Below are 56,367 nucleotides of genomic sequence, written 5' to 3'. Positions count from 1 at the left end.
TACGGCATCAAGACGCTGATGTATGGCACGCTGCTGCCGGCGCCGGATATCGGCAAGTCCTGCGCGCAATTCATGCGCGCGGTGCGCGATGCCGGCTTTGAATGCGGCGTCCACACCTGGGATCATCGCGTGTGGCAAGACAATGTGCGCACCGCCGATACCCAATGGACAGAAGAAACCATGCAGCAGGCCTATGGCCGCTTCCACGACATCTTCGGCGTGCCGCCGGGCACCCACGGTGCGGCGGGCTGGCAGATGAACGATTACGCCTTCAGCATGCTGGATCAGTTCGGCATTGCATATTCGTCCGACGGCCGTTCGCAACTCAATGAAGACGGCAGCCTGGCCGATCCCGATGCCGGTCCTTATCGTTTGTCGGCCGGCGGCAAGACCTTGTCCTGCGTGCAGTTGCCGACGACCCTGCCGACGCTGGACGAGCTGCTCGGCCGCACCATACGCGGCACGCCGATCGATACCAGCAATGTCGCCGCGCTGCTGCTGCGTCTGACGGCACAGCCGCGCGACCATGTTTTCACGCTGCATGCAGAACTTGAAGGCCAGAAACTTGCCCCCATCTTCGAGCAATTGCTGGCGGGCTGGAAGGCGCAAGGCTACGAACTGGTATCGATGGGCGATTATTACCAGAGCGTGAAAGACGATGTGCTGCCGATACTGCCTATCGCCTGGGGCGAGTTGCCGGGCCGTTCCGGCGACATGATTCTGCAGTCGATGTAAGTATCTCTCACTGCGACAACACAGACCGCACAGCACATCTGATACCAGCATTACAAGCTTAAGAAATACCAGCACTAGCAAACAAGACGACAACCAAACGGGGCGCCATTTTGACCGACAGACCATCCATTTTGAACAAGACCGTGCCCGAATTTTCGGCTGCGATGACCAGCGGCAAGACCTTCAATCTGTCCGACTACAAGGGCAAGAACATCGTCCTGTATTTCTATCCCAAGGACAATACGCCGGGCTGTACGACCGAAGGCATGCAGTTTCGCGATCTGCATCCTGACTTCCTGAAAAACAATACTGAAATCTTCGGTATCAGCCGCGACAGCATCAAGTCGCACGAAGGCTTCAAGGGCAAGCTCGGCATGCCCTTCGAACTGATCTCCGATCCTGACGAAACGCTGTGCATCATGTTCGATGTCATGAAGATGAAAAACATGTATGGCAAGCAAGTGCGCGGCGTGGAGCGCAGCACCTTTGTGATTGACGGATCGGGCACATTGGTGAAAGAATGGCGTGGAGTAAAGGTTCCAGCCCACGTGGATGAAGTGCTGGCCTTTGTCAAAACCATTGCTTGAGAATTAAGTTCGCCGAAGCTTGCAGTTTCTTGTCGGCGATGAAACGAAAGATAAATCTCAAGCCGTGTCAGGGTCGCCTGGCAAGTGATCCTGCCGCGTTTGATGACATATGCGGTCTATCGATACAAGCCATTGAATTCAAATAGAAAACCGTTTCCTGAAAGCCGTTTATGGTTTAGGCCACGCGCCTGCCAAAACGGCTTTTTTACTTTTCAATTTAGCGTTCTCGCTAATCAAGCCCTCCTGCCCCGCTTTTCCTATGCCGCCGTTTGCATGAACGACAGCGGCCGTGACGCTTTACCGCAGAAGGGTTTCACTAGCGGCAGCTACCTTGAGTTGTTGTGCCTGCAGTCCCTGTTCGCTCTGACAAAGCGGTGTTTTCTTCATTTACTACCGAGGTTCTGATGCCCCTGCCAAAAATGCCGAGTAAACCAGCAGCCTTATTGTCCACCCAGGATTATCCGAAGGCCGAAAGCAGCAAGCCCGTCAAACCGAACATCACATTGGTTGAAACCTCTGTCGCACCTGCCGTCGTGACCAAGGCGGTCGCGCCGGCCGTGATTGAAGCAAAGATTACCGAGCCGCGCGCCAAGATCAGCGGCAAGAGCCCTGCCGTCACCAAGACGCCGGCAGCGGCCAAGCATGGCGAATCGCGCACCAAATCGTCCAGCAGTCGCAACGCCGACAAATCCGGCGGCGGCAAACTGTTCGTGCTCGACACCAATGTGCTGATGCATGATCCGACCTCGCTGTTCCGCTTTGAAGAGCATGACATCTATCTGCCGATGGTCACGCTGGAAGAGTTGGACAACCACAAGAAAGGCATGTCGGAAGTCGCGCGCAATGCACGCCAGATTTCACGCTCGCTGGATGCGCTGGTCAGCGATATCGCAGAAGATGCGATCGACATGGGTATTCCGCTCGCCAAACTGGGCAACAAGGATGCCAAGGGCCGCCTGTTCTTCCAGACCAAGCTGACCAATGCCAAGCTGCCGGAAGGCCTGCCCGAAGGCAAGGCCGACAATCAGATTCTGGGCGTGGTGCGCGCACTGGATCAGCAGTATCCGGAGCGCGCCGTGGTGCTGGTGTCGAAGGACATCAACATGCGCCTCAAGGCGCGCGCCATCGGCCTGCCCGCAGAAGACTATTTCAACGATCACGTGCTGGAAGATACCGACCTGCTGTATTCGGGCATCCAGCAATTGCCGGACGACTTCTGGAACAAGCACGGCAAGGGCATGGAGTCGTGGCAGGAAAGCAAGCACGGCACCAGCTACACCTACTACCGCGTGACCGGCCCTTATGTACCTTCGCTGCTGGTGAATCAGTTCGTTTTCATCGAGCCAAAGAACGGCGAGCCGGCCTTCTACGGCCAGGTCAACCAGATCAACGGCAAAACTGCCGTGCTGCAGACGCTGCGCGACTACGGTCACGCCAAGAACAGCGTGTGGGGCATCACTGCGCGCAACCGCGAGCAGAACTTTGCGCTCAATCTGCTGATGAATCCCGAATGCGATTTCGTCACGCTGCTGGGTCAGGCGGGTACCGGCAAGACGCTGCTGGCGCTGGCGGCCGGTCTGGCGCAGGTGCTGGAAAACAAGACCTACAACGAAATCATCGTCACCCGCGTCACCGTGCCGGTGGGCGAAGACATCGGCTTCCTGCCAGGCACCGAGGAAGAAAAGATGGGGCCCTGGATGGGCGCCTTCGACGACAATCTGGAAGTGCTCAACAAGTCGGACGGCGATGCCGGCGAATGGGGGCGTGCCGCCACCCAGGATCTGATCCGCTCGCGCATCAAGATCAAGTCGCTCAACTTCATGCGCGGCCGCACCTTCGTCAATAAATTCCTGATCATCGACGAAGCGCAGAATCTGACGCCGAAGCAGATGAAAACGCTGGTGACGCGTGCCGGTCCCGGCACCAAGATCATCTGTCTGGGCAACATCGCGCAGATCGATACGCCTTACCTGACCGAAGGTTCGAGCGGCCTCACTTACGTGGTGGATCGCTTCAAGGGCTGGTCGCACAGCGGCCACGTCACTTTGGCGCGCGGTGAACGTTCACGTCTGGCGGATCATGCCAGCGACGTGCTGTAAGGACTCGATCCCCACAGTATTGCCGGACGATGCAGTAAAAGAAAAAGCCACCGCAAGGTGGCTTTTTCTTTGGTGCGGCAACGTCTGCCTGTATTAAAACGCTGCGGCAAGCGGCAGAACGACTAGCTTGAACGGCTTACAGAATCTTGCTGCCTATCCACCAGGCAATCGCCGCCACGAAGGCGGATGCCGGAATTGTGAACACCCAGGCCCAGACGATGTTGCTGGCCACGCCCCAGCGTACCGCCGACAACTTGCGCGAAGCACCGACGCCGACGATGGCGCCGGTGATGGTGTGCGTGGTCGAGACCGGCACGCCCATCGCGGTGGCGATGAACAAGGTAATGGCGCCGCCGGTTTCGGCGCAGAAACCGCCCACCGGCTTGAGCTTGGTGATCTTCTGGCCCATGGTCTTGACGATGCGCCAGCCACCGAACAAGGTGCCCAGACTGATGGCGCAATAGCAACTCACGATGACCCACATCGGCGGCGCTTCGGCACTGGAATAACCGGCGGCGATCAGCAGCATCCAGATCACGCCGATGGTCTTTTGTGCATCATTGCCGCCGTGGCCCAGGCTGTACATCGACGCCGACAGCAATTGCAGGCGACGGAACCAGCCGTCGATCTTGCGCGGCGTGGAGCGCACGAACATCCATGACACCACCAGCATCATGATCGAGCCGAACAGCACGCCCAGCAGCGGCGACAGCACGATGAACAGGATGATCTTGAGCAGGCCCGAGGAGATCAGTGCGCCGGTGCCGGCCTTGGCCACTGCCGCGCCCACCAGACCGCCGATCAGGGCATGCGAGGACGACGAAGGGATGCCGTAGTACCAGGTCACCAGATTCCAGAAAATGGCGCCGACCAGCGCGCCGAATACCACCACGTGATCAACCACTGCCGGGTCGATGGTGCCCTTGCCGACCGAAGCCGCCACGTGTAGCTGGTGGAATACGAACACCGCTGCCAGATTGAAGAAGGCTGCCATCGCCACCGCCGTCTGCGGGCGCAGCACACCGGTGGAAACCACAGTGGCAATCGCGTTGGCGGCATCGTGGAAGCCGTTCATGAAATCGAACAGCAAAGCCAGAATGATCAGTAGCGCGAGAATGTGAAAGCTGATTTGAACAGTATGCATGGATGAACCGTTATCTTGATCGGACGTCTGCAGGCCTGCGCCGGACGAACGCTAATGCATCATCGGAGCGGGCAGCACATGAGCAAAAATTCATGCGTAAAAATGCCTGCGCCGGGACGCCGCGAAAAACCATCAGGCGTTTTCGACGATGATGCCTTCGATGATGTTGGCCACGTCTTCGCAACGATCAGTCACGGTTTCGAGGATTTCGTAGATGGCCTTGAGCTTGATCAGTGTGCGCACGTCCGGCTCATCGCGGAACAGCTTGGACATGGCGGCGCGCATCACGTGATCGGCATCCGATTCCAGGCGATCGATTTCCTGGCAGATGGTCAGGATCTGGCGCGAGTTATCCATGTTGTGCAGCAGGCCGACCGCCGACTGCACCTTCTGCGCACAGGCCAGGCACAACTCGGCCAGACGCTTGGCTTCCGGCGTGATGGACTTGATGTCGTAGAGGGAAATGGTCTGGGCCGCGTCTTCCAGCAGATCCAGAATGTCATCCATGCGCGTGATCAGCTGGTGGATGTCATCGCGGTCGAGCGGCGTGATGAAGGTCTTGTGCAACAGTTCGATGGTGTTATGCGTGATCTTGTCGGCTTGTTTCTCGAGCGTCTCAATCGCATGCACACGGATTTCGAGGTCATCGAAATTGGTCATCAGCGCCACCATTTCTTTGGCGCATTTGACTGCCAGTTCTGCGTGCTGATTGAAGAGGTCAAAAAATTTGCCTTCGGTCGGCATCAGTCGTCCAAACATGTTTCACTCTCTATTTTAATGATTAGGTGCATCACTCAATTGACGGGGAACAGCTGATGCGCCGTCCGCGTCGTCTGCACGGCGGCAAGCCGGCAGCTTACTGCTTCATCAGTCGCCGCTGTATGGATTGGCGAGGTGACCGACGTAATTGTCGTACTTGGTGTACATGCCCAGGAACGAAAGGCGGATACTGCCGATCGGGCCGTTACGCTGCTTACCGATGATGATTTCGGCGGTTCCCTTGTCCGGCGAGTCGGGATTGTAGACTTCATCACGATAGATGAACAAAATCACGTCGGCATCCTGCTCGATAGCGCCGGATTCACGCAAGTCGGACATCACGGGACGTTTGTTGGGGCGTTGCTCCAGCGAGCGATTGAGCTGTGAGAGGGCAATCACCGGGCAATGCAATTCTTTCGCCAGACCTTTCAGGCTTCGCGAAATTTCGGAAATTTCACTGGCGCGGTTTTCGGACGAGCTGCCGCCGTTACCCGACATCAGTTGCAGGTAGTCGATGATGATCAGGCCCAGCTTGCCGCACTGGCGCGCCAGACGACGCGAACGTGCGCGCAATTCAATCGGGCTCAGCGCCGGGGTTTCATCGATGTAGAACTGGGCGTCGTTCATCTTCTGGATCGCATGCGTCAGACGCGGCCAGTCTTCGTCCAGCAGCTTGCCGGTACGCAGGCGGTGCTGATCCAGACGGCCGACCGAACCCAGCATACGCATCGCCAGCTGGGCGCCGCCCATTTCCATGGAGAACACTGCGACCGGCAGGCCGCTGTCGATCGCGACGTTTTCACCGATGTTGATCGAAAACGCAGTCTTACCCATGGACGGACGTCCTGCGACGATGATCAGGTCGCCCGGCTGCAGTCCGGAAGTCATCTTGTCGAGGTCGATGAAGCCGGACGGCACGCCGGTAATGTCGCTGCTGTTGTCGCGGTTGTAGAGCTCGTCGATACGCTCCACCACCTGGGTCAGCAGCGGTTGAATTTCAACGAAACCCTGCGAACCGCGCGAGCCTTCTTCGGCAATCGCAAAAATCTTGGATTCGGCTTCGTCCAGCATCTGCTTGACGTCCTTGCCCTGCGGATGGAAGGCATCGCCGGAAATTTCATCTGCCACGGTGATCAGCTTGCGCAGGATGCCGCGGTCGCGCACGATTTCGGCGTAACGACGGATATTGGCGGCAGACGGCGTGTTCTGCGCCAGCGCGTTCAGATACGAAAGACCGCCGACCTCTTCCGCCTTGCCGCTGTTGGACAAGGCTTCGTAGACGGTAATCACGTCCGCCGGCTTGGTGCTGTTGATCAGCTTGACGATGTGCTGAAAGATGATCCGGTGATCGTAGCGATAGAAATCCTCTGCGTTCACGAAATCCGCAATACGGTCCCAGGCAGCGTTATCCAGCAACAAGCCGCCCAGCACAGACTGCTCGGACTCGATGGAATGGGGAGGTACTCTGAGGGAATCTACTTGTGGATCTGATGGCGCATTCATGGCGCGCATTATACCTGCTAAGGCGGCCTGCTTCAGCCCTCAAGAATAAAATCGGGAACTTATAAACAAAGCCTGCAACAAGCGTGCAATACAGATCATCTTCCGCGTGTTTGATGACAGAAGATCAGCGTTAGCGACAGCGTGTCATATTTCAACAACAACTCGCTGCCAAAGCATCTGCCTTCGGCAACAAATGTTTCCCCCATGAAAAAACCGGCCCTGAAGCCGGTTTTTTTGTCGCGTTGCGACCGCGACGATGCTGACTGAAACGTCCGATCAGTGCGTGACGCGGGTGGTACGACCCGAAGACAGCAGGCGTACCCGTTCGCCGACGCGGAACGGTTCATCGGCATCCTGGGTGATCGCGCGCAGTTCGCCGTTATCCAGACGTACCGTGATTTCCAGGCCGGGGCGCTGGGCCATATTGTCTTCAATACGGTTACCAGCCACGCCGCCGATCAGCGCACCGACGATACCGGCCGCCAAGGCGCCATTGCCGCCGCCGATGCTGGAGCCTGCAGCGATACCGCCCAGCGCACCGCCGGCCACGGTACCGACGCCGCTCGCGCCCTTGTCGATGGTGACGTTACGTACCGACTCCACCACGCCCATGCGCACGGTCTGCTCGCCCTGCGCCTGACGTGTGTTGTACACGCTGGCGGAATTCGGGGTGACTGCGCAACCGGCCAGCACGCTGATCGCGGCACTGGCAGAAATAACCAAAAGCAACTTTTTCATACTCGACTCCAACACAGAGAACATTTAACAGGTGACCGATGACAACAAAATCGCCAGATCCTAAACCGATGCAAGCTGATGCACACTAAACCGATTTGAAACCGGTTTGAAATCAATTTGCCCGCGCTATCGGACAAAGCAGCGAAGGACTGAAACTTCGGGACGCATTTTTCAGGAGCTTGTTGTAGCGCGACGCATATTACGACCAAATATTCTTGGCTGAATGGCAGCCTGTTTATACGAACATGCACATCGCTTGCGTTGGGCCCAGATAACGCAGATTGCAATAGACCCGGCGATCCAAGCTTTGTTCATTTTACATTTATTTGCATTCGATTCCGCCGATTACAAGAGGCAGAACCTTCGGATGCGGACAAGCGCAAGGCGATTCCTGCGCTGCACTGAAGAACATAAGACGACCTGAGTTTGGCATCGCATGGCGGCGGCTGCGCATTGCATAACCGCAAGGCCGCTCCGGAAAAGCATCTTCCGGAGCGGCCCATGCCTGCGATCAACGACCGCCGGAAATATCGATGAAAGTGCCGGTGGCGTAGGAGGCCTCATCCGACAGCAACCACATGATGGCATGCGCCACTTCTTCAGCAGTACCGCCGCGCTTCATCGGCACCGCATCCTTGAGACGATCGACGCGCCCTGCTTCGCCGCCGCTGGCGTGGATGTCGGTGTAGATCAGGCCGGGACGCACTGCATTGACGCGTATGCCTTCCGCCGCGACCTCCTTCGCCAGACCGATGGTGAAGGCGTCAATGGCCCCCTTGGAGGCCGCGTAGTCGACATATTCACCAGGGCCGCCGAGCTTGGCCGCCATTGAAGATAGATTGACGATGCCGCCGCCGCTGCCGCCGTTACGGGTCGACATGCGACGCACCGCTTCGCGGGCGCACAGCAGGCTGCCGGTGATATTGGCCAGCAGCACGCGATTGATGCGCTCGGCCGTCATGTCCTGCAAGCGTGATTGATGATCCAGTACGCCGGCATTGTTGACCAGTGCACTGAGCGGGCCGAGTTCTTTATCCACCGTGTCGAACAGATGCACGATGTCAGCCTCTTTGGCGACGTCGCCGGCAACCGCGATGGCCTTGCCGCCCTTGCTCTTGATGTCGTTCACCACGGCATCGGCCGCAGCGCGATTCGACACATAATTGACGCACACTGCATAACCGCGCGCCGCAGCCAGTTGCGCAGTCGCAGCACCGATGCCGCGGCTGCCGCCGGTGACCAGAATCACTTTTTGTCCCATGGAAGATGTCCCTGTTGTAGTTGATTGTGCCTGCTCATGTTTCACCGATACCGCCGCCTAGCTGCGACCGTATCGGGCTCGCCATCCGGCCGTCGGAAATGATGCCGGCAGGTTTGCACATGCATCTCCCGCACGGATGGTGTAGGCTAGTTTAGCCCGGTTGCCGTGATCGCGCAGAGCAGCCGCTTACGCGGCATATGCAAAACCTTCCGACCACCCGCATCTGTTTTTTTTCGTCATGCGTATTCACCCAGCGTTCATGAGTAAATCCAAGACCAGCCGCACATCCCTCGCCGCCTCCGACGAGCTGCAAAGCATGCCGCAAGCAGCCGACGCAACAAGCGCAACAGCCATCCTCAATTGCTTTCCCCCGGTATGCAACAGCGACACCCGCATCCTGATTCTGGGCAGCCTGCCCGGCGTAGTCTCGCTCACCATCGCCCAGTATTACGGACATCCGCAAAACGCATTCTGGAAACTCATGTCGGAAGTGGTCGGGGCAGATCTGCGCGCGATGACATACGAAGCACGCCTGCGAGCGCTGCTCGCGCATGGCGTCGGTCTGTGGGATGTGGTGGCCGAAGCGCAGCGCAAGGGCAGTCTCGACAGCAATATCGTCGGCCACACCAGCAATGATCTTCCCGCCCTGATCGAGAGCCTGCCCCTGCTACACACGATCGCCTTCAATGGCGGCACCGCGGCCAAACTGGGAATCAAGGCGCTCAAAGAACGCGCGGATAAATACAGGATACTCATGCTGCCATCGAGCAGCCCGGCCTATACGCTGGCCTATGCTGAAAAGCTGGCGCAGTGGTCGGCATTAAAGGTCTGAAGACGAACACCGAAGTCCTATGGAACCTCATTAAAAAAATAGCCCAAGACCGCTGCTTGTAGCCCATAAAAAACGGTCCGCCTTTCGAGCGAACCGTTTCTGTCACGAGCAATGCTGCTTACACTTACGGCGCCAGCTTTGCCATATCAGCGTAAGTACGATTCAGCCAGATCTTGACGCGTTGACGCTCCAGCATGCCGAGCCCGGCGTTGCCGCGGTCTCCGTGATTGAGCGCGGCCCAGAAACTCGCGCTTTGCTGATCGATTTTCTGCATGGTGGCGTCAGGCAAACGGCGCAGGGAAATCACGCTCGCGCCCAAGGCTTCAGCACGCTGCAGTTCACCCGAAGCTTCCAGAATCTCGAAGCGGTCGCCGCGCACTTCATTGAGCACGATCACCAGCTTGAGTCGTCCACCGAACTGATCGAGCCACTTGCGCAGCAGATCGACTGAATCGCGGCCGGTGTCCATCACGTGCCACCAGGTCAGCGCCATGCCGTGCTCGGCGGCGAAGTCGAGCACGCCCGAATCTTCGATCCAGCTTGCCAGCGACTGCTGGGTCTGCGCGGCGAGATCGACCAGAATGCGACGTTGCGGATCTTCCAGCGCGCGTTCGATCACCGGATCCAGGCTGTCATGCTGCTCAAGAATCAGCGGCGCCGAGAAATCCGAATAGAAACGCATCAGCGCGCCATGCGACTTGTCCGTATCGAAACCCCGGAAAGGAATATGACTGTCGATGAAATACTGGGCCAGCACGCGGGAGACCAGTGATTTGCCGACTCCGCCTTTTTCACCACCAATGAAGTGGATATTGCTCATTTCTGTGGATCCTTTAACGTCGAGTAAATGTTGAGAGGCGAGCATGCCATGTTTCGGTGACTGCGTCATGAACCGCCGGCCTGAAATGAAATGCAGGACAGGGACGCTATCGTAGCGGAAGTGATCTTGCCTGGGAGATAAATCGAACAGACCGGCGGCCGGCTCCTAGGAGCGGAAAAAGATGAAATCGTAAAACGCGCCGGAGAATCCGCCGTTGAGGATGAGGTACTGCATGGCCTTGCCAAAGAAGACAATGGCGGCAAAGACAATCGCCAGCTTTATGCAGAAGATGAGATTTTTAAGCATGAGCGAAGTGTATATGACGAACGCTCAAAATCCAGCCTCACCCGCTTAAAAATAAATGGATCAGACCGCTGAAAACGCCTGCCTGAGCAGATCAGCGCTTTTTTTACGCATTTCTCTCAGTGCCGCTTGCTGACGGGCACGCGCAAAAAAAATGACCGGCGGCAATTTGTGAAATTGCCGCCGGTCCTGTTACTTGCCCGCCTCCGGCATGACTCGCCCTGTTCAACCGGCGACTCCACGCGAGAATTCAGACGCGCCGATCAAAACGCCGGCACCAGCGAACCCTTGAATTCGGTTTCGATGAACTTGCGCACTTCATCCGACTGATAAGCCTTGACCAGTTTCTTGACCCAGGGCTTGTCCTTGTCTTCAACGCGGGTCGCGATCAGGTTGGCGTAACGACCCTTGGCATCTTCCACCGCGATGGTGTCTTTTTGCAGCGACAGACCGGCCTTGAAAGCGTAGTCATTATTGATCGAGGCGGCCGCCAGATCGTCCAGCGAGCGCGGCAGTTGCGCGGCGTCGAGTTCGATCAGCTTGAGCTTCCTCGGATTGTCGATCACGTCCAGCGGAGTGGCATTGGTGCCGTTCTCGCCGACGCCCGGCTTGAGCTTGATCAGACCGGCTTTCTGCAACAGCAACAAGGCCCGGTTGCCGTTGGAGGGATCGTTCTGGATGCCGATGCTGGCACCCACCGGCAATTGATCGACCGATTTGTATTTCTTGGAATAGATGCCCAGCGGCGCCGTGATGGTCAAGCCGACCGGCACGATCTTGTAGCCGCGCGACTTGATCTGGCTGTCCAGAAACGGTTGATGCTGAAAGGCATTGGCGTCCAGATCGCCGGCCGCCAGCGCTTCGTTGGGCTGCAGATAATCACTGAAGGTGATGACCTGAATGTCCAGACCGTCGCGCGCGGCTACCTTCTTGACGACATCAAACGTCGATTCCGAATTGCCCACCGAAATACCCACCTTGATCCTGGTCCGCTCCTGCGCCCACGCGGCCCCTGCCGTGGTCAACATGGCGACTGCCAGAGTCACTGCCGAAACCGCCGAAATGGCCTTGCTCACCGATACACGCATCGCACTCCCCTGAATTGTTAAGGCATGCATGTTCACATGCCCTAGCTCGGTATCAGAACGAATGATTCCGCATGTGGATATGCGGGATTTGAGCCGGATGGATCGAAGCAGGCCTGAACGGGCGAGCAAGGTCGTGCGCCAAGTTGCGACCGGTTGCGCTCAACGACAGAGACCGGGGCGAGTCAGAACACCGCTTCTTTTGCAATCGTTTGCGGGCGGCAAGGTATCATTCGCACTTCGCTTTCAGGGCGGCCGCAATTGCCGGCACGGTCCATAGCGGCGGCAATCTGTTTCCAGTCTCATCGCACCACTTCACCATCATGCTGATCAAAAGAAAATCCATCGAAGCCGAAGGCAATACCAAAGCCGGTCCGGAAAAAGCCCGGCGCGGCAAACCGGCGGCAACGCCGGCCGCACCACGCAAACCGAAGTTCGCGCCGGTGACGCTGTCCGAAGAAGAAGGCGTGCGCTATCTGCATTTCGGCACCGAGTGGGTGCAAGGTGCGATGCGGATTCGCAAGCCGGACTGGATCGAGCTGGAATATGCGCAACAGATGATGGCCTGGATGCTGTTCAACCCGGCGCCGCAGCACATCGTGCAACTGGGTCTGGGCACCGGCGCACTGAGCAAGTTCAGCTACCGCAATTTTCCCGGAGCGCAGGTGACCGCGGTGGAATTGAATCCCTCAGTGATTGCCATCTGCGATAGCATGTTCAAGCTGCCGCCGGCCGATGACAGGCTCACCGTTCTGGAAATGGATGCAATGGATTTCATCACCGACAGTGCGCGCCACGGCAGTATCGATGCCTTGCAGGTTGACTTGTACGACGCCACCGCACGCGGCCCGGTGCTCGACACGCCGGAGTTCTACCGCGCCTGCTATGACAGTCTCAGCGAACACGGCATCATGACCGTCAATCTGTTCGGCGATCATCCCAGCTACGCCAAGAATCTGAAGGCCATGACTTTCGCTTTCGATACCGTGATCTCGCTGCCGGAGGTCCACGACGGCAACGTCGTCGCCATCGCCTTCAAGGGCAATCCGCATATCGACATCCCGGCGCTGTACGAGCGCGCGACCGAGATCAATACCGAAACCAAGCTGCCGGCCAAGTCCTGGGTCAACGGCATCAAGCATGCACTGAACGCCTGAAGCCGGGCCAACTTCGATATCTCAATACGTCAGCCGGTACGCCTCATTGGTTGCGGCCAGCCGGCTGGCCAGCACTCTCACCACATAGTTATGCAGCTGCAAGGCTGCCGAAGGATCTTCGCGCTCCAGCTGGCGCAGGCGCGCCATGCTCAGCCGGTAGGCGCGGGTATGGCGGTCGGTGACCACATCGGCGGTGCGCTTCTGACCACTGTACAAGGCCATCTCGCCGACGATGGTGGCATTGGCAAAGGTGCGCAGCCGCACTTTCTTGCCGCCGTTCAGGCTCAGTGAAATGCTGACCTGTCCGTCTTCAATGAAGTACATGCAGTCGCCGATTTCTCCTTTGCTGAACAGCAAGGTGCCGGCGTCGAGTTCGACTTTTTCCATACGTGCAAACAAGGACTTCAGTTCGCGCTCGTCAAAATATTCCTTGAGACTCACTTGGAGATCGCCGTCTGCGTGTTCGGCGGCGCTGGCGGCCAGCACCCGGTTTTCCACCCACTCCAGCGCGGCATCGAGGTCGGCAAATTCCTGCAGCGCAGCGCGTCCGGCCATGGCGCGTTCGATCGGCAGACGGATCTTGTCGCTGACGCCGGTGAGAATCAGCATTGTCTGATGCTGATCGCACACCTGGCATAGCTTGGAAAAACTCTGCGAGGTCGAGGCATCCAGACCTTGCACATAACGAAAATCGATGATGATGAAATCACGCGGGCGCTGCAATTGCTGGCGCACGCGATTGACCATCTGGTTGGCGCTGCCGAAAAACAGAAAGCCCTGCAGACACATGCCGAACAAACGCTCGCCGGCTTCCTTGAGCTGCGCGCTGGCTTCCATCGGCCGCTCCAGCTTGGAGTGCAGCGCCACGCCGGTGAACTCCATCTTCACGCAGGAGACGCGGCTGTAGTCAACCACGAACAGCACGCAAGCCACCACGCTGCCCAGCGCCACGCCAGCGACGAAACCATGCCAGGCGATCACCGCCAGAATCAGCACGATCAGCGAATAGTCGCCGCGCGCCAGACGATGGCGCGCCTTCAGCACCCACTCATTGAGCAGGCCGGCGCCCAACCCGATGAGCAGACCTGCCAGCACCGGCTTGGGCAGATAGGAAATCAGCGGCAGAAAAAACAGCGCGCATACCAGACAGATGAACGTGGCCAGAATGCTGGCGGTGCGATTGCGTGTGCCGAACTGGTAATTCAGCAAAGTGCGGCTCAGCGAATGGCAACCCACTACCCCGCCCAGCACGCCGGTCACGACGTTGGCGACGCCGACGCTGCGCAGCTCGTGGTTGAAATCGACGTCGCGCCGCGTCGCCAGTCCGATGCCGGTGGCGTTGAGCAGAATGGTGAGGGTCATCACCGCCACCAGCGTCAGGAATTCGCTGTAGTGGCTGAACAGCACATCCCAGTCGATCAGATTCCAGGACAAGGTCGCCGGCGTATGAAAGCCGCTCAGACTCAGGGATTGAAACATCCAGCCTGCGCTGCGAGCCTCTTCGACCGACACCCCCGACAAGACCATGCCCGCATAAAAGACCAGCGCCGCCACGCATAGTCCCAGCGGCAGTACCGCCGGATGATCGAACTTGCGTCCCGGCACACCCAGCATCGCCACCGCCACGATCAGCGCCGGCACCACCGTCACCCAATGCAGATGCGATAGCGCAGAGAAGAAATCGGCGTCCACCGCATGCCCGGTCAGAATGCCGAAAGCGCCGGTCCACAGCAGATAACCGCTGCCGGCCAGAAATCCCCCCAGAACAGGAAACGGCACGAACTGCACCAGATTGCCGCGTCGCGCCGAACCCAGCAGCGTCAGCAACAGGCCGACCAGCACCGTGCTCAACGCGACGCCCATCAACACGGTCGCAATCGCCGCCTGCGGATCGGCATGCGCCTCGCCCATGCCGGCCCAGATGCTGCTCACCATCAAAGCCAGAATGCCCGTGGAATTGGAGTCCGCCCCCGCCACCACAAACGGCAGGGTGCTGGAACAAGCCTGCATCAGCATCACCACGCAGGTGGTCACGAACAACAGCGGCAAACCGGCCAGCAACAAGGCGCTGCCGCCGCTGCCGAAAATCATCGCGCCGTAACTGACGGAGTAACTGATGGAAATGAGCGCGATCACCAGCGCTGCGGGCAGATGTCGCAACACGCCCTGAACGCGCGCAGGAAACCCCGGCGGCCGCTCTTCCCCTTGCGTCGCCTTGGCAACGTCCTCAAGCCCTGAAGTGCGCATTGTTTTTCTTAGTTATTTAATTGGTAAGGTAAAACGAGGGCAATCTTACTGTAAAGCAGGTCGAATTGCTGTAAAGGTCTGGCACTCATTTGACCGCAAAGCCTTGTAAAGGCTGGATTCATTGCCGATGATCAACATTTTGGGCAACGGCGATGGCCACCGCTGGTGCCCGGCAGTCATGAAGTGATTGCTACGAAGTTTTTGCAGTGAGCGAAACGGAAGCGCCGGCCCATGTCTCGCATGGAGATCGTCTTCTCATCCGTTAGAAGTGCCGGCAATACACCGGCTCGAATCTGGAACTCCTTGTCAGCATTTGCAAAGGTCAATGAGACGAACGAAGCACGCATCAAACCTAAAACGTCAGATGCATGCGCACCAGGCACGTGAATTTGAATTTCATCAAAAGAATTTCCAAAAAGGACTTGCAGAGATGAAAAACCCCTCCTATAATGCGACCTCTCTTGCAGTACAGCAGCACGTACAGCACGGGGCGTTAGCTCAGCTGGTAGAGCAGCGGACTCTTAATCCGTAGGTCGAGTGTTCGAATCACTCACGCCCCACCAGAATATAAAAGGCCTCAATCAGTTGATTGAGGCCTTTTTCCATTTAAGCCTGTGTGCATTTCTCTGCCACTCTCAACATTGCGGCGCTGCTTGATCCTTGCCGCCGCGACCAATTCCTGGCGAGCCATGCTCTCATCATTCCCGCCCGGAAATTCAATATCGACTGCATGGCCGATTAGCGATCTCTCAATGAGATCCAGCAAAAAAGTCGATATCCATCAGTGACGCCCGAAAAACTTATGCAAGTCCTTCCCGCCAAGCAATGCGGACGACTGTCGGATTTTTTTACACTTTAAAAAAGCGAGCAACATTCTCGCATCCCGACTGCACCTGCTCTTGAAGTGATTGAAATCATTAAGTATTTCATGGACAAGAGGACAACAGTAGCAGGAAATATCTGTCGACATTTTTTACACAGCAGTCCGGCCAAAGCTCAAGTTTCCTGACAAATCAATGACATATAATCTTGGCCTGCGAATTGCTTTACATTTTCCTTACAAGGCAATCTGCAGACATATAAAGCTTGAGGGAAACATGGTCTTTAAAAAATTCATCATCGGTGTGGCGCTTGCCATGCTGTCCATCGTTGCAGCACAAGCGACCGTGGTCTACTCGAATGTGACGCCGCCCTATTCCGTGACTACGCCCATCACCGTCTGGCCGACCAATGCCATCGGCGAGGCGTTCACGCTGACCGAGGGTGCCACCTTGAACAGCTGGTCGTTTTATTCTTACGGCGGGACTACCGGCAACCTGAAATTCGCGCTGGCCAAATTTGATGACAATGGCTACTTCGGTTCGGAGATCATCGGCGCCAATCTCTTCTCCTCCAATATCGTTTCGACCGGCGGCATCCAGACGCTGGCGGTCAACGCTATCAATACCTACCTCGCTCCCGGCACTTACTTCGCCTATCTCACCACCTACGGCGTATCCAGTCCTGCACTGCTGACCGGCTTGCTCAGCGCCTTCTCTGATGGAACGATAGGAGACGGCATCTTCAATAATCTGCTCGGCGGCAACCCGGCGGACAAACCACTGTTCGGTCTGAACCAATATACCGACCTTGCCTTCACCGCCATCTTCAATCAGACATCCAACGTGCCGGAACCGGCTTCGATTGCGCTCTTGGGGCTGGGCTTCGCCGGCTTGATGCTGGCACGCCGACGTCGGCCGCAAGTGTGATTGCCAAACGATTTATATAAAAAAGCGCGCACGCAGTGCGACGCCTTTGCAGAAAAGACGGCAGCAAAACAACAAAAGGGACTTCAAGCAATTGAAGTCCCTTTTTGCTGTACTGCTCATTTGAGCCAGGATCAGAACAGCGAAGCGGTGCGCGGCCGGTCGCTATAGCCCTTCGATGCCGGATAGGTTTTCATCAGGTCCGCCGGGTAGAGATTCAGCATGGAGCGCGCGACTTCCGGGTCGCGGCAGTTCAGCCAGTCCTGATATTCGGATTTGGGCACGATGACCACGCTGCGCCTTTCTTCCCCCGGCTTCTGGAAGCGCTGCATGACAGGATGCTGGTCGGCATTGATCGTGATCTGGGTGAAGGAATGAGAAATCGATCCGTCGTCCTCGCTCCATGCGCGCCAGATACCGGCGATGCAAAATGGCGCCTCATCGGCCATGCCGATGGCCCAGCGCTCGGCGCGCCCGCTTTCGTAGTTCGGCTCGTAGAACACCTGCGTTGGCAGCAGGCAGGTATGGCAGGCACGCCAGGCGGTCTTGTAGGAACGCAACTCGCCGATGGTCTCGGCGCGCGCGTTCATGGTCGACAGGCGCTTGATATCGGGCGGCAGATGGTCCTTCGGAACGATGCCATAACTGCCGGTGATCAATTCAAAGTTGCCGTCGGCGCCGGCGCGGATCAGCGGCGCAGCGTAATCCTGATAGATTTCATCCTTCCAGTCTTCGTCCGTCGAGCGCTTGAGAGGCACCATGGCCTCGACCGCTTCACGGCGCGGTGGCGTGTAGTTGGTGCACATTTACGCCTCCGTCATCATTGAGAGCGCATCGCTGTGCTGCTTTTCGGCAAGACTGGCATGCGATGTCATCAGACAGAAAGTGGACGAGTAAAACAGACGGGAATTCTCAGGCGAACCTCTCATTGCAACCGCGCTCCGCAAAGGAAAGAATCAAATGTAGCACGTGCTAGAGCTTCGCGATTCAATACCAGCGGGCGAGTCAGAGAGAATTGCCCTTCTGACAATTGCACTCAGTTCGCGCGCTTGGGCAGATAGCCATCAAATATTTCAGCTCAGACCTGAGCATCAAGCGAAGAAAATATCAACGTTTCTATCCTGAAGATGTACTCGGAACCTTGATCCCACTTTTGCGTGTAACCATGCTGCTTTCAGATCAGGGTAACTGAGCAAGCGGTACCAGTTGCCGCTCCTTGGCCGCACAAGCCATCAAAAAAGATAGAACAACACCATAGAAAATAGCGCACTCGCGCCACAAAAACATAACGTCCACCAGGCCGTTTGCGATGAAGGCACACACCAAAACCACCCCCATCATCGCAGTTGCTTTCTGTGCTTTATCGTCAACCCATAAAAATCTGACAAAGTAAATCAAGGGCACAAGGTACAGCGCCAACAATGCAATAAGCCCAATTGAGCCATATACAGCGCCAGTAAACAGAAACTCATTGTGGGCATGAGGCAATGCTATCGAACTGGGTGAAAGAATTTTTCGTTCGGCAAGATCTCGCAGCGCCCCCGCAAAACCCTCACTCCCGACGCCCGCCCAAGGATGCTCCTTGAGCAAAATCCACGCGCCCTTCCATAACTGGAATCGAATCCCGATAGAAGTGTCCGCCTGACCGGCAGCGAGCCCTCTCAGATCGGATTCCGCCTGCTGAAGCCGTTGCTGAACCGTTTCTGTTGCCCCGTAAATTAATGTGATGGAAGCGAGAATCAGAACGCCGATTAACATTCGGCTATACGAACGCTTAGGACTCAAGAGTGCGCATCCTGCAATCACAAACACAGGAATGGCAAACCAGGCACCACGCGATTGATAAAGGTAGACGGCATAAAGACCCGCTATGCCGGCAAAGACCTGAAACAGGGTTCTGCCATAAAACCGCCAGTTTGCGCGAAGTCTGTCCCAATGTATGGAAAGCACCCCAAGACACCCGAGCAACGCAGCCAATTCAGTGAAGGCAATGATTGGCATGAAATTGGAATACTCCCGCGAAGCGCCACCCTGCGTCATGTAGTAAGTTCTAACCATCATGATGATCGCGCCGAGTGCGAACGCCCACCGCAAACGCCGCATCTGCACAAGCTCCATCTGTAAAAACAGCCAGAACAAGAATGTGAACGCGAAAAAACGAAGCGGGAAGTTGTATTCCTTTACGGAGCCGCCTCCCAGCGACAGATGATTGGCAAACACAGCCAGCGCCATACCGGCCATTGCAAGATGCAGGGGCCAGAACTTCGTCAATGTCAGCCAAAACTGCTTTCGTCTTTGCTGCCCGCCTAATGCGATCCCAATCAGACTGGCCAATAGCAGCAGATGAAAACTTGCGCCGGCAAGCTTGTTGACAACCATTCCCAAACTGAGGAACAGAAAAAGCAAAACGAAGATGACCTGTTGAAAGATGACTCTCACAGTCAAGCCCTCTCGATTAGCAGCACTGGGGTTTCCAGCAGAGAAATAGAAAAACTTTTTATGCATTTGTACAAGTCGGGGCGAATGAATTTTTTTGACATCTTCACGCACGACTTCGTTTTATTTTGTTTGCTCATCTTATGAAGCTTTTACCTACTATCAATCTGCTCGACCGTGAATTTAGTCATTCTTCAGAGCAAATTCCCCGGCCCGAATTTTAGCGTCGCAAGCGCCCCTCACTCCGGACAACGATAAAAATACAACAATAAATATTTTTATATTGTCCATGTAACAACTAGCCAGACCGCAGCTATATCTGGATGGAGCATTCGCAAAACGCAGGTCTAATTTCCCAGATTATTCTGTACCTCAGCCAGCACCTCCCCCCACTCCCCCGCCAGCGTCTGCCGGAACAATCTGGCGGCGGGATACCACGGCGAGTCGTCGCGTCCGAGAAACCAGCGCCAGTCGGGCGCCCACGGCAGCAGAATCCAGACCGGTATGCCGAGCGCGCCCGCCAGGTGGGCGGCGGCGGTGTCGACGCTGATCAGCAAATCCATACTTGCTATCAAGGCCGCGCTGTCGTCGAAATCAATGACCTGTTCGCCGGGCCAGGCGATGTCCGTGCGCGTGCGCAGAAAGGCCAGATCTGCCGCGCGCGGGTCGGGTTGCAGCAGGAAGAAATCGGCATCGTTGATCTTGTCGAACAAGGGGGCAAATTCCTGTAAGGCGATGGAACGGCGGGCATCGTTCTGGTTGCCGGCATTACCGGAGCAGACGAGGCCGATGCGGCGGCGCTTGCTCGCGGCTCCCGCTGCCGGCAGTTTTGCCGCAGGCTGCCATTGCTCGCGCTTGTGCCGACTTGGCTGCAAATACGCCGTGGCAGACGGAATCGATTCCATGTCAGTGTCAAAGATCAGCGGCAGACTCATCAGCGGCAGTTGAAAATCGGCTGCGGGAGGCGGCGCGTCGTTGCTGACCACTTCGATGCCGGCCTCGGGTGCCAGCGATTGCATCAGTGCGTGCAGACTTGGCGGCACTTCCAGAATCACCTTGGCACCCTGCGCGGCGAGCTGCGTCGCATATCGGCAAAACTGGATGGTGTCGCCGTGGCCCTGCTCAGCCCACAGCAGAATGCGCTTGCCCTGCGGCGAACTGGCGCCGGACCAGGGCTGGATGTCTGCGTGCCGATAGGGATCGGCGCTGCGGCCTTCCCAGCGCCATTCGTAGAGCGGCCAGGCTTCCTGCAGGCGGCCCAGCACCAGCAGCGACAGCGCCAGATTGACCTTGGCATCGACGTCGTCAGGATTCAGTTTCAGCGCGAGCCGATAACATTCGATGGCTTCCTCGTAGCGGCGCAGACGGCTCAGCGAAGTGGCTTTGCTGGTCCAGGCATCGGCGCCTGCCTGCGCGCCTGAATCCAGCGTCAGCGCGCGGTCGAAATAGGGCAAGGCCTCTTCGTAACGTTGCTGCTTGTGCAGCAGCAGGCCGAAGTCCAGCCAATACAGTGCGCGTTGATCATCCAGTTGCAGGGCGCGTTGCAGACTCTCCAGCGCCGCCGGCACCTGCTTCATTTCTTCCTGCAACAAGGTCTTGCGATGCCAGAGCTCGGCTTGCTGCGGCTGCAGTTGCAGGGCTTGCTCTATCAAATGCAGGGCCTGCGCACGTCGGCCGTCGGCATCCGGCATGGCTTGCAGCGCCGAGGCCGCCGCCACGTAGAATTCTGCATGACGCTGACCGCCATCGATCAGTTGACGATACAGGGCGTAGGCATCCTGATAGCGCTCCTGCTCGTAGTAGGCGCGCCCCAGCTTGTAGGCGATGGCGGCGTTGCCGGGTTCGATGCGCAGGGCGCGCTGCAAGACCAGTGCAGCTTCACGCGCATGTGCCTGCGCCAGCGCCGCCGCGCCCAGCAGATGCAAGGCGGGAACGTTCTCGGGTTGCTCGCCGAGCAAAGGCAGCAGAAGCTGTTCGACTTCCGCGAACTGCTCAAGCTGAAAAAACTGGTGGGCCTGTCTCAATACTTCGGTGGCATTCATCTGATGCGCCTGAACTCAAATACAAAACCTGCGTATTGTCGCATTTGCGCGGGCACAAACGCTGGCGGCCTTGCAGCGCTGCGCAAAAAGAAAACGCCCGGCGCTTCAAAGGCCGGGCGTTATTCACGGAGAGCTATGTTGCTGACTGCATTCAGCGCTTGAACACCGTCACCGGCTCAGCACGATAGACCGCCGGGAAAATCTTTTTCAGATTATCAATCTTGGGCAGATCGTTGTAGGCGATGTAGCCTTGGGTCGGGTGCAAGGTCGCATAGTCCTGATGATAATCTTCCGCCGCGTAAAAGCCCTGCAAAGGCGTGAGCTGCGTCACGATGGGCGAGCGATAGACTTTGGCAGCGTCGAGCTGGGCGATATAGGCTTGCGCGACTTTCTTCTGTTGCTCGCTCTGGTAGAAGATGGCCGAGCGATATTGGGTGCCGCTGTCCGGGCCCTGGCGATTCAGCTGGGTCGGGTCATGCGCCACTGAAAAATAGATTTGCAGAATGCGGCCGTAAGAAATCTGGCGCGGGTCAAAACTGATCTGCACCGATTCAGCATGGCCGGTGGCGCCCGAACCGACGCGATCGTATTTGGCGTCTTCGCGCTTGCCGCCGGCATAACCGGACACCGCGCTCAGCACACCCTGCGTGTGCTGAAACACCGCCTGCACACCCCAGAAGCAGCCGCCGGCCAGCACCGCGGTCTCGCTGGTGGCGCCGCCGGGCGCTTCGGCCATTGCCGGCGCCGGAATCTGCACCGCCTTTTCTGCCGCCCGCACCGGATTCAGGCAAGCGCTACCGACCAGCAATGCCATCCCGGCCAATACCGCGAACTGTCTGCGCGACATATCAACAACTTTACTTTTCTGCGCCATGATCGTGCTCCTCTGTACCTGGTAAATATGAATGAGTCGTCGAACCGGATCGCCTTCTTACAAGCGACAAGCGATTCTTCAAAAAGAATATGCGCTGCTATGCTGCCTTGCGTGTCACCGCCGCGGTCGCCCGGCCCTGCTCCGCGCGCCGCTTTTGCAGCCACCAGCCGACGCGCGCCAGCAACAACACGCCGACGATGGATGCAAACAGGACAGGCTGCGCAATCAGATTCTTGCCGGCCTTGGCCCACCAGAAATGCAACACAGCCAGCGGCGCGATCAAATACATCAACTTGTGCAACAGTTGCCAGCGCTTGCCGCCGAGCAGGCGAATCATGCGGTTGGTGCTGGTCAGCGCCAGCGGGAGCATCAAGACCAGCGCGATGACGCCGACCGTGATGAAAGGCCGCCTGAGAATGTCTTTCCACATTTCCTGCAGATCGAAGAAGTGATCGAACCAGAAAAAAGTCAGAAAATGCAGGCTCAGATACAGAAAGGCCATCAGGCCCAGGGTCCGTCGCAGACGCACCAGCCAGTTGAGCCCGCTGAGCTTGCGCAAGGGTGTGACTGCCAGCGTGATGCTCAGCAAATACAAAGCCCAGTCGCCGGTACTGCGCGTGATGAACTCGATGGGATTGGCGCCCAGACCGCCGTCGGCGCCGGTGACGCCGAGCGCAATCAGCCGCGCCAACGGCAACAGACACAGCAGCAACACCAGCAGCCAGACAGTTCTGACCTGGCGCTGAGAAAGATTGCGGAGGCGAGCGAACATGGTTTTCCTATGCAGAAAGGGATGAGGCGCAGTTGCTGCCGCCTCAGAAGAACTTGCGCAAATCCATGCCGGCGTACAAGCCGGCGACCTCGTTGTAGCCGTTGAACTTGAGCGTCTTGCGCTTGGGCGCGAAAAAGCCGCCCTCACCGATGCGGCGCTCGGTGGCCTGCGACCAGCGCGGGTGATCGACTTCCGGATTGACGTTGGAATAGAAACCGTATTCCTGCGTCGAATACATGTTCCAGGCGGTCTTCGGCTGTTCCTTGACGAAGCGGATCTTGACGATGGACTTGGCCGACTTGAAGCCATATTTCCACGGCAGCACGATGCGCACCGGCGCACCATTCTGGTTCGGCAAGACCTCGCCGTACATGCCGAAAGTCAGCAGCGCCAGCGGATGCATGGCCTCATCCATGCGCAGACCTTCGGTATAGGGCCAGTTCAGCACCGGGTCCGACAATCCCGGCATTTGCTTGCGATCAGCCAGCGTGATGAATTGCACATACTTGGCACCGGCGGTCGGCTCGGCTTTTTTGATGAGCGCCGACAACGAATAGCCGATCCACGGAATCACCATCGACCAGCCTTCGACGCAGCGCAGGCGGTAGATGCGTTCTTCCAGCGGCGCCAGTTTGAGCAAGGCATCCAGATCCAGCGTGAATGGCTTTTTGACTTCGCCTTCGATATCCACCGTCCACGGATTGGTTTTGAGCGTGCCGGCGGTGCGCGCCGGGTCGGCCTTGTCGGTGCCGAATTCGTAATAGTTGTTATAGGTAGTGGCGTCTTTATAGGGCGTCTGCTTGTCCATGACCGCGAAGGCCTTGTTCAGCGTGGCCGGCAACTTCTTGCCGTTGCCGCCCTGCTGCGCCAGCGCATCGCTCATCGCGCCCCAGCCGCCGCCGGCCAGCGCAGCGCCAGCGGCGGCCCTGGCGATGAAGGCGCGGCGCGACTGGAATATGGCCTGTGGCGTGATTTCCGAGGCTTGCGGAATCTCGATCTGGTCGGGACGAATCTTGATCAGCATGCTGGCTCCAAAAAAGAGTGAAGGACAATAGACGAAAACAATAAGCGAAAGACAGATGCATCGGATAAGCGCGCAAGGCCCGCTTTGATCCTGCTTGACCGAGATGCTAAGAAAAATGCACTGACACGCAAGTGGCAATTTGATGACAATTTTGTCATGAAGCACGCGGCCCGAATTGCTAGAATCGGCGGCATCGCAATACGTGTTTTGCATGCCGGCAATTGCCCGGCGCAGGCAAACACGGCTGTGGCACGACTTCATTTACTCCTCCGACTGCAAACTGCCCCATGGCCATTCTCGTTATCGAAGACGACCCCAAGACCGGCGACTACCTCAAAAAAGGTTTGCGCGAATCCGGCTATGCCGTCGATCTGGCGCGCAACGGCACCGACGGTCTGCACATGGCGCTGGAGGGCCATTACGATCTGGTGGTGCTGGATGTGATGCTGCCCGGCATCGACGGCTGGCAGGTGATGAGCGCCTTGCGCGTCAAAAGCGATCTGCCGGTGCTGTTTCTGACCGCCAAGGATCATGTCGATGACCGCATCCGCGGCCTGCAACTGGGCGCCGACGATTATCTGGTCAAGCCCTTCTCGTTCACCGAACTGGTGCTGCGCATCCGCACGCTGCTGCGGCGCGGCGTGGTGCGCGAAGCCGAAGTCTACGAAGTGGCCGATCTGCAGCTAGATCATGTGCGCCACAAGGTGACGCGTCAGGGCGTCAACATTGTGCTGACCAACAAGGAGTTCATGCTGCTGCATCTGCTGATCAAGCGTCAGGACGAAGCGTTGTCGCGCTCGGTGATCGCGTCGCAGGTGTGGGACATGAATTTCGACAGCGACACCAATGTGGTCGACGTCGCCATCAAGCGCCTGCGCGCCAAGATCGATGCGCCGTTCGAAAAGAAACTGATCCACACCGTGCGCAGCGTCGGCTACATGTTTTCTGAGAACCCATAGGCATGAAGGCCGAACGCAACATCAGCCGCAGCAACATCACACTGACGCTGCGCGTAAGCGCACTGTTCGCCGCCATCGCCTGCGTGGTGGTCAGCGGTCTGGGCATGTATCTGTACGGCTCGGTGCGGCAGTCGCTGGATGTGCGCGCCGACTACACGCTGATCGGCCGCGTCGAGCATTTCCGCAATCTGATGCACGACCTGTACAACGTCGAGCAGATGGAGCAACGCCCGGCGCTGTTCGAAAGCATGATGGGCAATGAACAGGACGTGCGCATCTTCCGGCGTCAGGGCAGCGCGCCCTTCATCCAGAGCAATCCCGATCATCTGGTGCCGCCGGCGCTGACGCCGGTGCCGGTCGGCACCCCGCTCGGCATCTCCGCACTGCATGAAGATGTGCGCCCCGACGGCGTGCGCGTGCGCTGGGTGTCGGCGCTGGCGGAGGTCGGCAGCGCATCGAAAGGCAGCAAAGACACCGTGGAAATCGTCGCCGCCTATGTCATGACGCAGGAAGCCGCCATGCTCAAGGCGTATCGCTGGCGCGTGGCCGGTGCCGCTGCGCTGGCGGTGCTGCTGACGGCGGCGCTGGGTTTTGCCGTGCTCAGACGCGGTCTGCAGCCCTTGAGCCGCATGAGCGCGCTGGCCGCGCAGATCACGCCGGACAAGCTGGCCACGCGCTTCGAACAGGCCGGCATGCCGCAGGAATTGCGCGATGCAGCCGAAGCCTTCAACGCCATGCTCGACCGGCTGGATGCCGGCTATCAGCATCTCTCGCAATTCTCGGGCGATCTGGCGCATGAAATCCGCACGCCGGTCAATGTGCTGATGGGCCAGACGCAAGTGGCGCTGGGCCGTCGCCGTACGCCGGAAGAATATGAGCAGTTGCTGGAATCGAATGTGGAGGAGCTGGAGCGGCTATCGCGCATCGTCGAGAACATTCTGTTTCTGGCGCAGGCTGATCACGCGGCGCTAAAGGTGGAGCGCAGCCCCTTGGCGCTGGCCGACGAGCTGAAGAAGGTCGTCGATTATTTTGAAGGCGTGGCCGACGAGCGTGGCATGCATTTCGAGCTGGAGGCCGACGGCATCTGCCAGGCCAATCTGGTGATGTGGCGACGCGCGGTGAGCAATCTGATGGTCAACGCCGTGCGCTATGGCGACAGCGGCAGCGCCGTGCGTATTTCGGCACATGCCGACGCCGGCGGCAGCCACATTCGCATCGACAACCGCAATGCTGAAATGACGCCGCAGGCGTTGGCCCGGGTATTCGACCGCTTCTATCGCGGCGATCAGTCACGCAGCGCGTTCACCGAATCGAATGGCCTCGGCCTGGCGATCGTCAAGGCCATCATGGCCCTGCATGGCGGCAGCGCCACGGCGACTTGCCCGCAAGCGGGCTGGGTCAGGTTTGAGTTGAGTTTTCCGGCTTCGGCGGCAAGCACAATCAGTTCGTCCACCAGCGCGCCGACATGAAAAAAGGGCGCTGCCACCGGCAGCGCCCTTCTCATCCGTCGTCCGGGATTGTATCGGTCAGGTCTGTTTTTCTATGTTGACCTGCACCACGGTCGGCGGTGCTGCCGCAGCAGCTGCGGCCTTTTCCAATTCCAGCGCCCTCGCCTGCGCCTCTCTTTCTTCTGCGGCACGGCGTGCCTTGCGCGCGGCGCTGGCGCGCACGAACACAATCTTGAGCGCCGCCATTACCGGCACCGACAGGAAGATACCTGCCACGCCGCCGAGCTGATCGCCGGCCAGCAAGCCGATGATCACCATCAGCGGGCTGACTTCGACGCCTTCACTCATCAGATAAGGATTCAGCACGTAATCCTGGAACAGGCGATAGCCGACGATGAAGCCCAGCATCCACAGTAAATGGTCGTAGCCGCTGAAGCCGGCCACCAGCAAAGCTGCGACGCTGGCGCCCAGCGGTCCGGCGAAGGGCACGAACTCCAGCACGGCGGCGAATCCGGCCAGCAGCATGGAATACGGCACGCCCATCAGCGAAAAGGCGATGCTGTAGCTGATGAAAGTAGCAATGGAAAGAAACAGCATGGCGCGCACATACTTCGACAGCAGCACGTCCAGATCCTTGATGATGCCGTCCCACATGCGGCGGTTGGCCGAATTGAGCCAGGACAAACCCTCATCGCGCATGGCCGGCGCTTCCTTGATCAGCAAAAAGCTGAGGATGGGCACCAGCACCAGATAGATCAGATTGCTGGCGGCGTGCATGATGCCGACGCCGAATTGCTTGGCCAGCGGCATGGCCTGATCGGTGCCGTTGGCCAGTTGATCCTGCACAAAGCCGATGATGCGCGCGCGCATCGGCTCCATGAAGCCGGGCAAGGGAATGCGATTGACCAGATTATTGCTCTTGAGCAGCGCCGGCAATTGTTCGCTCAGATGCAGCGCTTCGTCCTGAATGCGTGAGCCGAAGATGGCGGCCACCGCCGATACGATCACGATCACCAGCACGAACACCAGCGCAATCGACACCGTACGTGGCACCCGCGCCGGGCGTATGCGCTCGATCTGCTCCACCAGCGGGTAAATGAGATAGCTGAAGAACACCGCAAACACCACCACCAGCACGGTGGAAGAAATGGTGTAAGTGATGAAGAGCAGCAGCGCGACCAGAAACACGGTCCAGGTAATGCGCGCTATGCGAAAGTCGAAACCCAGCATCGGAATATCCTTTTTTGTACAGAGGCAGCGCCTCATTCTTGGTTGATTTGAGCAATGTGCCGGAGCTGCGCGCAGTATAGACCGCAAGGTCCCGCCGATCAGAATTCCAGCCTGCGGGATGGCGGTAGCCGAACCGTGCCGGCTCTTCTGCGCCATCCGCTCCGCCGTTCCAAGGCCACCCTCGATGTGCCATTTACCCTGCGCACGCTGGCCAGCTCCCCTGCTTTTGCAAGCTTATTTGATCGATATCAAGCAGGCCATCAGCCGAGTGCCTCTTTGCATGTAGGAAAGATGGAAAATCACATCAGCCGTAAAAATCAGGTCGGCCGCAAGTATCCCGGGGGAGCGAGCGGCGACCGATATTACGACAAGCCGGTTTTTTTGCGGATCAGAATCCGCTGTTTCCGGCAGCATGCGATATCGCGCTTTAGTCTGAATATCGGCGACATTGCACGCTGAATGGGATCGGTAAGCAGATGAAGCAAGCCAATCTGCACGACGCCTGAAGCAGCCATTATTTCCAAAGTCCATAACTGTCATCAGAAAATTCATTGACGCGTGTCATTGTCATCAATTCAGGAATGCTTTAAATTTCAGTAATTACTGAAAATTCAAAACATCATGCAAACAAACACACTGACTCCTCTGATGCAGCGCTTCATCATGCACTTCGGCGAAATGGGCAGCCGCTGGGGCATCAATCGCACCGTCGGCCAGATTTACGCACTGTTGTACGTGGTCGGCGAGCCTTTGAATGCCGATGAAATTGCCGAATACCTGAGTTTTTCGCGCTCCAACGTGAGCATGGGACTGAAGGAATTGCAGTCGTGGCGGCTGGTAAAACTGCTGCATCAGCCGAATGACCGGCGCGAGTATTTCGAACCGCCCAAGGATATCTGGGACATCTTCAAAGCGCTGCTGGAAGAACGGCGCCGTCGCGAAATCGAGCCGACGCTGTCCATGCTGCGCGATGCGCTGCTGGAAAACCCGTCCAGCAAACAGGACAAGCAGGCGCAACAGCGCATGCGCGAAATGTACGACCTGATCGAACTCTCCAGTTCGTGGTTCGACGACGTCCAGCGCCTGTCGCCGGAAACCCTGGTGTCGCTGATGAAGATGGGATCGAAGGTGAAGAAATTGCTGGAGGTGCGCGACAAGTTCCGTTTTGGCGGCGACAAGCGCGCGGCCGCCTCGGCCAGTTCAGCCAACTCCTCTGATTTGGCCGATTCGGCCGAATCAGACTCGACCGCAGACAAGACGAAATAACACACCGGCCAGCCGTTGCGCCGGCCAACAAGGAGTAAGACATGCCAGCCCTCTCTGCGCTCAAGCGCCTTCCCCGCATTCCCAGATTTACGCGGCTGCCGCTGGGCTTGGAGATCACGCTGCTGCTGATCATCAAGATCTCGCTGCTGACGGTGCTCGCCAAAACCTTCTTTGCCCACCCTGAAGCCAAGCACATGCGCATGCCGGTCGAACGCGTCGAGCAACGCATGCTGGCGCCGGCTTCCGGCAATCCCGTCGCCTCCCCCGCCCCATCACAACCCAATGTCACTCCATCCACTTTAGAGGTAACGCATGGTTCCGATCGATGAAGTCGTTTCGCTGTCGAGGCTGCAATTTGCAGTGACGGCGATGTATCACTTTTTATTCGTCCCGCTCACGCTGGGGCTGTCCTGGATTCTGGTCATCATGGAAGCGGTCTACGTGATGACGGGCAGCCCGATCTACAAGGACATGACCCGTTTCTGGGGCAAGCTGTTCGGCATCAATTTCGCCATGGGCGTGGCCACCGGCATCACGCTGGAATTCCAGTTCGGCACCAACTGGTCCTACTACTCGCACTATGTCGGCGACATCTTCGGCACGCCGCTGGCGATTGAGGGTCTGGCGGCGTTCTTCCTGGAATCGACCTTCGTCGGCCTGTTCTTCTTCGGCTGGGACAAGCTGAGCAAGACCCAGCACTTTGTTGTCACGGTGCTGGTGGCGCTCGGCTCCAGCCTGTCTGCGCTGTGGATTCTGATCGCCAACGGCTGGATGAACAATCCGGTCGGCGCCGAATTCAACTTCGAGACCATGCGCATGGAACTGGTCAGCATGAGCGATGTGATCTTCAACCCGGTGGCGCAGGTCAAGTTTGTGCACACGGTGGCGGCCGGCTATGTCGCCGCCTCGATGTTCGTGCTGGGCGTTTCTGCCTTCTATCTGCTCAAGGCGCGCGACACCGCCTTCGCGCTGCGTTCATTTGCCATCGCCGCCGGCTTCGGTCTGGCCTCGACCTTGTCGGTGATCGTGCTGGGCGATGAATCCGGCTATACCGCCGGTGAAGTCAACAAGGTCAAGCTGGCCGCCATCGAAGCGGAATGGGATACCCATCCGGCGCCGGCCGGCATCACGGTGTTCGGCTTCCCCAATGACCAGGCGCAGAAAACCGATTACGCGGTGAAGATTCCGTATGCACTGGGCCTGATCGCGACGCGTTCGGTCGATCAGCAAGTGATCGGCATCAAGGACCTGAAGAAGGAACATGAAGTCCGCATCCGCAACGGCATGCTGGCCTACTCGGCGCTGCTGCGCCTGAAATCGGGCGACAAGTCGCCGGCGGCGCGTGCCGAGTTCGATCGCACCAAGAAGGATCTGGGCTACGGCCTGCTGCTGAAGAAATACACCCAGAACGTGACCGACGCCACACCGGAGCAGATCGCCATGGCGGTCAACGACACCATTCCCAAGGTGGCGCCGCTGTTCTGGTCGTTCCGCGGCATGGTGGCGCTGGGCGTGCTGTTCCTGTTCATCTTCTCGGCTTCGTTCTACTTCTTGATCCGCAAGCGTCTGGCGCCGCAGCGCTGGCTACTCAAGCTGGCCCTGTTCAGCATTCCGCTGCCCTGGGTCGCCATTGAACTCGGCTGGCTGGTCGCCGAATACGGCCGTCAGCCATGGACCATCGCCGGCATTCTGCCGACCCATCTGTCGGCCTCGTCGCTGCAACCGTCGAGCCTGTATTTCAGCCTGGCCGGGTTCATCCTGTTCTATACCTTCCTGCTGATCGTGGAAATGATCCTGATGGTGAAGTACGCAAGGCGCGGCCCCAGCAGCCTGCATACCGGCAAGTATCACTGGGAAAACTCCAGGCACGACAGCGGCGAACCGCCGGTGCTGCCGCCACCGCTCAATCCCAACACTCCCGGCCATGCCGCCTGATGCAGACTTAATGAGGAAAGCAACATGATCTTCGACTATGAAACCCTGAAACTCATCTGGTGGGCCTTCGTCGGCGTGCTATTGATCGGCTTCGCACTGACCGACGGCTTCGACTTCGGCGTCGGCATGATGCTGCCCTTCGTCGGCAAGAGCGACGGCGAACGGCGCGTCGTCATCAACTCCATCGGCCCGGTGTGGGAAGGCAATCAGACCTGGTTCATCACCGCCGGCGGCGCCACGTTTGCGGCCTGGCCGCTGGTGTATGCCACCGCGTTTTCCGGCTTTTACATCGCGCTGATGATCCTGCTGTTCTCGCTGTTCTTCCGCCCGGTCGGCTTCGACTATCGCAGCAAGGTGGCCGATCCGCGCTGGCGCAATGCCTGGGACTGGGGCTTGTTCGCCGGTGGCTTCGTGCCGCCGCTGATCTGCGGCGTGGCCTTCGGCAATCTGCTGCTGGGCGTGCCCTTCCACTACGACGACACCATGCGGGTGGAATACACCGGCAGCTTCTTCGCCCTGCTCAATCCCTTCGGTCTGCTGGCCGGGCTGCTGAGCGTGGCGATGCTGGTAAACCACGGTGCCACCTATCTGCAGGTGAAGACGGATGCCATGGTGGCCGAGCGCTCGCGCAAGGTGGCGATGGTCGCAGCCGTGCTCAGCGCCGTCCTGTTCACCGCCGGCGGCTTCTGGGTGGCGCATGGCATCAGCGGCTTCCGCATCACCGACATGCCGGACGCCAACAGCGCCTTCATGCCGCTGGCCAAGACCGTGGTGACTGCGCCCGGCGCCTGGATGGATAACTATGCGCGTTGGCCTATCACCTGGGTGTTGCCTGCCATGGGTGTCGGCTTTGCCCTGATCTCGGGCTTGCTGAGCCTGGCCCGCAAACCGCGTATGGCCTTCGTCAGCAGCGGCCTGTCGGTGACCGGCATCATCCTGACCGCGGGCACTTCGCTGTTTCCGTTCATCATGCCGTCCTCGCTCGATGCGCGCAGCAGCCTGACGATCTGGGACGCGGTATCCAGCCAGAAAACGCTGGGTCTGATGTTCTGGATGGTGCTGATCTTCCTGCCGCTGATTCTGGTCTACACCAGTTGGGTGTATCGCGTGATGCGCGGCAAGGTCACGCTCAAGCACATCAGCGACAACGAGCACACCGCTTATTGATGCATTCCATGGGCCTGCCGCTGCAGGCCCATTAACCCTTCATTTTCTGGAGAAGCATATGTGGTATTTCGCATGGATACTCGGCATCGGCCTGGCGCTGGCCTTCGGCATCATCAACGTCATGTGGCTGGAGGCGAACTATGCCTTCGGCCGCCGCAACGCCGACGAGACGCACGAACGCTTCGCCAGCGCCAAGGCGGCGGACGGCAAACGCCGCCGGAAAAACTGAGCTAAGCTGGCCGGGACCAAATCAGGGAGGCAATATGCTCTGCACGAGCAAGGCAGGGAAAGCAATCGAGATTGCGCCACAAGCGCATCACTGGAAAGTGTTGCCGGGGGCCGATTTCGGCGACAGTTTTCGCATCAGACTGAAGCCGGCGCTGGCGTCGCAAGAGATCGGCGAACTGGCCGCCAGCATGATGAAGAACAAGGCGCCCTGGATCGATGCTCTGCTGAACCTGCGCAATCTGCTGGTGAGGCCGTTTGGTCTGAAGCGCGCAAAACTTGGCATCGGCTCGCCGGCCGCTGCTGAGGCCGGCAAAAACGAGGGCGGCTTGCCGGGCTTTCCGGTGCTGGCGCAAGATCAGCACAGCCTGCTGATGGGGCTGGATGATCAACATCTGGACTTTCGCGTCTGCATCGAAAAATCCAGGGATGACGCCGGCCCCGACCACGAACAATGGCTGACCGTCACCACGCTGGTGCGCACGCGGCGCCTGTTCGGCAAGGCTTATCTGGCGACCATCATGCCCTTTCACCGTCGCATCGTGGGCAACATGCTGGAGCGGATGAGCCGCTGATCCGTTTCGGAGAAAAATCGGAGCTGGCCAACTCCAGGCGGCAAAGAAAAAGCCCCGCAATCACTTGCGGGGCTTTTTTACGGGCGCTCTGCCCGCGGCAGAACTTATACCAGCGTCAGGGTGACGTCGATGTTGCCGCGTGTTGCGTTCGAATAAGGGCAAACCTGATGCGCCTTTTCGATCAGCGATTGCGCCACTGCGCGGTCCACGCCGGGGATCGAGATTGCCAGCGCCACTTCGATGCCGAAGCCGCCTGGAATCTGGCCGATGCCGACGGTGCCGGTGATGCTGGTGTCAGCCGGAATGGCAACCTTTTCCTGGCCGCCGACGAACTTCAGGGCGCCGATGAAGCAAGCCGAATAGCCGGCTGCGAACAGTTGCTCAGGGTTGGTGCCGTTGCCGCCGCCGCCGCCCAGTTCCTTCGGTGTTGTCAGCTTGACGTCCAGAATACCGTCGGACGACTTGGCAGTGCCTTCACGGCCGCCGGTTGCAGTTGCTTGAGCTTGATACAGGATCTTTTCGACTGACATTTTTCTTCCTTTCGGTGGGTTGGATGAGCGCTGGGAAAATTTCGACCGCGACTCATTTAAATTTACAACAATAAAATTGCGAACAATATAAATTAAATAAAACAATCGGCTAAAACTCGGCCGAACATGAAGCATTGCTACTGCCTGATGCCACAACAATTTCAAACGGTCTTGCTCAATTTCTACTTCAGACGCTTCAACTTACTCTTCCACGCCGTCCTGCAAATTCTTGCGTACGTCCTTCAGTTGCGCGACCAGACTCTTGATCTGCTCCAGCGGCGGCAACATGCACACCAGCTTTTCCGGCACCTGCATCGCCCGCTTGCGCAGCGCCTTGCCTTCGGCGCTCAGCGTCACCAGCACGCGGCGCTCGTCTGCCGCATCACGCGCCCGGCTCAGCAGCCCCATGATTTCCATGCGCTTGAGCAACGGCGTCAGCGTACCGGAATCCAGAAACAGCTTGGCGCCGAGCTCAGATACGCTCATCTGATTATTCTCCCACAGCACCAGCATCACCAGATATTGGGGATACGTCATATCCAGATCGGCCAGGATTTTCTTGTAGGCCTTGGTCATCGCCAGCGAAGCCGAATACATGGCGAAGCAGAGTTGATTGTCCAGCATCAGAGCCTGATCAATCATCGCTTCCGGCAGTGTCGGTTTGTGTGCGGTGTCCATGAGTCGAATAATATACAGCTCAAAATTAAATTGCAAGCAATTTAATTTAAATAGTCAGCGTTGCCTGCAAACGGCCACCAAGCTCCGCGCGCCATTTCCCATCTCTATCCTGCCCTGCAGCCGGCCCGCAGCCTTTTATCCCTGTATCATGCCGACCCAATCAGAACCTGTTCTCAGCGCACATGAATCAGCTCACTTCCGCCCCCGCGCAGCCCAAACGCTCGCTCGCCCTGTTTTGCAAAGTCGTGGATAACTACGGCGATATCGGCATCTGCTGGCGTCTGGCGCGGCAACTGGAACGCGAACACAGTATCGCGGTAAGACTCTGGGTCGACGACCTGATCAGCTTTCAGCGCATTTGTCCCGAGGTCGATACTGAGGCGCCAACACAAGAAGTTCAGGGCGTGACGGTGCTGCACTGGCGTGATCAGAACGGTACATTCAGCGCCGCCGACATCGTGATCGAGTTCTTCGGCTGCAATATCCCGCCCGGCTACATCCAGGCCATGGCCGAGCGCACCCCGCGCGCGGTCTGGCTGAATCTGGAAGGACTGACTGCGGAAGAATGGGTGGAAGGCTGCCATACCCTGCCCTCGCCGCATTCGACGCTGCCGCTGACCAAGCATTTTTTCTTCCCCGGATTCAACGCACGCACCGGCGGCTTGCTGATGGAGCACGGTTTGGAGCAGCAACGCGCTGCCTTTCAGCGGGATCCGGCTGCGATGCAAGCCTTCCTCGGCCATCTTGGCGTGGCGCCGACGGAAATCGACGCCTTGAAAGTCTCACTGTTCTGCTATCCGCAGGCGCCGGTCGCTGAATTGTTTGCAGTATGGAAAAGCGCCGGCCGGCCGATCACCTGCCTGGTGCCTGAAGGCGTCGCCGGCAATGCCGTGCAGGCCTTCCTCGGCCAGGCAGCGCTCGCCGGATCTCACGCCACGCAAGGCGCGCTGACGGTACGCGTCTTGCCCTTCGTACCGCAGCCCGACTACGACAAATTGCTATGGGCCTGCGATCTGAATTTCGTACGCGGCGAAGATTCCTTCGTGCGCGCGCAATGGGCCGGCAAGCCTTTCATCTGGCATATTTATCCGCAAGACAAGAACTTGCATCACGTCAAACTGAAGGCTTTCCTGAAAGTGTATGGCGGTGCCACCGAGGCGCTCAGTCGCCTGGCGCTGGCCTGGAACGAGGCCTTGCCGGAAATCGCCGACTGGTCGCAACTGTGGCCGGCGCTGGAAACCGACATGCCGCAGATCGCCGCCCGTTCCATGAATTGGCAAGCCCAAATGTTGGCAAATGGCGACTTGGCTTCCAATTTGCTGAAGTTTGCCGAAACAGTTAGTTAGAAGCCGCAGAAAAATAGGTTAAAATCTAGGGCTAACTTTAACGCATCTTAAATTTAATCATGCGTGGGCTTGCGGTGTTCGGTAAAGAGTTGTTCACCGGTGGGCTACAGACGATTTTGATGCACACTACTTTTTTACGATATCCGCTATGAAATTTGCAAAAGAAATTCGTGTTGGCAACATCATTATGGTTGACAGCAAGCCAATGATTGTTCTGCGTTCCGATGTCAACGGCTCCAGCCGCACCGGTTTCACCTACAAGTGGAAGATGAAGAATCTTCTGACCAACAGCCCGCAGGAAAACGTGTTCCGCGGCGACGACAAGTTCGACGTGGTGGTGCTGGACAAGAAGGCCGTGACCTATTCCTACTTCGCCGACCCGCTGTTCGTGTTCATGGACGCCGAGTACAACCAGTACGAAATCGAAGGCGAGAACATGGGCGACGCCGTGAACTACCTGAAAGACGGCATGGAATGCGAAGCCGTGTTCTACGACGGCAAGGCGATCTCGGTTGAAATGCCAACCACCATCGTGCGTCTGGTGACTTATTCGGAACCGGCAGTCAAGGGCAACACTTCGGGCAACGTCCTGAAGGAAGCCAAGATTGAAAACGCGATCGAAGCCAATCAGATCGTCGTGATGGTGCCACTGTTCGTGAGCCAGGACGACATGATCGAAATCGACACACGCACCAACGAGTACAAGAAAGTCGTCCGCAACTGATTTTCTTGCGCATGCAAAAAAACGCTGCCGGTTTCCCGCAGCGTTTTTTTTCGTCTCTGCCCGACAGGCGCCTCGGCGCTTGCATTGCACGTCAGACGCAATCTCCTTCCTGCCGGCTTAGCCCTTCACTCTGGAACGCGCCAGCTTGCTCGCTTCGCGCCCGCCTTCGCTGGCCCAGAACGCCTGATCGGCGGCGCGGATGCGTTGTGCCGAATTTTCCATATGCTGCAAGGCCGCAGCGCGCGCGGCTTCGGCATCACCCGCCTCAATCGCCAGCGCCAGCGCCTCATGCTCGGCGCGCACCTGCTGACTGAAATCTTCACGGCGCGCTTCGTTGATGCGCGCCACGCGGATCGCCGCATGCAGGAACTGCCCGAGAAATTGCAGCAGCGAGGTGTACAAGGGATTGCCCGAAGCCTCTGAAATCGCCGCATGCAAAGCGAAGTCCTCGGCCACGCCGTCGCGTCCCGCCGCCACCGCCTTGTCGATCGCCAGACGCAATTGCTGAATTCTGCGCACCTGAGTCTTGGTGCGGCGGGTGGCTGCCAACGCGGCCATCTCGCCTTCGATACCGCGCCGCAATTCGATCACCCGCAACACCGCCTGCAGCGAATCCTTGACGTCGATATCGAGCCGGAACGGCACATTGCCGCCGGCCCGTAACACCACCGTGCCGCTGCCGCGCCGGGCGCCGACCAGACCGTCGGATTTCAGACGCGAAATCGCTTCACGAATCACGGTGCGGCTTACCGAGAAATGCTCGGTCAACTCCATCTCGGAGGGCAAGCGCGCATCGGCCGGAAAACTGCCGTCGCGAATCTGCTGCGCCAGCGTACGCGTGACATGGTCGGCCAAAGTCCCCCCGCCTTTGCGTACGGATGATTTGGCAACAGGGGAAGATCGGACAGCGGCGGGCTCTTTATTTTTCATATGGCCGCCATAATAACGCCTTCGCAACATTTGCCGGGCGCTTTTGAGACATCCTTCAAATGCGCTCAATCAAAAAGTTGTATGACAACTTCTGCTATAATTTGCGATCAATGCAGGGGCGCATTCTGAGCCGCTTTCCACGCCATTCAGAGGCAGCGGCCAGAATATGAAATGCTCATTGCAAAAATGACAGCAAGAGCAGCAAGCGATCTATCGTCGATCCCGAATCAGGATCAAAGCGGGATCAACTGAAATCCGGCAAAACAATCAGACAGACACACCAAGCAAAGAGGAGAAAACATGCATATCGTAATCACCGGCGGCGCCGGCTTTCTGGGCAGCCGTCTGGCGCGCCAACTGCTGCAACGCGGCCAGCTGACCGGCAAGGACGGCAAACTGCAAGACATCAAGCGCATCACCCTGCTCGACGTGGTGGCCGCGCAAGGTTTCGACGATCCGCGTATCGATGCCGTTACCGGCGACATCGCTGACGCTGCCGTTATCGAGCGCGTCATCACTGCCGAAACGCAATCCATCTTCCACCTGGCGGCCATCGTCAGCGGCCACGCCGAAGCGGATTTCGAACTGGGCATGAAGATCAACTTCGACGCCACCCGCATCATTCTGGAACGCGCGCGCGCGCTCGGCACCAAGCCGCGCGTGGTGTTCACCAGCTCGGTCGCGGTGTTCGGCGGCGAACTGCCGGCCGTGGTGCCGGACAACACCCTGCTGATGCCGCAAAGCTCCTACGGCGCGCAAAAAGTGATGGGCGAACTGCTGGTCAACGACTACAGCCGCAAGGGTTTCATCGACGGCCGCGCCCTGCGCATGCCGACCATTTCGGTACGCCCCGGCGCACCGAACAAGGCCGCTTCCAGCTTCGCCAGCGGCATCATCCGCGAACCGCTGAACGGCGTGGCGACGGTCTGCCCGGTCAGCCCGGAAACACGCATGTGGCTGATGTCGCCACGTCAGGCCATCGCCAATCTGATCCACGGCCACGAAATCAACGGCGCCGATCTGGGTCTGTCTCGCTTCCTGAGCATCGACGGCCTGTCGGTCAGCGTCAAGCAAATGGTCGACGCGCTGGAGCAAGTGGCCGGCGCTGAAGTGGTCAAGCTGATCGAATGGAAAGAAGACGAAGCGATCAAGCGCATCGTCAACTCCTGGCCGGGCGCCTTCGAAGCCAAACGCGCCAAGGCGCTGGGCTTCACCGCCGACGCCGATTTCGCCAGCATCGTGAAAGCGCACATCGAAGATGAAGTGAAGAAGTAAGCGCCGGCCCGATCCGGTGGACAAAAAAACGGCGCCTGCGGGCGCCGTTTTCGTTTTGCGCGAGCGACGTCGCTGCGAGCTTCGGGCCAGTTGCGCCTTCAGCGTATTGACGTAGTGAGGTATTGGCCTATGCGCCTATGCACCTATGCGCCTTCAGCATCGCCGCTCTTGAGCTCGTCGAATTTTCCCGCCATGGTCGGATTGCCCTTGGTCAGTTTCTTGATCGACACATCCTGCGCCTTGTCGTTGGCCAGCCGCAGATTGCGGTCGGTGCCGACCAGCGCTTCTCTGGTTTTCTGCAGATGGTCGATCGACTTGTCGATTTCGTCGATCGCCGTCTGGAAACGCCGTGACGCCAGATCATAGTTCTTGGCGAAGGCGCTCTTGAAGGTGTCGAGTTCGTTTTCGAAGTTGGTGATGTCGATGTTTTGCGCCTTCACCAGCGCCAGTTCCGACTTGTACTCCATCGACTTCATGCCGGCGTTGCGCAGCAGCGTGATGATGGGAATAAAGAATTGCGGACGCACCACATACATCTTCGGATAGCGATGCGACACGTCGATGATGCCGGTGTTGTATAGCTCGCTCTCAGGTTCCAGCAAAGACACCAGCACCGCATATTCACACTTCTTTTCGATGCGGTCCTTGTCCAGCTCCTTCAGGAAGTCTTCATTCTTTTTCTTGGTCGCCGTTTCGTCGCTCTCGTTTTTCATCTCGAACATGATGGAGACGATCTCGGTCCCCGCCTCATCCATGTCGCGGAAAACGTAATCGCCCTTGCTGCCGCTGCGGGCGTCGTTATCCTTCTCGAAATAGGCGCGCGGAAACGCCATCGCGCGGATGCGGTTGAACTCGGTCTCGCAATGCTGCTCCAGCGTTTCACCGACCATCTTGGTCGACAGGCGCGCCTTCAGGTCTTTCAGGCGTTCGATGGCATCGTCGCGGTCCTTGAGCTGGGTTTCGTACTTGTCCTTCATCGACTTTTCGGCCAGCTGCTTTTCCAGCGCCACCTGCGCCAAGCCGTGTTTCAGCTGATCGCGCTCTTTTTCCACCGTGCCCACGGCTTCGGTGATCGCCAGTTTCTGACTGAGCTTGCCCGCCTCCAGCTGCGTCTTCAACTCTTGAATCTGTGCGTCTTTGGAGGCTGCCGTTTTTTGCAGCTCATTGACCAGTTTGGCTTCGGCCAGTTGCGCCATCGTCTGCTTGTCCTGCTGCGACCGCTCCAGCTGGTTGAGCAGGCTATCCCGCTCTTTCGCCACGGAACCCAGCGCCTCACTGATCGCCAGTTGCTGCGCTACCGCTGCCGCCTCGATCTTTGCCTTGAGATCAGCAATTTCGGCATCCTTGACGGCCGTGGTCTTCTGCATTTCACCGGCGACTTTGGTCTGCGCCAGCTCGATGGCGTTGCGCTTGTCCTGCTCGGCCAGTTCGAGACGCTCATGCAGTTGCTGCTCGAACTCGCTGTCGCGCACCTGCTTGAGGATATTCGCGTAGCCCGCCTCGTCGATCTTGAATGCCTTGCCGCAATGCGGGCAGATGATTTCGTTCATGAATCTTCCTTCAACCTGAATAGGCTCTAGGCTACCTCATTTCATCAACGACTCATCCACAATGACGCTGCGCACCTCGCCCGGCGTCAGCCGCGGCCCTCCTGACTCCCATAAAAAACGCGGCCGAAGCCGCGCAAGAATTACATCTCCGGAGATCAGAGCAACTGCATCACAAAACCTATTTGGCTTTACCCAGCAGGCTGTAGATGCTGGAAAAATCCAGCTTGCCCGCGCCGTTCTTGCTGTGGATGTCGTACAGGTTGCGCGCGGCTGCGCCGAGCGGAATCGCGCTGCCGGTGGCCAGCGCGCTTTCGACCGCCAGCCCCAGATCCTTGAGCATCAGATCGACGCCGAAACCGCCGGCGTAGTCTTTCGATGCAGGCACGTTCTCCATCACGCCGGGACATGGGTTGTAGACCTCCAGCGTCCAGTTGCGGCCGGAGCTCTTGGACATGACTTCGGACAGCACCCTGGGATCCATGCCGTTGGCCACACCCAGCCGGATCGCCTCCGAGGTGCCTATCATCAGGATCCCCAGCAGCATGTTGTTGCAGACCTTGACAGTCTGGCCGCTGCCGCTGTCGCCGGCGTGATAGATGGCCTTCCCCATTTTTTCCAGATACGGCAGGGCTTTGGCAAAGGCGTCCTGGCTGCCGCCGACCATGAAGGTCAGCGTGCCGGCCGTGGCGCCGTTGGTGCCGCCGGAGACCGGCGCATCCAGCATGTCGAAGCCTTTTTCCCTGGCCAGCGCCGCCACCTTGCGCGCGCTTTCCGGCGCGATGGTGGAGCAGTCGATCAGCGCCGTGCCCGGCCGCGCGCGCGCCAGAATGCCCGCGTCGCCGAGATACAGCGACTCGACGTGCTTGCTGGCCGGCAGCATGGTGATCACGATGTCGGCCTCGGCCACCGCCGCCATGGAATCGGCCTGTGTCTTGCCGCCGCTTTCGACCAGCTTATCGACGCTGGTGCGCACCAGGTCATGACCGCTGACGGAAAATCCGGCCTTCACCAGATTCTGCGCCATCGGCAAACCCATATTGCCCAGTCCGATGAATACGATATTGGCGCTCATGCGGCCTCCTGTTATTTCAGCGAGATGGTGGTGTTGACCTGACCGGCTTCTTCATCCGGCGCATACCAGCGTGCGGTCACAGTCTTGGTCTGAGTCCAGAACAGCACGGCCTGCTTGCCGTTGGGGCCCAGATCGCCGAGCTTGGAGGCGCGCGAACCGGTGAAGCTGAAATACGCGACCGGCACCGGAATCGGCACGTTGATACCGACCTGGCCGACATCGATTTCGTTCTGGAACTTGCGTGCGGCCCAGCCGGACGAGGTGAAGATCGAAGTGCCGTTGCCGTTCGGATTGGCGTTGATGAAGGCGATCGCATCGTCCAGCGTTTCGACTTCGACGATGCACATCGCCGGGCCGAATATTTCCTGTTCGTAGATATCCATGCCGGCCTTGACGCCGGTGAACACGGTCGGCCCGACAAAGTTGCCATCCTCAAAGCCGCTGACCTTGCAGTTGCGGCCGTCCAGCAGCAGCGTGGCGCCCTGCTCCACGCCGACGCCGATCAGGCGCTCCACGCGCTGCTTGGCGGCCTTGGACACCAGCGGACCGACATCCGCCTTGCGATCGCTGCCCGGGCCGACTTTCATGGCCTTGGAGCGCTCGACGATTTCGGGAATCCATTCCTTGGTCTGGCCGACCAGCACCACCACCGAGTTCGCCATGCAACGCTGACCGGCGGCGCCGAAAGCGGCGCCCAGCAGGTTGTTGATGGCCTGATCCTTGGGCGCGTCGGGCAGCACGATGCAGTGGTTCTTGGCGCCCATCATCGATTGCGCGCGCTTGCCGGCTTCGCTGGCGCGGCGATAGATGTGGGTGCCGACGTTGGTCGAACCGATGAAGGATACCGCCTTGATATCGGGGTGATCGCAGATCATGTTGGCGACGTCGGGGCCGCCGTGCACCACGTTCAGCACGCCAGGCGGCAGGCCGGCCTGATTGGCCAGCTCCACCAGGAACAGCGAGGAAGAAGGATCCTGCTCCGAAGGCTTGAGCACGAAAGTATTGCCGCAAGCGACCGAGATCGGAAACATGAAGCAAGGCAGCATCACCGGGAAATTGAAGGCGGTGATGCCGGCGCCCACGCCCAGCGGCTGGGTCAGCGTGTAGACATCGACGCCGCCGGCGACGTTTTCGGCCAGCTCGCCCAGTTGCAGCGATGTGATCGAGCAGGCGTGCTCCACCACTTCCAGCCCGCGCATGACTTCGCCTTCGGCATCCGGCAGGGTCTTGCCGTGTTCCCGCGTGATCATCTCGGCCAGCGGCGCGATATTGTCGCGCAGCAGTTGCTGAAATTTGAGCATGATGCGCATGCGCTGCGCCAGCGAGGTGGTGCGCCAGGTCTTGAAGGTCTCCTTGGCGTTGGCGACGGCGCGGTCGACTTCTTCCCTGGTGGCGAAAGGCACGCGCGCGACCACTTCCTGCGTCGCCGGATTGATCACGTCGCGCCATTCCTTGGACGTCGATTGCACTTTCTCGCCGTTGAGGTAAAGGGGAACGTTGGGGATGTTGGACTGGCTCATGATGATTTTTCCATAGTGATGAAGAAGGAACCGGGACGGCCGCAGATCGTGTTCAGAAGCGCGGCATCCCGGCAGTAAATGATTTCCCTTGTGCCGCCTTACTTGACCAGCGGGCAAGCTGCGTCCATCGGGCGGAAGGCTTGCTGCGCCGGAATCACCGACAGCAGTTTCAGGTAATCCCAGGGGCCCTTGGATTCAGCCGGCGCCTTCACCTGGTACAGATACATGTCGTGAATCACGCGACCATCGGGACGGATGGAGGCATTGCGCATGACGAAGTCGTTGATCGGAATCTCGCGCATCTTTTGCGAGACCACTTTCCAGTCCGAGGTCTTGGCGGCGGCGCGCGCCTTCAGGAAGTGATACACACTGGAATACACACCGGCCTGCACCATGGTCGGCTTGATGTTCTTGAACTGCGCTTCGAAACGCTTGGAGAAGCTGCGCGTCTGGTCGTCGTAATCCCAGTAGAAACCATCGGTGTAGACCAGCCCTTGCGCCGCCTCCAGACCCAGCGCGTGGACGTCCGACAGGAACACCAGCAGCGCCACCAGACGCTGATTCTTGTCGCCCACCGAGAACGAGCGCGCCTGCTTGATGGCGTTGACGACGTCGGTGCCGCCGTCAGCCAGGCCGATCACCTGCGCCTTGGAGGCCTGCGCCTGCAGCAGGAAGGAGGAGAAATCGGAGGCATTCAGCGGATGCCGCACCGAACCCACTACCGTACCGCCGTTGGCCTTGACCACGTCGGAGGCATCCTTTTCCAGCGAGTGGCCGAAGGCGTAATCCACCGTGACGAAGTACCAGGATTTGTTACCCAGCTTGGTCAGCGCCGCTGCTGCGCCGGCCGCCTGCGAATAGGTATCGAACATCCAGTGGAAGCCGTTGGTGGTGCATTCGGCCGTGGTCAGCGCGCCGGTCGCCGGGCCGCTGTACATGGCGATGCCGCCCTTTTCCTTGATCAGCTTTTGCACCGCCAGCGCGACCGAGGAATTGGTCAGGTCGGCAATCGCCTCGACCTTGTCGCGGTCCAGCCATTCACGCGCGCGGGTGACGCCGACGTCCGGCTTGTTCTGATTGTCGGCCGAGACGATTTCGATCTTCATGCCCTTGCATTCAGCTTTGAGGCAGTCCTCCACCGCCAGCTTGGCGGCCACTACCGAACCGGGCCCGCCCATCGCAGAATACGGCCCCGACATGTCGGTCAGAATGCCTACCTTGACGGTGTCGGCATTCTGCGCCGATACCGTACCGCTGACGCCCAACAGGGAAAAAGTACAGGCAACTGCTGCCGCCAGAGCCCGCACTGCGGGGCTCACACCGTTTTTACGCATTTTGTCTCCTAATATTGTCGTTTTTGTCGGTTTGCCGCCCATCTCAGCCTGGCTGGCCGCGCGACTCTGAGTTCGCTGCTGGCAATGACGATGGGAAACAACCGCGACTTATTTTGCATGTGCGTTAATATCGTTACAATAACCAAAAATTCAAAAGGCTTTTGCATCCATGCAAATCGCGCCACAGGCTATGTGTAACCGGTGCGAGCCGACAAAGGCCGCCCCGCAATCAAGGAGACTTCATGCTGGACTGGGACAATCTGCGGATATTTCTGGAGCTGACACGCAGCCAGGGTCTGGTGGATGCGGCCAAGAAACTGGGCATCGACCATTCCACCGTATCGCGCCGCATCAAGCGCTTTGAGGAACAGGTCGGCAGCCAATTGTTCGACCGCAATAATCACGGCTACAAACTGACCGCCGACGGCTACCGGCTCGTGGAATATGCCGAACGCATCGAAAGCACGGTCTATGCGGCGGCGGAAGAACTGGGCGGCCACAACCGCATGCTGTCGGGCCAGGTGCGGCTGGGCGCCACCGAAGGTTTCGGCACCTTCGTGCTGGCGCCGCATATCGCGCATTTCTGCGCCCAGCATCCGCATATCTCGGTGGACATGCTGCCCATGCCGCGCTTCGTCAATCTGTCCAAGCACGAGGCCGACATCAGCGTCAGCATCGAGCGCCCGCTGTCGGGTAATTACGTGGTCACAAAACTGTCCGACTATGTCTTGAAGCTGTACGCCACGCGCGGCTATCTGGAGTCGCATGCGCCCATCAGCGCCGTAGCCGATCTGGAGCAGCACAACTTCATCGGCTATATCGACGATCTGGTGTTCAGCGAAGAGCTGCGCTACAAGGACAATTTCGCGCCGGAGTCCTTCCGCGCGTTTCGCAGCACCAGCGTGGTGGCGCAATACACCGCCGCGCGCAGCGGCAACGCGCTGGCGATCCTGCCCTGCTTTCTGGCCCAGCAGAGCGACGATCTGGTGCCGGTGCTGGAGCAGGAAATCGCCATCACGCGCTCGTTCTGGCTGGTGGCCGCCAGCGAACAGCGCCACGTGGCACGCGTCTCGGCGCTGTGGAGTTATCTGCGCGAATGCGTGGAAATGAACCGGGATTTTTTAATGGGCAATTCGCGTCAGATGCAGTGGCTTAAATAGAGAGCCATCGCAACTTCCCTCCGCCGGGCAGCCAGTCGCAGGACAGCCTTTGAACCAGCCCGGTTTCAATCCTCCATCCCTCAAGGAGAACATGATGGCAGCAAAGAAGATCCTGTTATTGACCGGCGACTTCGCCGAAGACTATGAAACCATGGTGCCGTTTCAGGCCCTGCAGATGGTGGGCCACACGGTGCACGCGGTCTGCCCCGGCAAGAAAGCCGGCGACAAGATAAAGACGGCGATCCACGACTTCGAAGGCGACCAGACCTACACCGAAAAACCGGGCCACCTGTTTGCACTCAACGCCAGCTTTGACGATGTCAGCGCCGGCAACTACGACGCGCTGGTGATCGCCGGCGGCCGCGCGCCCGAGTATCTGCGGCTCAATGAAAAGGTGATCGCACTGATACGCGAATTCTCCAAGAGCGACAAACCCATCGCCGCCGTCTGCCACGGTGCGCAATTGCTGGCGGCGGCCGGCGTGATCGAAGGCAAGAAGGTCTCGGCCTACCCGGCCTGCGCGCCGGAAGTCAAACTGGCAGGCGGGCAGTACGCCGATATCGCGGTGGATGCCGCCATCACCGACGGCAAGCTGGTGACTTCGCCGGCATGGCCCGGCCACCCGGCCTGGCTGGCGCAGTTCCTGCAAGTGCTGGGGACGAAGATCGAGCTCTGATCGCCCCTCATTGATCCTGATCTGCACATTGAAACGCACCCGCCCGGGTGCGTTTCTTATTGCGCGGCTGCCACGATGCAGGCGAAACAAGGCAGCCCGGTAGAATCTCGCCATCCGGCAAAATAAATTTATCGCCTCACACAATATCTCTGAAGATGATCCGTCTTCAGGGCATGCAGTCAACTTCCACCCACCCCGCAATGAGCGATCAGGACAGCGAGATCACCGCCACCGTCAAACGCGAGCGTTCGCGCCTGGGCGGCTTCATTCGCCGTCGGGTAGCCGATGCCGGCGAAGCGGAAGACATCCTGCAAGACGTGTTCCACGAGTTCGTGCAGGCCTACCGTTTGCCGGAACCCATCGAGCAGGTCAGCGCCTGGCTGTTCCGGGTGGCGCGCAACCGCATCATCGACCGCTTTCGCAAGAAGAGGGAAGAACCGCTGGCAGAACCCGGCGAGGTCGAGGATTTCGACTCCGCAGAAGGCGCCTGGCGGCTGGACCTGACACTGCCGGCCGACGATAGCGGCCCGGAAGCGGCCTACGCCCGCGCCGTGCTGCTCGAAACATTGCAGGATGCGCTCGACGAGTTGCCGGAGCCGCAGCGCGAGGTATTCATCGCGCACGAGCTCGACGGCATGAGTTTCAAGGAAATGGCAGCCGCCAGCGGCACCAGCCTCAACACCCTGCTGGCGCGCAAGCGCTATGCGGTCCTGCATCTGCGCCAGCGGCTGCAGGCTATTTACGACGAATTGGAGATGTAATGGATCAGATCGGACCCCGACGCCGCTTCAGGATGTACTGGCCGCTCAAGCTGTGCTTTGTGGTGCTGTGCGCCGGCGTATTGGGCGGCGCCGTGATGCTGCTCTGGAACTGGGTGGTGCCGCCCATCTTCCCGGGCGCCGCCGACATAGGTTTCTGGCGCGCGCTGGGCTTGCTGGTGTTATGCCGCATCCTGTTCGGCGGATTCCGCGGACGCGGTGACTGGCACGACAAAAAGCGCCGCATACGCGCCCGCTGGCAAGCCATGACGCCGGAAGAACGGGCGCGCGTCGAAACCCGCTTCTGCAGGTTCGGCCGCGGCCGTCCCCGTCAAAACGGCCAGGGCGAATGAGCATGGGCGCCCCATCCGTCAAGCAAGCGGCCAACTGCAAGCAGCCGCCCGGCGTCATCGTGCCGGTGGTCAACCTGAAGCGCTGCGAGGGCAAGGCCGACTGCGTGCCGGTCTGTCCCGAGAACGTGTTCGAAGTACGCCGCATCGATGAACAGGATTTCAAGGCGCTCGGTTTTCTGTCGCGCATGAAGCTGCGCGTACACGGCATGCAGGTCGCCTACACGCCCAACGCCGACGCCTGCCGCGCCTGCGGCCTGTGCGTCTCGGCCTGCCCGGAACATGCCATCACGCTGGCGCGGCGCTGATCCCGATATCGGGCCGCGCCACACTCCCGCAATCCTGCAATCCCGCCGTCGCCCTTCCCCATACAGGAGGAAACATGATGCATCCCCTTTCCAACGCCGCGCCGCGCAGACATGTCGTGGTGGCCGGCGCCAACAGCCCCACCGGACGCCTGCTGCTCCTGCTGCTGCGCGACTCCGGCATCCGCGTCACGGCACTGGTGCGGCGCCCGGCGCCGCTGGTGGCCGACGATGTGATCAGCGACTGGACCAACAACCCGCACAGCATCCGCGCCATCGCTGATGCCGATGCAGTGGTGCTGCTGACCGGCGTGTTCGGCGCCGGGTGCTGGGAGGATTATCGGGCCGGCATGGTGGATACCGCGCAACGCGTAGCGCTGGCGCTGGCCGAACGGCGCACGCGCGTGGTGTATTTCTCGTCGCTGCTGGCCGACGCCGCTTCGGACAACTGGTATCTCAAAGCCAAAGGCAAAGCCGAACAGTTGCTGATGCAACTGCCCGACAGCGTGATCTTCCGGCTCGGCCCGGTAGTACGCGGCAGCCCGCAGCCGCTGCCCTTCGAACAGGCGCTGCTGCAGCCGGCGCCCGCCGCGCCGGTCATGCTGTTCGGCGACCTGCAGCGCACCAGCCGGCCGATCAACCTGGGCGACGTCGCGACCATCGCCGAGGCCGCCGCGCTGGGCGCCGGCCAGCCCGGCATCCATGAGCTGGGCGGGCCGGATGAACATAGCCTGGAAGAGTTGGCGCAACTGGCCAATGGCGTGGCAGTGCCGGTCGAGCGCCTCGCCGGATCGCCATCCAGCCACACCGTGCGCGACCTGCTGGCACGCATCGCCGCTCCGCGCGACGCCGGTCTGCTGGCGGCGACGGCCCGCAGTTTCGGCCTGCGCCTGACGCCGCTGTCGCTGGCCTGGCCGCTGGATGCAGTGGAAGTCTGAACAGCAATCGGACCGGCATCAAAAAGCCGCATCCTTGAATGAATGCGGCTTTTTGTTTGGCATCGCATGATGGCGGCATGGCGGCATGCCGGCCCGCCCGCTTACAAAGGCGGCGCCGTCCGGTTCAGCACCGACTTCAGCGCGAAGCTCGATTTGATGTGCGCCACACCGGGTATGCGGGTGAGCGTGTCGGTCAGAAAACTCTGGAAAGTATTGAGATCCTTGACCACCACCCGCAGCAGATAATCAGCGTCGCCGGTCATCAGGAAGCAACTCATCACCTGCGGCACCTGGACGATGCGCTTTTCGAAATTGAGCAGCGCTTCCTGCTCCTGCTTGTCCATCGCCACCGACACAAACACCACCAGCTCGCCGGCCAGTCGCGCTTCGTCCAGCCGCGCAAAATACCCCTGGATGTAGCCGGCTTCTTCGAGCAGACGCACGCGACGCAAGGTCGGCGTCAATGACAGCCCGATCTTGTCGGCCAACTCCTTCCAGCCGATGCGGCCATCGCCGGCCAGGTGATTCAGTATCTTGATGTCGACTTTATCCAGCTTCATTCTGATTTCGCCTTTATTCGACCAATAAAAATTAATAAATTAGTCAAAACAACCCAATATTTAAATCGATTGTAATTTAATTTGGTTACAAATACTAAGTCGACAAATCTATACTGGCCGCATAACTAAAACGGAGACTGCGCTGTGATCCAGCCTGACCTGAACCATGGCGTCGCCCGCATCAGCGGCGCCGGCCGCAACCGCATCCGCCGGTTCGCCTTGCAGTCGCCGACGCGGCCATACCTCCGCGTCGGCGCTGCCCCCGTATATCAGCCGCGCACTGCAGCGGCGCCCCACCTTCCGATTTCCGATTTCCAGCCAGCCTCTCACGAACGCATAGGATCACCGCCATGAAAGCTTCCCTGCAGCCCGACCGTCCACGCCTGCTGATCCATCCCGGTCCGGCGCATCCGGTACGCATCGAAAGCCGGCAATCGCGACGCGGCCGCCATGTGCGACTGACGCTGGCCCCCGGCGCCAACATGTTCGACGCCATCATCCTGCCGCTGGCGGCCATCGGCATCGAGCATGCCTCGACCACCATCCTCGGCGGCGACTTCGAGCAGATCGAATATTGCGTGGCGCAGGTCGATCCATCCGGCCAGACGCGCGTCGGCTATGCCGAACCCTTGCGCGCCGGGCGTTCCTGCCTGATCTTCGGCAATGCCACCATCGGCAAGAATCAGCAAGGCGCACCCATCATCCACTGCCACGGCGCACTGCGTGCCGAAAACGGCGCGGTCAAGGGCGGCCACATCCTTACGCAGAATTCCATCGTCGGCGCACGGCCGATTTCGGTGCTGGTGACCGCCTTTACGGACATCCAGCTGCGCGTGGCCTACGACGCCGAAACCAACATTTCACTTATAAAACCGTATCAGGAGACGACAAATGAATGAAGCAGCCATGGTCGAAAGCGGCAACATGGGCCGCGTCGCCTATGCCCGTATCGCGCCCAATGAAGATCTGGTGCTGGGCGTGGAAAAACTCTGCCTGGCACACGGTTTCCGGCATGCCTTCGTGCGCGGCGCGCTGGGCAGTCTGGTGGATGCCTGCCTGGAAACGCAGGATGGCAAATACCTGCAGATCAAGGGCCCGGCCGCCGAGATCGTCAGTCTGGCCGGCGAAGTGCGCTCACAAGAAGACGGCACGGTGCGCGCCGCATTGACCGGCGTGGTCGCCGACCTCAGCGGCAATGTGTTCGGCGGACCGTTTGTGGCAGGCGCCAATCCGGTCTGCATGACCTTTGAAGTGACGCTGGAAGAATGGCTGCCGGCCAGCGAAACCTGCGCAGCAAGCGCGGGCGTGATTCCGTTTCCGGTCGCGAAGTAGTCACCGCCTGCGCCCCGGCACTTCAACGCGGCACACCGCATTCAATGCAAGGCCGCTGCGCCTATCCCCGGCAACTCTTTGAGGAAGGCGTCGCGCGCTCTGATGCCCGGCGATCCCTGCTCCAGCCGCTCGTCCTGCGTCAGGCGGACGAATACCACCGTTTTGTCGCCACGGCTCATCCAGCCGACGAACCAGCCGTAACCGCGTGCCCTGTCATTGCTGCCGTCGGGCAGTCTGGGGAAAGCAGCGCCGGTCTTGCCATGCAGCTCCCAGCCCTCCGCCAGCGGCGTCAGGGTGGTGATGCGATACGTCATGTCGAGCGCCTGCGCCGACACCGGCAACGTGCGCATGGCGAGCTTGCGCAAGAAGGCAATCTGCTCGGCCGGCGATATCTTCAGCGATGAACTGATCCATGCACGCTCCAGTCCATTGTCGAGACCGGGATCGCCGCTGAGGTCGGCATTGCCGAAACCGAAGGCCTGCGCATAACGCTGCAGCCGCTGCGCCCCCAGGGCATGCGTGATGCGCTGCGAATACCAGACCACCGAATATTTCATCCAGCGCGCCGGATCGGTATCCTGCGTCCAGTCCTGCCCGCCCCAGTCCGGATCGCCCGGGCGAAACGCCAGCGCCGGATGATGCTCATCCTTGAGAAAGCCTGAGTCGAAACCCATCAGGCTCAGCGCAATCTTGAACGTGGAAGCCGGCGTGACGCGTGTATTGCACTCCCCGCTCTGGGTGACGACTTTGCCGCTGGCGGCATCGACGGCGATCGTGCACAGGGTTCTGGCGCAGGCACCGGAAGTCAGGCCGGATAGTGTCAGCAGCACGGCTCCGAGCATGCGGGTGGAAGTCGATTTCATGGCGTCAAAAATGAAAATGAGGCGCACGATGCATCGGCGCCTCTTGGGGAGTTTGAGAATAAATGATCAGTGAAGAGATGAGAAACAGAGCCTCATGCGAACCGGATCATGCAAGAGGAAATCTTAGCCCGTCACCCAGACCGGCGCGGTCTTTTCAAGAAAGGCGCGCAAGCCTTCCTTGCCCTCATCCGAGGCGCGCAGATCGGCGATGACGCCGGCGGTGTATTCGCTCAGTTCGGGTGTGATCTGCAAGGGGTTGGCGACCTGCACCAGTTGCTTGGCGGCGCGCATGGCTTGCGGACCATTGGCGAGCAAGCCAGTGCATATCTGTTCGACCTTGGCGTCCAGTTCGGTCGCCAGCACCACTTCGTGCACCAGACCGACTGCCGCCGCACGAATCGCCGAGAAGCGCTCGCCCGACACGAAATAGCGGCGCGCCTGCGACACGCCCATCTTGGCGATGACGTAAGGACTGATGGCGGCCGGCGCCAGACCTAGCTTGACCTCCGACAAGGAAAAGAAAGCCGCGTCGGACGCGATGGCGATGTCGCAGCACGCCACCAGACCGACGCCGCCGCCCATCACCGCGCCCTGCACGCGCGCCACGGTCGGCGCCGGAAAACTGTTGAGCGTTTCCATCAGCAGCGCCAGATTGCGTGCATCGCGCAGATTGTCTTCGCGCGAGGCGTCGGCCATGCGCCGCATCCAGGCCAGATCGGCGCCGGCCGAAAATGATTTGCCGGTCGACGTCAGCAACAGCATGCGCGTCTGCGGCGTTGCCTGCGCCTGTTTGATCAGTGCGATCAGATGTGCGATCAACTGATCGTCGAAAGCGTTGTGAACATCGGGCCGGTTCAGCGTAATGACGGCAACACCGCGCGCGTCGATGTCCAGATAAGCGGCTTCACTCATGCGTTCTCCTTGAAGGTCGATTTGTAGTGGCGGAATGTGGCCGCAGCGTTCTGGCTACGGCCAAATGCATCACCGCCTTATCGTTGGAATTTTTGATTGGCAATGAGGATAGCGCAAATCGGCGCGGCGGGCAGATCGCATTGCCCCAGCTTCGTCATCCTCATCCCTGGCCAAAACTGGGTGAGCCCATGACGCCAATCTCCCGGGAGATTTTCTTCTCCCCTCCACTGCTACGACGCCCCTCTTCAGGATTTACATCTTTCTACGAAAAACCGGTTCCCTTTTTTGATTCTCGGTTGGCAATAGAGGTATTGGGCAGATTTTCCAGAGTGCGATCAGCTTCGTCCCTTTCTGGCTGAAATCAAATCAGTCGAAACCGGGGAGATGAGCAAGGGCCCGATTTAAAACCTGGCCCTATTCATTTTTCACTCAAATCATGCCGATTCTGATTCTCCGTTCTTCTTTTAAGGAAAAAACCTCATGAAAGCGCCCAGATTCCTCACATCTCTGCTGCTAGCCGCCCTGTTTCTGCTGGTCAGCATGCTTTCCGTCGAGACCCACGCCGCCGAGCCGGCCCCCAGGAAAGTGCTGCTGGTCGTGCGCATGGAAGGCAAGAGCCTGCCGGTGGATCAGAAGATTCAGCAGCACCTCGCCGCGCGCGGCTACATCGTCACCCTGCATAGCCAGTACGCCCCGGTTGAGGCGGCGCGCGACACCGACCTGGTCATCCTCTCCTCCACCGTTCGGTCGCGCGACCTGCTGGGCGCCTACCGCAACGTGACCGCGCCCATGCTCACCTGGGAGAGCGACCTGCTGGACGACCTGGGCATGACCGCCAAGCGCACCGATATCGATTTCGGCAAGGTCGAAAAGGAGCGCTATGTCTGGCTCGTCAATGCGCCTCATCCGCTGGCGGCAGGGCTGCCGGCCGGCGTGGCCAACGTCTACGAAAAGCCCGCCGCCATGAACTGGGGCAAGCCCGGCCTGGGCGCCTCCACCATTGCCACCGTGTACGGCCAGCCGGACAAGGCCGTCATCTTCGGCTACGAAAAAGGCGCCACGATGGACTATGAGTACCTGGCGCCTGCGCGCCGCGTCATGTTCTTCCTCGATAACGAAACCTTCACCAATCTTTCCGCTTCCGGACTCAAGCTGTTCGACGCGGCGGTTGATTGGGCGATGGGATCGCACTGATTACGCCATCTCGCCATTCCCTACCTTCGGTAACAACAACTGGATTTCGCCATGACCAAAAAATTATCCCGACGCAAGCAGCATGTGCTGCTGGGCATCTCACTGATGTCGACCGCAATGCCCATGTCTGCCTGGGCGCAAACCACCGATACGACAGAAGGACTGACTCCCATCCAGGTCGTCGGCGAGAAGAAACAGGACAACGAGAAAGACTACACGGCCAAAAGCGCCCCGGGCGTGCTGCGCTCGGATGCCCCTTTATTCGAGACCGCGCAATCGGTCACCGTCATCACAGGTAAGCAGATTGAGGAAAGACAGGCAAAGACGGTCGCGGAAGCCCTTGATGGCGTCGCCGGCGTCACCGCCGGCGCCTATGGCCGGCGCGGCTGGGATGACTTCATGATCCGCGGCCAGATTTCCTCGGCGCAGACCTATGTCGATGGCCTGCGCACGCAGAATTCCACCAATGTCCTGCGCGCGGAAGACATTTTCGGCCTGAGTTCGATTGAGGTCGTCAAGGGCCCGACATCCGTCGGCTTCGGCATGGCACTGCCCGGCGGCCTGGTCAACCTGACCACGAAACGCCCGCAGGCGGACACCTTCTTCAACGCCGGTCTGAGCTACGGCAGCTATGCGCAAAAAGATGCCACCGTCGATCTGAACATCGCCCCCAACAAAGGCAGCAGCAAAGGCGCATTTCGCCTGGTGGCCCACGTCTCGGACCAGAACGACCCCACCGACCATGTGTACTTCAAGAGCCAGTACGTGGCGGGCTCATACAACTTCGACCTGAACGCCGGCAATGAGCTCTCCATCATTGCCAGCTACCAGCATCGCGAATACATCCGCAATCAGGGCGTGCCGCTGAACTGGTCGGAAAAATACGGACGCGGCATCTTCGTCGGCGAGCCGGACCGGCCTTACAAGGTGGACGTCTACCGCGTCGGCAGCAATTACACCCACTACTTCGACAATGGCTGGACCTTCAAGCAGAACTTCGTGGTCAGCAAGGGCAGCAGCTGGACCAATTCGGTCTTCGCGACAGGCGCGGCCAGGTTCCCGCTGGTGGCGCGCCAGATCAACAACCAGGACAAGAACGATGTGAATATCGCGATGGACAATTACCTCCAGCGCAGCTTCGATCTCGGCCGGGTCAAGTACGACATCGTGACCGGTCTCGACACGATGCGCGAGCGCAGCGACTACTACCAGCGCGTCGATACCATCAATGCCTTCAATGCGGATACGCAGGTCTACGGCGTCACCTCCATCCGCCCGGGAACGGCATCGCGCGACGTCACCACCACGCAAGACGTAGGCCTGTACCTGCGCAATACCATCAAGATCGACAATCGCTGGATCATCGGCCTGAACGGCCGCCATGACTGGACGCGGGTGAACGTGCAACATCTGCTGGGCGGCGCTCCGGCGACCAATACCGACACGGCATTTACCGGCAGCGCCTCGCTGATGTATCGCATCAATGACTCCTTCGCGCCGTATGTCAGCTATTCGACCTCGTTCATGCCTGGCACCGACCTGGGCGCCAACGGCACCTTGCTGAAGCCGGAGACCGGCAAGCAAACCGAAGCCGGTCTGAAGTTCCAGGGCTTCGACCAGCGCCTGCAAGGCTATTTTGCCGTCTATGACCTGCGCCGCCAGAACGTGACCGAAGCCGACGCCACCCTGGGCTATTCCGTACAGACCGGCGAGCAGGTCACCAAGGGCTTCGAAGCAGAGGCCACGGCCTCGCTGACAAGACAGTGGAATGTATCGGCGTCCTACAGCTACATCCCCTACGCCAAGACCACCCAGAGCCTGACTACCAGCGATATCGGCAAGCGCATCAATCTGGTGCCGAGAAACTCTGTCGGCCTGTTCACCCAGTACTACTTCAATCCCAACAAGATGGGCTGGAACGTCGGCGCAGGTTCACGCTTCCAGAGCGCCCGTACCTCGCAGCGCGGCACCAGCTACGTCGCTCTTGCATCGCATAACGTGTTTGATGTAAATACCGGCTTCGAAGCGGATTCCTGGGGCCTGAACTTCAGCATCAAGAACCTGTTCGACAAGGAGTACATCCAGGGCACCACGCCGGCGGCGACACTGATCACCTTCGGCAGCCCACGGACCTTCCTGCTGACCGCGAAGTTCAAGTACTGACAGGACTTAGCCTGGGACGGGGGTTCTTCCCTATCCCAGGCGGGTGCGGGGCGAGGGAGTTTCCTGACAGGGATGCGGTTTGGATCAGTTATTCAGAGAACAATTGATCGTGCGCAATCTTTTGCAAGGCGACTACCTGGCTCTTAGAAAAGCCGAGATCTTCCGCAACGCTCTCTTTTTCTCCCAGGGATAGCGGATCTTTCCCGGTAATCTTCCCGAACAGCATCAATGCTTCCAGATAGTAACCGTAGTCACTCGGGTGAAAATTGTCCCAGGACCAGAGATTGATCTGCGAGGACGGAATGCCCAGATACGGATTGCTTCCGGCGACTTTGGTGGCGATCGCGCGGTTCCACGCCAGACCAATCTCGACCACGCCGCTGGCGTTGGCGTTCTTTGCGGCGGCATTGTAGGCGACCGAAATGTCTGCCCCCATCTTGTCGATCGGCGTGCCATACCATGGCGTGTGTTCCGGATAGACCTGGTCGGCACGGCTCCAGACGGCCGTCATCCATACTTCCCCATGCGGGTTTTGTGCCCGGAACATGTCTACCAGATTCTTGCAGGCCGATTTCAGCACTTCCGGATTGCCAGGTTGTTTTCCTTCGAGCATGGAGAAACCTTGCAGTGCCACGACATCCCAATGCTTGTCGAGAGCATGCCGTTTCTCCGCATAGTGATAGTCCAGGCCAATCCCACCGACAGTCTCGACCGAGACTGTGTAATCAAGCCCCGCCTGCACGGTAAATGCCTTGAAGATTGCAGGAACTCCACCGACAGGCTTGGCCGTCGCACCCTGCGCGTTCAGGTCGGTAACGGTATCGGCTTTGTAGTAGCGCACCGAGGAATTTTGTCCGTAGGTGTAGCTGTTTCCAACAAAAAGGATGGTTCTGGCCTCTGCTGCAGAAGCGATAGCGCCGGCGACGCAGACCGCAATCAAGAACTTGGCCAGAATATTGGCGGCGACATTCAATTTAAATTGTTTCTGCATTTCGATTCTCGTCCAACCAGCATGTGCGAATAAACGCTTACACGAACCACCAACTGCTATTCCCGGTTGGGACAGTTGATTTGGATAGATGGCTGGGAACGGCGCGCATGAGACGCGTCCCTGACCGGCACCTATCCTAAGGCATGCACTGTGAGCGGCCCATAGGGAAATTCCTGAATGAATCGGGCTTGAAGACGCACCGATCGGGCGCCCAATGGGTGGTGCTTGAGAACATCGC

Annotated in this window: 55 protein-coding genes and 1 tRNA gene (1 of these 56 cut by a window edge); 29 read left to right on the top strand and 27 right to left on the bottom strand. The window is 59.0% G+C overall.

Features of this window, described 5'->3' with window-relative positions; translation table 11 throughout:
- The 3 genes from PQR62_RS11860 to PQR62_RS11850 all read left to right on the top strand — a co-directional run.
- A protein-coding gene (locus PQR62_RS11860) for a polysaccharide deacetylase family protein (RefSeq protein ID WP_408158091.1) crosses the window boundary here: on the top strand, positions 1–735 show its 3' portion. 207 nt of this gene lie to the left of the window's left edge; 735 of the gene's 942 nt are visible here — the last part of the coding sequence; its start codon lies off the left edge, out of view; the stop codon is at positions 733–735.
- 110 nt (positions 736–845) lie between these two features.
- Positions 846–1,322, top strand: a complete 477-nt coding sequence (locus PQR62_RS11855) for a peroxiredoxin (protein WP_408158089.1) — start codon at positions 846–848, stop codon at positions 1,320–1,322.
- Positions 1,323–1,726: 404 nt separating this feature from the next.
- Positions 1,727–3,421, top strand: a complete 1,695-nt coding sequence (locus tag PQR62_RS11850; protein WP_408158087.1) for a PhoH family protein — start codon at positions 1,727–1,729, stop codon at positions 3,419–3,421.
- Positions 3,422–3,557: 136 nt separating this feature from the next.
- Here PQR62_RS11850 and PQR62_RS11845 read toward each other — a convergent pair whose 3' ends face one another.
- The 5 genes from PQR62_RS11845 to PQR62_RS11825 all read right to left on the bottom strand — a co-directional run bounded on the left by PQR62_RS11845 (position 3,558) and on the right by PQR62_RS11825 (position 8,826).
- Positions 3,558–4,565 carry an inorganic phosphate transporter gene (locus tag PQR62_RS11845; protein ID WP_408158085.1) on the bottom strand — a complete coding sequence of 336 codons (1,008 nt, stop codon included), beginning with the start codon at positions 4,563–4,565 and terminating at the stop codon, positions 3,558–3,560.
- A 132-nt stretch (positions 4,566–4,697) separates the two neighbouring features.
- Positions 4,698–5,324 (bottom strand): DUF47 domain-containing protein, encoded by a 627-nt coding sequence (locus PQR62_RS11840; protein ID WP_408158083.1) that lies wholly within the window; start codon positions 5,322–5,324, stop codon positions 4,698–4,700.
- 108 nt (positions 5,325–5,432) lie between these two features.
- Positions 5,433–6,827, bottom strand: a complete 1,395-nt coding sequence (locus PQR62_RS11835) for a replicative DNA helicase (RefSeq protein ID WP_408158081.1) — start codon at positions 6,825–6,827, stop codon at positions 5,433–5,435.
- 276 nt (positions 6,828–7,103) lie between these two features.
- A complete protein-coding gene (locus tag PQR62_RS11830; RefSeq protein ID WP_408158080.1) occupies positions 7,104–7,565 on the bottom strand; it encodes an outer membrane lipoprotein in 462 nt (153 codons plus the stop codon).
- 511 nt (positions 7,566–8,076) lie between these two features.
- The gene (locus tag PQR62_RS11825; protein WP_408158078.1) at positions 8,077–8,826 is read right to left on the bottom strand and encodes an SDR family oxidoreductase; all 750 of its coding nucleotides are present in this window, start codon (positions 8,824–8,826) and stop codon (positions 8,077–8,079) included.
- A 316-nt stretch (positions 8,827–9,142) separates the two neighbouring features.
- On the opposite strand from PQR62_RS11825, the gene PQR62_RS11820 reads away from it, so the two are divergent.
- Positions 9,143–9,658, top strand: coding sequence for a DNA-deoxyinosine glycosylase (locus tag PQR62_RS11820; protein WP_408158538.1), 516 nt, complete (start codon positions 9,143–9,145; stop codon positions 9,656–9,658).
- A gap of 124 nt (positions 9,659–9,782) precedes the next feature.
- Here PQR62_RS11820 and PQR62_RS11815 read toward each other — a convergent pair whose 3' ends face one another.
- From PQR62_RS11815 to PQR62_RS11805, 3 genes are all read right to left on the bottom strand, one after another.
- Complete coding sequence (locus PQR62_RS11815; RefSeq protein ID WP_408158076.1) at positions 9,783–10,478, bottom strand: P-loop NTPase family protein; 696 nt, start codon at positions 10,476–10,478, stop codon at positions 9,783–9,785.
- A gap of 165 nt (positions 10,479–10,643) precedes the next feature.
- On the bottom strand, positions 10,644–10,784 hold the full coding sequence (locus tag PQR62_RS11810) for a hypothetical protein (RefSeq protein WP_408158074.1): 141 nt from the start codon (positions 10,782–10,784) through the stop codon (positions 10,644–10,646).
- Between the two features lie 260 nt (positions 10,785–11,044).
- A complete protein-coding gene (locus PQR62_RS11805; RefSeq protein WP_408158537.1) occupies positions 11,045–11,809 on the bottom strand; it encodes a MetQ/NlpA family ABC transporter substrate-binding protein in 765 nt (254 codons plus the stop codon).
- A gap of 380 nt (positions 11,810–12,189) precedes the next feature.
- Between PQR62_RS11805 and PQR62_RS11800 the strand changes: the two genes are divergently transcribed.
- On the top strand, positions 12,190–13,023 hold the full coding sequence (locus tag PQR62_RS11800; RefSeq protein WP_408158072.1) for a spermine/spermidine synthase domain-containing protein: 834 nt from the start codon (positions 12,190–12,192) through the stop codon (positions 13,021–13,023).
- 21 nt (positions 13,024–13,044) lie between these two features.
- Here PQR62_RS11800 and PQR62_RS11795 read toward each other — a convergent pair whose 3' ends face one another.
- On the bottom strand, positions 13,045–15,270 hold the full coding sequence (locus tag PQR62_RS11795; RefSeq protein ID WP_408158070.1) for an SLC26A/SulP transporter family protein: 2,226 nt from the start codon (positions 15,268–15,270) through the stop codon (positions 13,045–13,047).
- Between the two features lie 487 nt (positions 15,271–15,757).
- Between PQR62_RS11795 and PQR62_RS11790 the strand changes: the two genes are divergently transcribed.
- Together PQR62_RS11790 and PQR62_RS11785 are read left to right on the top strand one after the other, a co-directional pair.
- Positions 15,758–15,833: transfer RNA gene (locus tag PQR62_RS11790), tRNA-Lys, on the top strand.
- 534 nt (positions 15,834–16,367) lie between these two features.
- On the top strand, positions 16,368–17,018 hold the full coding sequence (locus PQR62_RS11785; protein WP_408158068.1) for a PEP-CTERM sorting domain-containing protein: 651 nt from the start codon (positions 16,368–16,370) through the stop codon (positions 17,016–17,018).
- 131 nt (positions 17,019–17,149) lie between these two features.
- Here the strand turns inward: PQR62_RS11785 and PQR62_RS11780 are convergent, their stop codons facing one another.
- The 6 genes from PQR62_RS11780 to msrP form a co-directional block, all read right to left on the bottom strand.
- A complete protein-coding gene (locus PQR62_RS11780) occupies positions 17,150–17,821 on the bottom strand; it encodes an SOS response-associated peptidase (protein WP_408158066.1) in 672 nt (223 codons plus the stop codon).
- A gap of 373 nt (positions 17,822–18,194) precedes the next feature.
- Complete coding sequence (locus PQR62_RS11775; protein WP_408158064.1) at positions 18,195–19,565, bottom strand: O-antigen ligase family protein; 1,371 nt, start codon at positions 19,563–19,565, stop codon at positions 18,195–18,197.
- Between the two features lie 233 nt (positions 19,566–19,798).
- A complete protein-coding gene (locus PQR62_RS11770) occupies positions 19,799–21,493 on the bottom strand; it encodes a tetratricopeptide repeat protein (protein ID WP_408158063.1) in 1,695 nt (564 codons plus the stop codon).
- Between the two features lie 151 nt (positions 21,494–21,644).
- On the bottom strand, positions 21,645–22,367 hold the full coding sequence (gene msrA, locus PQR62_RS11765) for a peptide-methionine (S)-S-oxide reductase MsrA (protein WP_408158061.1): 723 nt from the start codon (positions 22,365–22,367) through the stop codon (positions 21,645–21,647).
- A gap of 97 nt (positions 22,368–22,464) precedes the next feature.
- Positions 22,465–23,139: a protein-methionine-sulfoxide reductase heme-binding subunit MsrQ gene (msrQ, locus tag PQR62_RS11760; protein ID WP_408158059.1), complete on the bottom strand. Its 675-nt coding sequence runs from the start codon at positions 23,137–23,139 to the stop codon at positions 22,465–22,467.
- A gap of 43 nt (positions 23,140–23,182) precedes the next feature.
- On the bottom strand, positions 23,183–24,163 hold the full coding sequence (gene msrP, locus PQR62_RS11755; protein WP_408158057.1) for a protein-methionine-sulfoxide reductase catalytic subunit MsrP: 981 nt from the start codon (positions 24,161–24,163) through the stop codon (positions 23,183–23,185).
- A 287-nt stretch (positions 24,164–24,450) separates the two neighbouring features.
- Between msrP and PQR62_RS11750 the strand changes: the two genes are divergently transcribed.
- Both PQR62_RS11750 and PQR62_RS11745 read left to right on the top strand, forming a co-directional pair.
- Positions 24,451–25,122 carry a heavy metal response regulator transcription factor gene (locus PQR62_RS11750; protein WP_408158055.1) on the top strand — a complete coding sequence of 224 codons (672 nt, stop codon included), beginning with the start codon at positions 24,451–24,453 and terminating at the stop codon, positions 25,120–25,122.
- A gap of 2 nt (positions 25,123–25,124) precedes the next feature.
- Entirely contained in the window at positions 25,125–26,591 is a 1,467-nt protein-coding gene (locus tag PQR62_RS11745) for a heavy metal sensor histidine kinase (RefSeq protein ID WP_408158053.1), read from the top strand.
- A 57-nt stretch (positions 26,592–26,648) separates the two neighbouring features.
- On the opposite strand, the gene PQR62_RS11740 is transcribed toward PQR62_RS11745, so the two are convergent.
- Positions 26,649–27,800: an AI-2E family transporter gene (locus PQR62_RS11740; protein WP_408158051.1), complete on the bottom strand. Its 1,152-nt coding sequence runs from the start codon at positions 27,798–27,800 to the stop codon at positions 26,649–26,651.
- A gap of 135 nt (positions 27,801–27,935) precedes the next feature.
- Between PQR62_RS11740 and PQR62_RS11735 the strand changes: the two genes are divergently transcribed.
- From PQR62_RS11735 to PQR62_RS11705, 7 genes are all read left to right on the top strand, one after another.
- Positions 27,936–28,259 carry a hypothetical protein gene (locus tag PQR62_RS11735; RefSeq protein WP_408158049.1) on the top strand — a complete coding sequence of 108 codons (324 nt, stop codon included), beginning with the start codon at positions 27,936–27,938 and terminating at the stop codon, positions 28,257–28,259.
- A gap of 162 nt (positions 28,260–28,421) precedes the next feature.
- Positions 28,422–29,066, top strand: a complete 645-nt coding sequence (locus tag PQR62_RS11730) for a GbsR/MarR family transcriptional regulator (protein WP_408158047.1) — start codon at positions 28,422–28,424, stop codon at positions 29,064–29,066.
- Between the two features lie 41 nt (positions 29,067–29,107).
- Complete coding sequence (gene cydP / locus PQR62_RS11725) at positions 29,108–29,395, top strand: cytochrome oxidase putative small subunit CydP (protein WP_408158045.1); 288 nt, start codon at positions 29,108–29,110, stop codon at positions 29,393–29,395.
- Positions 29,379–31,001, top strand: coding sequence for a cytochrome ubiquinol oxidase subunit I (locus tag PQR62_RS11720; RefSeq protein WP_408158043.1), 1,623 nt, complete (start codon positions 29,379–29,381; stop codon positions 30,999–31,001). The genes cydP and PQR62_RS11720 overlap by 17 nt, the downstream gene beginning before the upstream one ends.
- Positions 31,002–31,025: 24 nt before the next feature.
- A complete protein-coding gene (gene cydB / locus PQR62_RS11715; RefSeq protein WP_408158042.1) occupies positions 31,026–32,168 on the top strand; it encodes a cytochrome d ubiquinol oxidase subunit II in 1,143 nt (380 codons plus the stop codon).
- 58 nt (positions 32,169–32,226) lie between these two features.
- A complete protein-coding gene (gene cydX / locus PQR62_RS11710) occupies positions 32,227–32,397 on the top strand; it encodes a cytochrome bd-I oxidase subunit CydX (RefSeq protein WP_408158040.1) in 171 nt (56 codons plus the stop codon).
- A gap of 34 nt (positions 32,398–32,431) precedes the next feature.
- Positions 32,432–32,968, top strand: a complete 537-nt coding sequence (locus tag PQR62_RS11705) for a DUF2867 domain-containing protein (protein WP_408158038.1) — start codon at positions 32,432–32,434, stop codon at positions 32,966–32,968.
- 104 nt (positions 32,969–33,072) lie between these two features.
- On the opposite strand, the gene PQR62_RS11700 is transcribed toward PQR62_RS11705, so the two are convergent.
- A complete protein-coding gene (locus PQR62_RS11700) occupies positions 33,073–33,498 on the bottom strand; it encodes an organic hydroperoxide resistance protein (protein ID WP_408158036.1) in 426 nt (141 codons plus the stop codon).
- A 201-nt stretch (positions 33,499–33,699) separates the two neighbouring features.
- Positions 33,700–34,176, bottom strand: a complete 477-nt coding sequence (locus PQR62_RS11695; RefSeq protein ID WP_408158034.1) for a MarR family winged helix-turn-helix transcriptional regulator — start codon at positions 34,174–34,176, stop codon at positions 33,700–33,702.
- 182 nt (positions 34,177–34,358) lie between these two features.
- On the opposite strand from PQR62_RS11695, the gene earP reads away from it, so the two are divergent.
- Positions 34,359–35,522: an elongation factor P maturation arginine rhamnosyltransferase EarP gene (earP, locus tag PQR62_RS11690; RefSeq protein ID WP_408158032.1), complete on the top strand. Its 1,164-nt coding sequence runs from the start codon at positions 34,359–34,361 to the stop codon at positions 35,520–35,522.
- 148 nt (positions 35,523–35,670) lie between these two features.
- Positions 35,671–36,246, top strand: a complete 576-nt coding sequence (locus PQR62_RS11685; RefSeq protein ID WP_408158030.1) for an elongation factor P — start codon at positions 35,671–35,673, stop codon at positions 36,244–36,246.
- A 117-nt stretch (positions 36,247–36,363) separates the two neighbouring features.
- Here PQR62_RS11685 and PQR62_RS11680 read toward each other — a convergent pair whose 3' ends face one another.
- Positions 36,364–37,176 carry a FadR/GntR family transcriptional regulator gene (locus PQR62_RS11680; protein WP_408158029.1) on the bottom strand — a complete coding sequence of 271 codons (813 nt, stop codon included), beginning with the start codon at positions 37,174–37,176 and terminating at the stop codon, positions 36,364–36,366.
- Between the two features lie 300 nt (positions 37,177–37,476).
- On the opposite strand from PQR62_RS11680, the gene denD reads away from it, so the two are divergent.
- The gene (gene denD, locus PQR62_RS11675; protein ID WP_408158027.1) at positions 37,477–38,451 is read left to right on the top strand and encodes a D-erythronate dehydrogenase; all 975 of its coding nucleotides are present in this window, start codon (positions 37,477–37,479) and stop codon (positions 38,449–38,451) included.
- Between the two features lie 143 nt (positions 38,452–38,594).
- Here denD and PQR62_RS11670 read toward each other — a convergent pair whose 3' ends face one another.
- The 4 genes from PQR62_RS11670 to PQR62_RS11655 form a co-directional block, all read right to left on the bottom strand.
- A complete protein-coding gene (locus PQR62_RS11670; RefSeq protein WP_408158025.1) occupies positions 38,595–40,001 on the bottom strand; it encodes a DUF2130 domain-containing protein in 1,407 nt (468 codons plus the stop codon).
- Positions 40,002–40,179: 178 nt separating this feature from the next.
- Positions 40,180–41,073, bottom strand: coding sequence for a 3-hydroxyisobutyrate dehydrogenase (gene mmsB / locus PQR62_RS11665; protein ID WP_408158023.1), 894 nt, complete (start codon positions 41,071–41,073; stop codon positions 40,180–40,182).
- A gap of 11 nt (positions 41,074–41,084) precedes the next feature.
- Positions 41,085–42,593, bottom strand: a complete 1,509-nt coding sequence (locus PQR62_RS11660) for a CoA-acylating methylmalonate-semialdehyde dehydrogenase (RefSeq protein WP_408158021.1) — start codon at positions 42,591–42,593, stop codon at positions 41,085–41,087.
- Positions 42,594–42,691: 98 nt separating this feature from the next.
- Positions 42,692–43,927, bottom strand: a complete 1,236-nt coding sequence (locus tag PQR62_RS11655; protein ID WP_408158019.1) for an ABC transporter substrate-binding protein — start codon at positions 43,925–43,927, stop codon at positions 42,692–42,694.
- 242 nt (positions 43,928–44,169) lie between these two features.
- Here PQR62_RS11655 and PQR62_RS11650 point away from each other — a divergent pair, with 242 nt between their 5' ends.
- The 6 genes from PQR62_RS11650 to PQR62_RS11625 all read left to right on the top strand — a co-directional run bounded on the left by PQR62_RS11650 (position 44,170) and on the right by PQR62_RS11625 (position 48,114).
- Positions 44,170–45,087, top strand: a complete 918-nt coding sequence (locus tag PQR62_RS11650; protein ID WP_408158017.1) for a LysR family transcriptional regulator — start codon at positions 44,170–44,172, stop codon at positions 45,085–45,087.
- A gap of 94 nt (positions 45,088–45,181) precedes the next feature.
- The gene (locus PQR62_RS11645; protein WP_408158536.1) at positions 45,182–45,763 is read left to right on the top strand and encodes a DJ-1/PfpI family protein; all 582 of its coding nucleotides are present in this window, start codon (positions 45,182–45,184) and stop codon (positions 45,761–45,763) included.
- Between the two features lie 173 nt (positions 45,764–45,936).
- Positions 45,937–46,524: an RNA polymerase sigma factor gene (locus PQR62_RS11640; RefSeq protein ID WP_408158015.1), complete on the top strand. Its 588-nt coding sequence runs from the start codon at positions 45,937–45,939 to the stop codon at positions 46,522–46,524.
- Positions 46,524–46,874 (top strand): hypothetical protein, encoded by a 351-nt coding sequence (locus PQR62_RS11635; protein WP_408158013.1) that lies wholly within the window; start codon positions 46,524–46,526, stop codon positions 46,872–46,874. The genes PQR62_RS11640 and PQR62_RS11635 overlap by 1 nt, the downstream gene beginning before the upstream one ends.
- Before the next feature lie 2 nt (positions 46,875–46,876).
- Positions 46,877–47,179 (top strand): 4Fe-4S binding protein, encoded by a 303-nt coding sequence (locus tag PQR62_RS11630; protein WP_408158011.1) that lies wholly within the window; start codon positions 46,877–46,879, stop codon positions 47,177–47,179.
- A 74-nt stretch (positions 47,180–47,253) separates the two neighbouring features.
- Positions 47,254–48,114: an SDR family oxidoreductase gene (locus tag PQR62_RS11625; protein WP_408158009.1), complete on the top strand. Its 861-nt coding sequence runs from the start codon at positions 47,254–47,256 to the stop codon at positions 48,112–48,114.
- A gap of 101 nt (positions 48,115–48,215) precedes the next feature.
- Here PQR62_RS11625 and PQR62_RS11620 read toward each other — a convergent pair whose 3' ends face one another.
- A complete protein-coding gene (locus PQR62_RS11620) occupies positions 48,216–48,674 on the bottom strand; it encodes an Lrp/AsnC family transcriptional regulator (RefSeq protein ID WP_408158007.1) in 459 nt (152 codons plus the stop codon).
- A gap of 350 nt (positions 48,675–49,024) precedes the next feature.
- Here PQR62_RS11620 and PQR62_RS11615 point away from each other — a divergent pair, with 350 nt between their 5' ends.
- Complete coding sequence (locus PQR62_RS11615) at positions 49,025–49,573, top strand: PCC domain-containing protein (protein WP_408158005.1); 549 nt, start codon at positions 49,025–49,027, stop codon at positions 49,571–49,573.
- Positions 49,566–50,006: a PPC domain-containing DNA-binding protein gene (locus PQR62_RS11610; protein ID WP_408158003.1), complete on the top strand. Its 441-nt coding sequence runs from the start codon at positions 49,566–49,568 to the stop codon at positions 50,004–50,006. The genes PQR62_RS11615 and PQR62_RS11610 overlap by 8 nt, the downstream gene beginning before the upstream one ends.
- Before the next feature lie 41 nt (positions 50,007–50,047).
- Here PQR62_RS11610 and blaOXA read toward each other — a convergent pair whose 3' ends face one another.
- A complete protein-coding gene (blaOXA, locus tag PQR62_RS11605; protein ID WP_408158001.1) occupies positions 50,048–50,869 on the bottom strand; it encodes a class D beta-lactamase in 822 nt (273 codons plus the stop codon).
- A 123-nt stretch (positions 50,870–50,992) separates the two neighbouring features.
- Positions 50,993–51,781, bottom strand: a complete 789-nt coding sequence (locus PQR62_RS11600) for an enoyl-CoA hydratase-related protein (protein WP_408157999.1) — start codon at positions 51,779–51,781, stop codon at positions 50,993–50,995.
- A gap of 540 nt (positions 51,782–52,321) precedes the next feature.
- Here PQR62_RS11600 and PQR62_RS11595 point away from each other — a divergent pair.
- Positions 52,322–52,975 carry a hypothetical protein gene (locus tag PQR62_RS11595; protein ID WP_408158535.1) on the top strand — a complete coding sequence of 218 codons (654 nt, stop codon included), beginning with the start codon at positions 52,322–52,324 and terminating at the stop codon, positions 52,973–52,975.
- Between the two features lie 51 nt (positions 52,976–53,026).
- Complete coding sequence (locus PQR62_RS11590; protein ID WP_408157997.1) at positions 53,027–55,138, top strand: TonB-dependent siderophore receptor; 2,112 nt, start codon at positions 53,027–53,029, stop codon at positions 55,136–55,138.
- An 88-nt stretch (positions 55,139–55,226) separates the two neighbouring features.
- Here PQR62_RS11590 and PQR62_RS11585 read toward each other — a convergent pair whose 3' ends face one another.
- Positions 55,227–56,129 (bottom strand): SGNH/GDSL hydrolase family protein, encoded by a 903-nt coding sequence (locus PQR62_RS11585; protein ID WP_408157995.1) that lies wholly within the window; start codon positions 56,127–56,129, stop codon positions 55,227–55,229.
- Between the last annotated feature and the right edge of the window lie 238 nt (positions 56,130–56,367).

The sequence above is a fragment of the Herbaspirillum lusitanum genome (assembly GCF_046025995.1).
GTDB lineage: Bacteria > Pseudomonadota > Gammaproteobacteria > Burkholderiales > Burkholderiaceae_D > Herbaspirillum > Herbaspirillum lusitanum_A.
Note: the sequence above shows the minus strand (reverse complement) of the source record. Positions and strands in the feature narration are given on the sequence as shown.

What these genes read in the sequence shown, in the direction of transcription:
- PQR62_RS11600 (WP_408157999.1), bottom strand. Translation starts at nt 51,781, where the DNA reads ATGAGTGAAGCCGCTTATCTGGACATCGACGCGCGCGGTGTTGCCGTC.
- PQR62_RS11655 (WP_408158019.1), bottom strand. Translation starts at nt 43,927, where the DNA reads ATGCGTAAAAACGGTGTGAGCCCCGCAGTGCGGGCTCTGGCGGCAGCA.
- PQR62_RS11670 (WP_408158025.1), bottom strand. Translation starts at nt 40,001, where the DNA reads ATGAACGAAATCATCTGCCCGCATTGCGGCAAGGCATTCAAGATCGAC.
- PQR62_RS11800 (WP_408158072.1), top strand. Translation starts at nt 12,190, where the DNA reads ATGCTGATCAAAAGAAAATCCATCGAAGCCGAAGGCAATACCAAAGCC.
- PQR62_RS11720 (WP_408158043.1), top strand. Translation starts at nt 29,379, where the DNA reads ATGGTTCCGATCGATGAAGTCGTTTCGCTGTCGAGGCTGCAATTTGCA.
- msrQ (WP_408158059.1), bottom strand. Translation starts at nt 23,139, where the DNA reads ATGTTCGCTCGCCTCCGCAATCTTTCTCAGCGCCAGGTCAGAACTGTC.
- blaOXA (WP_408158001.1), bottom strand. Translation starts at nt 50,869, where the DNA reads ATGAAATCGACTTCCACCCGCATGCTCGGAGCCGTGCTGCTGACACTA.
- cydP (WP_408158045.1), top strand. Translation starts at nt 29,108, where the DNA reads ATGCCAGCCCTCTCTGCGCTCAAGCGCCTTCCCCGCATTCCCAGATTT.
- PQR62_RS11780 (WP_408158066.1), bottom strand. Translation starts at nt 17,821, where the DNA reads ATGTGCACCAACTACACGCCACCGCGCCGTGAAGCGGTCGAGGCCATG.
- PQR62_RS11595 (WP_408158535.1), top strand. Translation starts at nt 52,322, where the DNA reads ATGCTTTCCGTCGAGACCCACGCCGCCGAGCCGGCCCCCAGGAAAGTG.
- PQR62_RS11585 (WP_408157995.1), bottom strand. Translation starts at nt 56,129, where the DNA reads ATGCAGAAACAATTTAAATTGAATGTCGCCGCCAATATTCTGGCCAAG.
- PQR62_RS11840 (WP_408158083.1), bottom strand. Translation starts at nt 5,324, where the DNA reads ATGTTTGGACGACTGATGCCGACCGAAGGCAAATTTTTTGACCTCTTC.
- PQR62_RS11830 (WP_408158080.1), bottom strand. Translation starts at nt 7,565, where the DNA reads ATGAAAAAGTTGCTTTTGGTTATTTCTGCCAGTGCCGCGATCAGCGTG.
- PQR62_RS11620 (WP_408158007.1), bottom strand. Translation starts at nt 48,674, where the DNA reads ATGAAGCTGGATAAAGTCGACATCAAGATACTGAATCACCTGGCCGGC.
- PQR62_RS11640 (WP_408158015.1), top strand. Translation starts at nt 45,937, where the DNA reads ATGCAGTCAACTTCCACCCACCCCGCAATGAGCGATCAGGACAGCGAG.
- denD (WP_408158027.1), top strand. Translation starts at nt 37,477, where the DNA reads ATGCATATCGTAATCACCGGCGGCGCCGGCTTTCTGGGCAGCCGTCTG.
- msrP (WP_408158057.1), bottom strand. Translation starts at nt 24,163, where the DNA reads ATGCTGATCAAGATTCGTCCCGACCAGATCGAGATTCCGCAAGCCTCG.
- PQR62_RS11650 (WP_408158017.1), top strand. Translation starts at nt 44,170, where the DNA reads ATGCTGGACTGGGACAATCTGCGGATATTTCTGGAGCTGACACGCAGC.
- PQR62_RS11795 (WP_408158070.1), bottom strand. Translation starts at nt 15,270, where the DNA reads ATGCGCACTTCAGGGCTTGAGGACGTTGCCAAGGCGACGCAAGGGGAA.
- mmsB (WP_408158023.1), bottom strand. Translation starts at nt 41,073, where the DNA reads ATGAGCGCCAATATCGTATTCATCGGACTGGGCAATATGGGTTTGCCG.
- PQR62_RS11820 (WP_408158538.1), top strand. Translation starts at nt 9,143, where the DNA reads ATGCCGCAAGCAGCCGACGCAACAAGCGCAACAGCCATCCTCAATTGC.
- cydB (WP_408158042.1), top strand. Translation starts at nt 31,026, where the DNA reads ATGATCTTCGACTATGAAACCCTGAAACTCATCTGGTGGGCCTTCGTC.
- PQR62_RS11680 (WP_408158029.1), bottom strand. Translation starts at nt 37,176, where the DNA reads ATGAAAAATAAAGAGCCCGCCGCTGTCCGATCTTCCCCTGTTGCCAAA.
- PQR62_RS11825 (WP_408158078.1), bottom strand. Translation starts at nt 8,826, where the DNA reads ATGGGACAAAAAGTGATTCTGGTCACCGGCGGCAGCCGCGGCATCGGT.
- PQR62_RS11845 (WP_408158085.1), bottom strand. Translation starts at nt 4,565, where the DNA reads ATGCATACTGTTCAAATCAGCTTTCACATTCTCGCGCTACTGATCATT.
- PQR62_RS11660 (WP_408158021.1), bottom strand. Translation starts at nt 42,593, where the DNA reads ATGAGCCAGTCCAACATCCCCAACGTTCCCCTTTACCTCAACGGCGAG.
- PQR62_RS11625 (WP_408158009.1), top strand. Translation starts at nt 47,254, where the DNA reads ATGATGCATCCCCTTTCCAACGCCGCGCCGCGCAGACATGTCGTGGTG.
- msrA (WP_408158061.1), bottom strand. Translation starts at nt 22,367, where the DNA reads ATGGCGCAGAAAAGTAAAGTTGTTGATATGTCGCGCAGACAGTTCGCG.
- PQR62_RS11805 (WP_408158537.1), bottom strand. Translation starts at nt 11,809, where the DNA reads ATGTTGACCACGGCAGGGGCCGCGTGGGCGCAGGAGCGGACCAGGATC.
- PQR62_RS11630 (WP_408158011.1), top strand. Translation starts at nt 46,877, where the DNA reads ATGGGCGCCCCATCCGTCAAGCAAGCGGCCAACTGCAAGCAGCCGCCC.
- PQR62_RS11785 (WP_408158068.1), top strand. Translation starts at nt 16,368, where the DNA reads ATGGTCTTTAAAAAATTCATCATCGGTGTGGCGCTTGCCATGCTGTCC.
- PQR62_RS11770 (WP_408158063.1), bottom strand. Translation starts at nt 21,493, where the DNA reads ATGAATGCCACCGAAGTATTGAGACAGGCCCACCAGTTTTTTCAGCTT.
- PQR62_RS11635 (WP_408158013.1), top strand. Translation starts at nt 46,524, where the DNA reads ATGGATCAGATCGGACCCCGACGCCGCTTCAGGATGTACTGGCCGCTC.
- PQR62_RS11645 (WP_408158536.1), top strand. Translation starts at nt 45,182, where the DNA reads ATGGCAGCAAAGAAGATCCTGTTATTGACCGGCGACTTCGCCGAAGAC.
- PQR62_RS11810 (WP_408158074.1), bottom strand. Translation starts at nt 10,784, where the DNA reads ATGCTTAAAAATCTCATCTTCTGCATAAAGCTGGCGATTGTCTTTGCC.
- cydX (WP_408158040.1), top strand. Translation starts at nt 32,227, where the DNA reads ATGTGGTATTTCGCATGGATACTCGGCATCGGCCTGGCGCTGGCCTTC.
- PQR62_RS11730 (WP_408158047.1), top strand. Translation starts at nt 28,422, where the DNA reads ATGCAAACAAACACACTGACTCCTCTGATGCAGCGCTTCATCATGCAC.
- PQR62_RS11850 (WP_408158087.1), top strand. Translation starts at nt 1,727, where the DNA reads ATGCCCCTGCCAAAAATGCCGAGTAAACCAGCAGCCTTATTGTCCACC.
- PQR62_RS11815 (WP_408158076.1), bottom strand. Translation starts at nt 10,478, where the DNA reads ATGAGCAATATCCACTTCATTGGTGGTGAAAAAGGCGGAGTCGGCAAA.
- PQR62_RS11695 (WP_408158034.1), bottom strand. Translation starts at nt 34,176, where the DNA reads ATGGACACCGCACACAAACCGACACTGCCGGAAGCGATGATTGATCAG.
- PQR62_RS11610 (WP_408158003.1), top strand. Translation starts at nt 49,566, where the DNA reads ATGAATGAAGCAGCCATGGTCGAAAGCGGCAACATGGGCCGCGTCGCC.
- PQR62_RS11745 (WP_408158053.1), top strand. Translation starts at nt 25,125, where the DNA reads ATGAAGGCCGAACGCAACATCAGCCGCAGCAACATCACACTGACGCTG.
- PQR62_RS11615 (WP_408158005.1), top strand. Translation starts at nt 49,025, where the DNA reads ATGAAAGCTTCCCTGCAGCCCGACCGTCCACGCCTGCTGATCCATCCC.
- earP (WP_408158032.1), top strand. Translation starts at nt 34,359, where the DNA reads ATGAATCAGCTCACTTCCGCCCCCGCGCAGCCCAAACGCTCGCTCGCC.
- PQR62_RS11835 (WP_408158081.1), bottom strand. Translation starts at nt 6,827, where the DNA reads ATGAATGCGCCATCAGATCCACAAGTAGATTCCCTCAGAGTACCTCCC.
- PQR62_RS11705 (WP_408158038.1), top strand. Translation starts at nt 32,432, where the DNA reads ATGCTCTGCACGAGCAAGGCAGGGAAAGCAATCGAGATTGCGCCACAA.
- PQR62_RS11590 (WP_408157997.1), top strand. Translation starts at nt 53,027, where the DNA reads ATGACCAAAAAATTATCCCGACGCAAGCAGCATGTGCTGCTGGGCATC.
- PQR62_RS11740 (WP_408158051.1), bottom strand. Translation starts at nt 27,800, where the DNA reads ATGCTGGGTTTCGACTTTCGCATAGCGCGCATTACCTGGACCGTGTTT.
- PQR62_RS11700 (WP_408158036.1), bottom strand. Translation starts at nt 33,498, where the DNA reads ATGTCAGTCGAAAAGATCCTGTATCAAGCTCAAGCAACTGCAACCGGC.
- PQR62_RS11685 (WP_408158030.1), top strand. Translation starts at nt 35,671, where the DNA reads ATGAAATTTGCAAAAGAAATTCGTGTTGGCAACATCATTATGGTTGAC.
- PQR62_RS11750 (WP_408158055.1), top strand. Translation starts at nt 24,451, where the DNA reads ATGGCCATTCTCGTTATCGAAGACGACCCCAAGACCGGCGACTACCTC.